The organism is Streptomyces sp. NPDC043996, from assembly GCF_056435225.1.
Genome location: NZ_JBWKEY010000008.1, coordinates 395958 through 453628 on the forward strand (window position 1 = coordinate 395958; position 57671 = coordinate 453628).

Below are 57671 nucleotides of genomic sequence, written 5' to 3' on the forward strand. Positions count from 1 at the left end.
CAGCACCAGCTGGACGCCGCGCTCCAGGTTCCGGGCGGCGCGCAGCAGGTGGGGCACGCCCTTCTGGCGCGTGATGCGGCCGACGAAGAGCACGTACGGGCGGCCGGGGTCGACCCCGAGGCGGCGCAGGGCGCTGGTGCCCGGGTCCGGCCGGTACAGCGCGGTGTCGATGCCGTTGTGCACGACGCGCACCCGCGCCGGGTCGACCGCCGGGTAGCAGGTGAGGATGTCGTCGCGCATGGCGCCCGAGACGGCGATGACGGCGTCGGCGGCCTCCACGGCGGTGCGCTCCGCCCAGCTCGACACCGCGTACCCGCCGCCCAGTTGCTCGGCCTTCCAGGGGCGCAGCGGCTCCAAGGAGTGCGAGGTGACCACGTGCGGGACGCCGTGCAGGAGCTTGCCGACGTGGCCCGCGAGGTTGGCGTACCAGGTGTGGCTGTGCACCAGGTCGCGGCCCTTGAGCGCGGCGGCCATGGACAGGTCGACGGACAGGGTGCGCAGCGCGTCGTTGGCGGTGTCCAGGCGGCTCCAGGCCCGGTGGCGGGCCGCGTCGCCCGTCCCGTCGGCGCTCTCGCCCCAGCAGTGGACGTCGAGGTCGACAAGCGCGCGCAGCTCCCGCGCGAGGAACTCGACGTGGACGCCCGCGCCGCCGTACACGTCCGGCGGGTACTCGCGGGTGAGCAGTCCCACTTTCACGAGCGGAGCCCCCCGTCGTCGGCCGGCCCCCTCATGGTCACTCAGGGGGCGTCCGGTGGGAAGACCGCTGCGGCGGCCGGTCGAAACAGCAGTCGCCGCACAGCCCGCCGCCCGGACAGCGGTAGTACAGGCAGCAGCTGCGGCGCCGGAAGGCGGTGCCGCGCAGGGTGCCGGTGCCCCGCAGGTCCGGGTGGGCGAACAGCTCGGCGGCGAGCGCGAGCGCCCGCTGGCCCACCTCGGGGCGGTGCTCGCGCTCCGCCCACGCGTGCAGTTCGCGGGCCGCGCCCGCGAGGGCCGAGCCCGCGTTGCCGCGCAGCAGCGCCGGGGAGATCCGGTAGCGGGCGCGCAGGGCGGCGGCGAGGGGCGTGAGGTGGCCGTCCCGGACGACCGCGAGGACGCGGCCGGCGTCGGCGGGGAAGGTGGCGTCGCCGCTCAGCCACAGGTCGTCGGGCGAGGTCCCGTCGGCGTCCCAGCGCAGCTTGCGCGGGTCGAGGTCGGGCACGCGGCCGCAGAGCGCGGCGGGGCCGAGCGCGAGGGACCACAGGCGGGCGGCGAGGCCGAGGTGGGCGATGGACGCGGCGACGCGCGGCTCGGGCGCGGCGAGGCGGGCGGCGACCTTGGCGACGCGGAAGGACAGCGGGTCGCGATCCGGGGCCGCGCGGCTAGAATCGTACACATGCGCGAGAAGTGCCGGGGATCCGTTCCTCGGCTCCTCCGTCCGCAGGGCGAAGAAGCCGCCGACCGATCCGACCGTGTCCCAGGCGATGGCAGAGCTGTGAGCAGTCACCGCCGCAGTACAGCAGACGGCCCTGACCTCGCCGGTCACCAGACCTGGGGAGGACATGGGGCAGGTCCTACTCCATCGGGAGTAGGACGGATTGACTGCTCAGGGACGACGACGCGGCGCGCCGCGCGCGACATCGTGGTGAACATGGAAGCCGACCGCACGCCGCCCCGGACGGACCGGGACCACACGCACCGGGACCACCGGCCGTGCCCCTCCTCGCGGAGCGCCTCATGAGTGCCCTCGCGCTGTCCGTCCTGCTCTCCCTGGTCTCCGCCGTGGCGTACGCGGGCGGCGCGATCCTCCAGGAGCGCGTGGCGGCGACGGCGGCGCGGCACGAGTACGCGCCGCTGCGCCGCGGCGTCTGGTGGGTCGCCGTCGTCCTGAACGGCCTCGGCGGGCTCCTGCACGTCGTGGCCCTTGCCTACGGCCCGCTGAGCCTGGTGCAGCCGCTCGGCGCCCTGACGATCGTGTTCGCGCTGCCGATGGCGGCGGTCTTCGTGCGCCGCCGGGCCGGTGCCACCGCCTGGCGCGGCGCCCTGATGGCGACCGTGGGCCTCGCGGGCATGCTGTCGCTGACGCGGGCCACCACGTCGCAGTCCCTGGCCGACGCCGAGCGGGTCGTGCTCGCGCTCGGCACGGGCGGCGCGGTGGTCGCCCTGATGCTGCTCGCGCACGCCGCGCACCGGCACCCGGCCGTGCGCAGCGTGCTCCTCGCGACGGCGGCGGGCATCGCCTTCGGCATCTCCTCGGTGTTCACCAAGACCGTCGCGGTGGACTGGGACGCCCACGAACCGCTGACCCGGCAGGTGCCGAGCCTCGCGGTGATCGCCGTGCTCGCGGTGAGCGGCCTGCTGCTCTCGCAGGCCTCCTACCGGGGCGCGGGCCTCGCGGCGCCGCTGTCCACGGTGACGGTCGTGAACCCGGTGATCGCCGCCGCGGTCGGGCTCACCCTGTTCGGAGAATCCTTCCGCTACGGCACCACGGGCATGGCCGTGGCGCTGGCGTGCGGCGTCGTCGCCGCGGGCGGTCTGATCCTGCTGACGACGGAGCGCATCGGCGCGGAGGCCGCGCGGGAGCGCGCCGCGCTGCCCGACCCCACCGACTCCAGTGCCGCCGCCGACGCGACCGGCGCGGCCGTCCTGACCGATACCGCCGACACCGGTGACGCCGCTGACGCCGCTGACCTCACCGGCCCCAGAGGCACCGAACGGGACACCGAAGCCCCCGAGGTCACGTCGGCCCCCGCCGCGCCCGTGGCCCGCTCCGCCGACACGGCCCCGGTGGCCGAGCCGCGCACGGCGGCCCACGACGAGCGGCCCGCGGCCGACGCGGGCCGCTACGGCCGCCCGGGCCCGGGCGGCGAGCGGTCCCTGCCGGAGCAGCCGCTGCTGCCCGAGACGCTCGCCGGGGTGCCGTTCCAGCCCGCGGCGAAGGCGTTCCCCCGCGCGGGCACCGCCGGAGCGGCACGCGCCTGACGGCACGTGTCACTTCCGTACCGCACGGCACTCGCGGGCTGCCGCGTCACCGCGCGGAAGCCCGCACCGCGCGATGCGCGCGGCCGCCCGCCCCGCGGACGGGCGGCCGCCGCCCGGTGTCAGATGCGGACGCCGCGCGCCCGCAGATACGCGAGCGGGTCGATGTCCGAACCGAAGCCGGGGCCCGTGCGGATCTCGAAGTGCAGGTGCGGGCCCGTGCTGTTGCCCGTCGAACCGGAGCGGCCGATGCGCTGCCCGGGGACGACCTTCTGGCCCGACTTCACGCTGAGCGCGGACATGTGGGCGTACTGCGAGTACCTGCCGTCGGTGTGCCGGATGACGACCTGGTAGCCGTACGAGCCGCCCCAGCCCGACTGGACGACCGTGCCCGCGACGACGGCCTTCACGGACGTGCCCGTGGGCACGGGGAAGTCGACGCCCGTGTGATAGCCCTTCGACCAGGAGCCGCCCGAGGCGCGGTAGGGCGTGCCGATGGACCCGGCGACGGGCAGGGTGGCGCCCGACTGCGCGCGCTCTGGCGCCTTGGCCCGCTGCTGCCCCGCCGGTGCCGCCTCCCGCTTCGGCGCCGGCCTGGCCTGCTTGCGCTCCTGGGGCCCCGCTGGCTTGGTCTGGGGGTGGCTGCGCTTCTTGTCCTGCGCGCGCTCCTGCTCGCGCGCCACCGGGCGCTTGTCGTCGCGTTCCTTGCTCTGCTGCGGCTGCCTGCGCTCGGGCGGGCGCGCGGGCTCCTTCAGCCTGCCGTCCGCGCCGCGCAGCGACAGGCGCTGGCCGGGCGTGATGTAGTCCGGGTCGGCGCCGATGGCGCGGCGGTTGGTCTCGTACAGCTGCGGCCAGCCTCCCTTGACGCGGCGCTCGTCGGCGATCCCGGAGAGGGTGTCGCCGCGCACGACCGTGTACATGCGGGCGGCGCCCGCCGTGGACTGGGGCGTCACTTCCGGCTTGACGTCCTTGACCGTGCGCTGGGGCACCCGCGGGGCGGTGCGCCCGCCGTCGGTCTTCGCGTCGTTCGCCGTCTCCTTGCGCGTCTCGGGCGCCGAGGCGGGCTTGATGTCGGGGGTGTCGCCGCCCCGGGTGAGGCCCGCGCGCACCGAGCACACCGGCCAGGCGCCGGGGCCCTGGCCGTCGAGGACCTTCTCGGCGACGGCGATCTGCTGGTCCTTGGTGGCGAGGTCGGCGCGCGGCGCGTAGGCCCTGCCGCTGTAGGCCTCCCAGGTGGACTGGGTGAACTGCAGACCGCCGTAGAAGCCGTTGCCGGTGTTGATGCTCCAGTTGTTGGTGGACTCGCACGCGGCGACCTTGTTCCAGGTGTCGACGTCGGCGGCGTGCCCCGTGCCCGCGGTGATCAGGGGCAGGGCCATGCCGGCGCCGCCCGCTGTCACGGTCAGCGAGGCGCGGTTGATCCGGCTCGGCTGGTACCGGCGATGCCGGCCTCGTAAGGCCATGAAAGCCCCCTCAGACACGCGTGGTTCGCAAGGTCACACTTCAGCCACAGGACAAGGCCGCAAGCTAGCCGGTCGGCCATGTGTGTGACAAGAGCACGGCGCTGAGGGGGCTTTGAACAGGTCAGTTCCTCAAATGCCCCGGAAGCCACCGGAGTTGCACATCCTGCCAGAACGGTCCACCGCCCTCGTGGTCGTTGAAGCGGTACACCTCCATCGACCGCTCGTCGCCCGCGTAGGCGTTGTAGGCGGCGAACACCGTGGACGGCGGGCACGTCTCGTCCTCGAGGGCGGCCGAGAACAGCGCGGGCGCCCGGCCGCGCGCCGCGAAGTGCACGCCGTCGAAGTACGACAGCGTCCGGAAAACCCGCTCCTCGCTGCCACGCCGCGCGCTCAGGTACAGGCCGATCTCCCGGTACGGATGCCGGGAGGTGAGCGTCGCCGCGCGCGGGAAGTCGCACAGGAAGGGCACATTGGGGCTGATCGCGGCGAGGTCGGGGACGAGGCCGCCGACGGCGAGCGTGATGCCGCCGCCCTGGCTGTCGCCGATCGCCGCCACCCGCGCGGCGTCGACCAGGGGGTGACAGCGGACGGCTTCGACGGCCCGCACGGCGTCGGTGAAGACGCGGCGGTAGAAGTAGTCGTGCGGGTCCTCGACGCCCCGGGTCACGAAGCCCGGGTAGGCCGGGCCGACGCCCGCCGGGTCGGGGGTTTCGCCCACCGAGCCGCCGCTGCCCTGGCCCCGGGTGTCCATGACGAAGTGCGCGAATCCGGCGGCCGACCACAGCAGCCGCTCGTGCGGCAGGCCGCGGCCGCCGCCGTAGCCGATGTACTCCACCACGGCCGGAAGCGGTCGCTCCGCCCCCGCCGGGAGCAGCAGCCAGCCCTTGACCGGGTGTCCGCCGAATCCCGCGAACGTCACGTCGAAGACCTCGACCGAGGCCAGCGGCACGTCGACGCGCTCGAACCGCGCGTCCAGGGCGTGTTCCCGCGCGGCGGCGAGGGTCTTCTTCCAGAAGGCGTCGAAGTCCTCGGGCTCGGCCAACGCGGGTCGATAGCGGCGCAGTTCCTCGAGCGGCAGGTCGAAATGGGGCACGGACAGCTCCTCCTTCGGACGCGATGTCACAGGTCACGGTACGCGGCGGGGTTTCGGCGGCGACCAGCCGCGTTCCCCCAGTACAGGGACCCCGCCCCCCTAGCACACGGGCCCGACGCCCGGCCGTGGCCCACGGCGGGACCGGGCCCCTGCCGCCCGGAGGGAAGCGCGGGCCGCGTATGGGGTTCGCAAAGGCCTTGCCAGGGTGGCACCGGGCACGGAAAGCTTCTGACCTGCTGCTTTATGGGGTTCAAACGAGTCGTGGTGCCTATCACGACCTAAATGGCGCCATGAATGGCTCGCCATGGCGCCACATGTGTGCCATGATGGAGCCACGCAAGCGGGGCTTTCGACCAACACCGCGAAGTTCAGGACCGGAACCCACCGGGACAGACCGGAACAGACTTAAAGGAGCACCAGCCATGTCCGTCACCCTTACCGAGAAGGACAAGAACACCCTGCGGATCGCCGCCTACGGCGCCGTGCACCTGGTGACCGTCGCCGCCAGCACCGGCAACAGGCCGGGCCGGACCGCGGGCGAAGGCTCCCTCGCCCTGTACTCCGCGACCGGCCTGGTCGGGCACGTGCTCACCGAGTACCCCAAGGACCTGGACCACGGCGGCAGTTCCGTGGCCGAGGTCGCCGACCGCGTACTGCCGTCCCTGACGACGGCCATGAGCCTGCTCAAGGAGCTGGACGCCGCGGAGGCCGACAACTTCCGCAGCACCGTCCTCGTCGCCATCGAGACGGCCACCCGCAGCCACAAGAAGACCCCCAGCCCCGTCCTCGCCGACATCACCCGCAAGATCACCGCGGCTCTCGACGCCGCGTGACCGCCGGGGCCGGACCGCCCGCCGGGCGTTCTGGCCCCGCCGTCGCAGGGGGCCGCGCCCCTTCCCCCGCTGTTTTCCCGCGGTGCCGTCTCCCCGCGGTGTCGGCCCTTCGAGGCTCGCCCCTCAAGCGCCGGACAGGCCCTTCCTGGCCCGTCCGGCGCTTTGTGGTGCACCGGCTCAGGGGCCCCGGCCGCGGTGTCACCCGCTCAGGACCCGGTCGCGATGTCAGCCGCTCAAGGGCCCCGGTCGCGATGTCACCCGCTCAGGGGCTCCGGCGTCGGATCGGGCTCCGGCACCGGGTCCGGGCCCGGCGGCTTCGGCACCGGGGACGGCGGGGGCTCCGGCACGGGCACCGGATCGGGGACCGGTCGCGGCGGTGGGCCGGGGTCCGGCAGCGGCCCCGGCGTGGGGTCGGGGTTCGGTCCTGGCGTCGGGCCGGGCGGGACTGGGGCGGGGGCGGGGACCGGGTGGGTCATCTGTTCCTCCCGTAGTGCTGAAGAAGGCCGTTTCCACTGTCTCCCGCCTCGCGTGCCCCTGCCCGCCGGGTCCACGCCACGGCTCAGCCGGCCGTCCGCCGGAGCCGCACGACCGGGATGTCCCGCTCGGTCTTGGTGCGGTACTCCTCGTACAGCGGGAACACCTCGAGCAGGTGGGGCCAGACCCGGGCCTTGTCCCCGGCCGACAGGGTCTCTGCGCGGGCGGTGAAGCGCTCGGCGCCCACGCGCAGCCGGACCTCGGGCTCGTCCACCAGATTCACGTACCACAGCGGGTGGTCGGCGGCGCCGCCGTTGGACGCCACTATCAGGTAGTCGTCGCCGTCCCGGCCGTAGATGAGCACGGTGCGCCGCCACAGGCCGCTGCGACGGCCCTTGTAGTCCAGGAGAAGACAGGGCGCGCCCTGCACGGTGGCGCCCTTGGCTCCGCCCGACTCCTCGTACAACCTGGCCTGTTCGGCAACCCAGCCGGTCGGGCTGATCACGGCTTCGTCGTGTGAGGTCATGAGGGCAACCTTAGGTTCGCGGCCCGGCGAGCGCCTCAACCCGTGGAGGGAGCTCCCGCCTCAACCCGTGGGAGTACGCGCGTCCCCCTCGCCGCACAACCCGGCCGCGGCGGCGAGGCCGGTGCGCGGGCTGGCGAGCACCGGGATTGACACCTCGGCGAGCGCGGCGGCGTCCGCCATCGAGGCCTGCGCGAGCACCACGGCGTCCACGCCCGGCGCGATCCGCTCCACGGCCCGCGCGACCAGGCGGAGATACCCCTGCCGGTCCCCGGCCTCGAACCGCTCCCAGGCGCCGTCCACGACCACGGTGCGCGGGTCGATGGGGCGCCCGGCCTCCTCTTCGAGCAGGGCGAGCGTCGGCTCCAGGGTGCTGGGGACCGCGGCGACGACCGCGACCGCCGAGCCCGTGCCGACGGCGGCCGCCGCCATGGGCCGGTCCACGCGCAGCACCGGAACGCCGACGGCCGCCGCCCGGGACTCCGCGACGCCGCCGAGCGTCGAGCACGTGCACAGCACGGCGCCCGCGCCCGCAGCCACGGCGTTCTCCAGGGCCCTCTGGACGTCGTCCGCGACGGCCTCGGGTCCCCGCGCCCGGGCCCGCGCCAGCAGGTCCTCGTGGACGTGGTGGGCGAGCGCGAGCCCCGGGTGGTGCGCGTCGCGCAGCGCGTCGAACACCGGGACGTGGACGGGCGAGGTGTGCAGCAGCGCCAGCGTCACCATGCCGACGGGTCCTCCTCGACCTTGGCGAGGGCCGCCCGCACCAGCTCCGCGGCGGGCGCGGGGGCAAGCTCCGGGTGGCGCTCCGCCCACCTGGCGACGTACGGGCACAGCGGGACGACGGCGCGGTCCTCGCGCGCGGCAAGGGCGTACAGCTCCGTGGCGAGGGCGCCCGCGATGCCGCGGCCCTCGTGGGCGGGCGGCACCTCGGTGTGCAGGGGCACGAGCGCGGGCCGCGGCTCCGTCAGCGTGACGTACACGATCCGCCCGACGACCCGGCCGTCCTCCTCGGCGAGCAGCAGCCCGTGCGCCCGGTCGTCACGGATTCCGTAGGGCCGCGCGGGGCCCGTCGTGTCGCTCATCGCCGCTCCTCGCCGCGCCCGCGCGCGGTGTCGCCTCAGGGGCGCGCGACCGCCTGCGGGGAGCGCGCCATGTCGTCGGCGCCCGGCACCGGCGCGGAGGCGTCGGCGCCGAGGGCCACGACGCGGTTGCCCTCGTCGACGTGCACCACCCGCGGCCGCAGCGCGCGGGCCTCGGCGTCGTTGACCTGGGCGTAGCTGATGACGATGACCTTATCCCCGGGGTGCACGAGGTGCGCGGCCGCTCCGTTGATGCCGATGACGCCGCTGCCGCGCTCGCCCTCGATGGTGTACGTCTCCAGGCGGGCGCCGTTGGTGATGTCGACGATGTGCACGAGCTCCCCCGGCAGCAGGTCGGCGGCGTCGAGGAGGTCGGCGTCGATGGTGACGGACCCGACGTAGTGCAGGTCGGCCTGGGTCACCGTGGCCCGGTGGATTTTTGACTTGAACATGGTGCGCAGCATTCGGAGCACTCCTAGAACTCGGCTCCCTGCCTGCGTTGATGCAGGTCAAGGGCTGCCATGCACCTTACAGCCCGCGCGCTTTCCCGGGGGGCCGCCGACGGTGGCCCGGACGGACGGCGCGTGGGCGGGGACACAGGTCCCCGCCCGCGCGCCCGTGCCGCCAAGGGCCGCGGCGTCCTCGCTTACAGGACCGCGCCGTCCTTCGTCCTCCTGCGCAGCGTCGGCCTGCTGGACTGGGCGAGGTCCTTCCACATGTCCGACAGACCGGCGATGGTGCGCGCCGCGAACAGCGTGCGGATCGACACCTCCTGCTTCAGCTCCGTGCGGATCACGCTGACCAGCCTGATCGCCCGCAGCGAGTTGCCGCCGAGGTCGAAGAAGTCCTGGTCGATGCCGACCCGGTCCAGTTCGAGCACGTCGGCGAAGGCCGCGGCCAGGATCCGCTCGGTGTCGTTGCGCGGCGCCCGATAGGACCCGTCGTCGAACGTGGGCTCGGGCAGCGCCGCCCGGTCCAGGCGCCCGTCGGCCCCCAGCGGCAGCCGCTCGAGGACGGTGAACACCGACGGCACCATGGCCTCCGGCAGCCGTCCGGCGGCGTACCGGCGCAGGTCCTCCGCGGACAGCGTCTGGGCGCCCGCCGGGACCACATAGGCGACGAGGCGCTGCTGTCCGGAGTCGTCCTTCCTGGCGACGGCGACGGAGCGCGCGAGCCCTGGGTACTCGGACAGCGCCTCCTCGACCTCGGCGAGTTCGACCCGGAAGCCCCGCACGTCCGCCTGGGCGTCGGCCCGGCCCACGTACTCCAGGCGGCCTTCGGCGCCCCACCGCACCCGGTCCCCGGTGCGGAGCATGAGTCCGCCCGCCGGGCCGAAGGGGCAGGGCACGAACCGCTCCGCGGTCGGTCCTGGCCGCCCGGCGTAGCCGCGCGCCACGCCGGGCCCGGCCACGTACAGCTCCCCGGCGACGCCCACGGGCACCGGCGTGAGGCCCGGGCCGAGGACGTAGAGGGAGGTGTGGTCCAGGGGGTGGCCGACCGCGCCCGGGTGGGCTGCCTCGTCCGCCGCCAGGCGGTTCGCCGCGGCGAACACGGCGGTCTCCGCCGGGCCGTGGGCGTTGACGACGGTCAGGCCGGGGCAGGCCTCCCGGACCCGTCGCACGGCGACGGCCGACACGCGGTCCCCTCCGGTCCACACCTCGCTGAGCCCGGCGAGCCGCTCGGGGCGGTCCGCCGCGACCGCGGAGAACTGGCCCGCGGGCAGCCACACCGTGGCGACGCCGTGCGCCGCGCGCAGGTCGGCGAGGGCGTCGACGTCCAGTTCCCCGGCGTCAGCCACGACCACGCGGCCGCCGTTGAGGAGCGGCACCCACACTTCGAGGGCGAGCGCGTCGGAGGTGTGCGGCGCGTGCCACAGGACGGTGCCGCGGCCGCCCTCGCGCCAGTGGCGGTCCAGGACGAACCGCTCCATGTTGCGGTGCGTGACGGCGACCCCGGTGGTCGCGCCGTTCGCTCCGGAGCCGTACACCACGGCCACCAGGTCGTCCTGGTGCGGCGGGGCCACGGTCTGGCGCACCGCGTCGCCGTCTTCGGCGGCGTCCCCCGCGAGGGCGGCGAACACCAGCGCGGGAACGTCCAGATCCGCGGCGAGCGCGTCGGCGGTGGTCGCGTCGGTGAGCAGGGCGCGCACCGAGGCGTCGCCGACCACCGCCTTGATCCGCTCGACCGGGAACGCCGGGTCGACGGGCAGGTAGGCCCCGCCCGCCTTCGCCACCCCCAGGAGGGCGACGACCAGGTCCACCGAGCGGGGCAGCGCCACCGCCACCACGGTCTCGGGTCCGGCCTGGCGGCGGCGCAGCGCGTCGGCCAGGCGGCTGGAGCGCTCGTCGAGGTCCCGGTAGGAGACCGTCGTGTCGCCGGACACCAGCGCGACGGCGTCGGGGGTCTTCTCGGCCTGGCGGGCGAACAGCTGGGGCACCGTCAGGCCCGGCAGGGGCGCGTCCGTGCCGTTCGGCGCCGCGAGGACCTGGTCCCGCTCGTCGCCGCTCACCACGTCGAGGGCGCCGACGGGGCGCTCGTCGGCGGCCACCGCGGCGCGGACGAACGCGATCAGCTCCGCGCCGATGAAGCTCAGCTCCTCGCGGGAGTACAGGCCCGCGGGGGCGTCGAGGCGGACGTACAGGTCGCTGTCGGGGCTGCCGTCGGTGCAGACGCCGATGGCCAGTTCGTCGAAGGCGCCGGTCGTGGCGGGGAAGTAGCGCGCCGGGTGGTCGCCGAAGTGGAGCTGCTCCACGAACTCGACGACGTTCATGACGGCGCCGAAGCTGCCGCGCCCGGCCAGGACGGCGCCGCTCGCGCGCTGGATGTCGGAGTAGTGGCAGGCGGTGTGCCCGAAGACCTCGTACGTCTCGTCCACGACCGCGTCGGCGATGTCGGCGAAGGTCGAGGAGAGCGGCACGTTCACGCGCATCGGCACCACGTTGACCGCGAGTCCGGGCGTCTTGGCCGCCACCCCGACGCGGTTGCCCACGGCCAGCGAGAGGAGGAACTCCGGCTGGTCGCAGCGGTGCCGGAAGAACACCGCTGCGGCGGCGGTCAGCATGGACGACATCCATACGCCGAGGGACTGCGCGGCCTCGGTCCAGGCGGCCGCCTCCGCGCGCGGGACGGTCAGCGTCCGGCTCACCATGCCGATGGCACCGGCCACCTCCGACCAGCGGTCGGCGCCGCTCGTCGGCTCGGCGAGCGTGGCGCGCAGCGCGTCGGGCAGGGCGACGCGCGGCACCTGGGCGGGCGCGGGCGCGTCCTTCAGGTAGTCGCGCCAGAACTCCGTGTCCTCGGTGAACTGGTCGGAGGCCAGATACTCCGTCGCCTCGGTCGCGAACGACTCGGCGTCCCAGGGGTCCGCAAGCTCCGGCACCTCGGTGCCCCGCGCCAGCGCCGTGTACACCTCGGCGAGGCGCCGCGAAAGGAGGCCGCCCGCGCCGAAGCCGTCGGATATGAGGTGGTGGTAGGCGAGCACCACGAGGAAGCGGTCCGCGGCGAGCTTCACCACACCGAGCCGGAACAGCAGGTCGCGCTCCAGGTCGAAGCGCTGGCGCACCGTGTCGGACAGCGCGTCGCGCGCCGCCTGCTCGGGGTCGGCCTCGGCGCTGAGGTCCAGGAAGAACGGCCGCCAGTCGCCCAACTCCCGGACCGTGAGCCGCAGCCCGCTGCCGTCGTCGGCGAAGTTCACGCGCAGTACTTCCGCCTCGCCCATCACACGCAGAAACGCGGATTCCATGACCGCCGTATCGAGCTCGCCGGCCACCTCCCACATCGTCATCGCGTGGTTCAGCGTGTCGGGAGCCATTTCCTGCGCCAGCCACAACCCTTTATGCGCAGCCGACGCACCGAACGAACGCACAATGATCAACCCCTCGAAAACAGTTCAGTAAGCCGGAGGAATGCACAAAACGCCTCCACCCTCACGGACGTGGATCAGCCGGTCAAGCCAATGCTGTGCCCTGGCGGGACACGCCGCTGGGAAGCGCGCGTGTCCCGCCGACAGGACAGCCGTCCGGCGCGGAAGAACCTCCGGACACCATCAGATCACCGTCAGGCGCGCTGGGGCAGCGCGGTCATGATGTGCCCGGCGATCTGCCGCGGCGACGGGTGCTTCAGCGCCAGGTTCGCCCTCAGTTTGAGCCCCGTCGACGCGGCCAGGCGCTTGCTCAGGTCCACCGAGAGGAGCGAGTCGAACCCGATCTCCTTGAACTCCTGGTCGGGGTTGATGTTCTCGCTGGAGGGGTGCCCAAGCACGACGGCGACCTTCTCCAGGACGTGCTCGAGCACCAGGGCCCGCGCGTCGTCTTCGGCGAGCGCGGCGACCCGCTCCGACAGGGGGACGGCCTGCTCCTCGTCCGCGGGCACCGCCGTCGCGGGCACCTCGGCCGCCACCGCCGTCCGCGCGGAGTTCAGCCAGTACCGCTGCCGCTGGAACGCGTACGTCGGCAGGTCGACGCGCGGCCGCTCGCCGAGGAGGGCCGACCAGTCCACCGATCCGCCCTGGACGTGCAGCTGGGCCAGCGAGCCGAGCACGGCCTCCACCTCGCCGCGGTCGCGGCGGGACGAGGCGAGGACCACGGCGTCGTCGACGTCCTCGACGATCTCCTGCACCGGCACGGTCAGGACAGGGTGCGGGCTCATCTCGATGAAAACCCGGAATCCGTCCCGCTCCAATCGCCGGACGGAGGTTTCGAAGAGAACCTTCTCCCGCAGATTGTTGTACCAGTATTCGCCGTTCAGCTCCGCGGTGTCGATCGTCTTTCCGTACAGCGTCGAGTAGAAAGGAAGGTTCGACGATGTGGGGCTCACGTCGGACAGCTGGCCGATCACCTCGTCGCGGACCCGGGTCACCTGGTGTGAATGCGAGGCGTAATCGACTGAAATTCGCCGGGCCTGGGCGCCCTCGGCCTTCATCTTCTCGACGAATTCATCGAGCGCGTCCGGTTCCCCGGACACCACCACGGAGCGGGGCCCGTTCACCACGGCGACGCTCACCCGGTCGCTCCACGGGGCCAGCAGTTCCTCCACGACCTCCGCGGACTCCACGACCGACGCCATCCCGCCGTGGCCGATCAGGCTCACCAGGGCCTTGCTGCGCAGCGCCACGACCTTGGCGGCGTCGCGCAGCGAAAGGGCGCCGCAGACGTGGGCGGCGGCGATCTCGCCCTGGCTGTGGCCCACCACCGCGGCCGGTTCCACACCCCAGGACCGCCACAGGGCGGCCATGGACACCATCACGGAGAACAGCGCGGGCTGCACCACGTCCACCCGGTCCAGGGTGGGCGCGCCCGCCACGCCGCGCACGACGTCGAGCAGCGACCAGTCGACCCACTCCGAAAGCGCGGCCGCGCACGCGTCGAGGCTGCGGGCGAAGACCGGGAAGGCGTCGTACAGCTGCCGTCCCATGCCGACCCACTGCGAGCCCTGTCCGGGGAACATGAACGCGACGCCACCGAGGGCGCCCGCGGTGCCGCGCACCACCGCGGCGGACTCCGCGCCGTTGCTCAACGACGCGAGGCCGCTCAGGAGTTCGCCGCGGCCGCGCCCCAGGACCACGGCGCGGTGCTCGAACCGCGACCGGCTCGAAAGGAGCGACGCGCCGATGGCGGCGACGTCCGCGCCGTCGCGGGCGGCGACGAAGTCGCGCAGCTTGCCCGCCTGGCGCTCGACGGCCGCGGCGCTCTTGCCCGAGACCACCCACGGCACGAGGCCGCCGGGAACCTCCGGGGCCGCCTCCGGCTCGTCCGCGTGCTCCCGCGGGACCTCCTCCTCCAGGATCACGTGCGCGTTGGTGCCGCTGACGCCGAACGAGGAGACCCCGGCGCGCCGCGGGCCCTCAGGCCGCGGCCACTCCCGCCCCTCCATAAGGAGTTCGACCGCGCCGGACGACCAGTCCACGTGCCGCGACGGCGTGTCCACGTGCAGGGTCTTCGGCAGGAAGCCGTTGCGCATGGCCATCACCATCTTGATGACCCCGGCGACCCCGGCGGCGGCCTGCGCGTGGCCGATGTTCGACTTCATGGACCCCAGCCAGAGCGGCCTGCCCTCGGCCCGGTCCGCTCCGTACGTCGCGAGGAGGGCGCCCGCCTCGATGGGGTCGCCAAGGACGGTGCCGGTGCCGTGGGCCTCGACCGCGTCCACCTCGGACGGGGCGACGCCCGCGTTCGCGAGCGCCTGCTGGATGACCTTCTCCTGGGCGCGGCCGTTGGGGGCGGTGAGCCCGTTGCTTGCCCCGTCCTGGTTGACCGCGGTGCCGCGCACGACGGCGAGGACCGGGTGGCCGTTGCGGCGGGCGTCGGAGAGCCGCTCCAGGAGCAGCACGCCCACGCCCTCGGCCCAGCCGGTGCCGTCCGCGCCGTCCGCGAAGGACTTGCAGCGGCCGTCGGCGGCCAGGCCGCCCTGCCGGGAGAACTCCACGAAGAGCGCGGTCGACGACATCACGAGCGCGCCGCTCGCGAGCGCCAGCGAGCACTCGCCCGCGCGCAGCGACTGCACCGCCAGGTGCAGGGCCACAAGGGACGACGAGCACGCCGTGTCCACGGACACCGTCGGTCCCGTCAGGCCCAGTTCGTACGCCACCCGCCCGGACGCGACGCTCAGGGCGCTGCCGTGCAGCAGATAGCCCTCCAGGTCGTTCTTGCTCGCCTCCAGGAAGCGCGAGCCGTACTCGGAGGAGCTCACCCCGGTGAACACGCCGACGTCGGTGCCGCGCAGGCTCGCGGGCACGATGCCCGCCCGCTCGAAGACCTCCCACGACGTCTGCAGGAGCAGCCGCTGCTGCGGGTCGATGGCGAGCGCCTCGCGCGGGCTGATGCCGAAGAAGTCGGCGTCGAAGTCGGCCACGTCCGCGAGGAATCCCCCGTGCCGGACGTACGAGCTGCCGAGTTTGTCGGGGTCCGGGTCGTACACGTCCTGCCACCCCCGGTCCGCCGGGAACTCGTCCACGGCGTCGACGCCGCCGCGGACCATGTCCCACAGGTCCTCGGGCGACGACACGCCTCCCGGGTAGCGGCACGCCATGGACACCACGGCGATCGGCTCCACGCGGGCGGCCTTCAGGGCGTCGTTCTCCTGCCGGAGGCGGTCGCGCTCCTCCAGCAGTGTGCGGAGCGCCCGCTGGACCCGGTCCGCGCCGTCCGCTGTGCGATCCGCGGAACTGTTCATGTCACTTACCCTTCTCGTCCAAAGCCAGGTCGACCAGTGCTTCCAAGTCCAAGTCCGCCAGCTCGTCCGCACCGGTGTCCGGGGCGGACGTCCGCCCTTCGGCGTCGGGGGCGGCGCAGGCGAGCACCGCGTCCAGGACGCCCGCGGCGCGCAGGCTTTCGATCGAGACGGTCCGCAGGACCTCCCGGATCGCCGCGTCCTCGTCCGGGCTCGCCGGCTCCCGCCGCTCCTCCGGACGGAGCTGGCCCACGATGTGGGCGCCAAGCTCGCGCGGGGTGGGGTAGCTGAAGACGAGCGTGGAGGGCAGCCGCAGACCGGTCGCCGAGGCCAGGCGGTTGCACAGCTCGACCGACGTCAGCGAGTCGAACCCGAGCTGGGTGAACGCCTGGTCGGCCTCGACGGCCGCGCTGGAGGGGTGTCCGAGCACGACGGCGGCCTGCTCGCGGACCCAGTCGAGTACGGTCGCCTCCGCCTCGCTCGGCGACTGTCCGGCCAGCCTTGCGGGCAGGCCGAGCGGGCCGCTGTCCTTGGCCGCGCTCGTCCGGTTCCGCGCCGGGCGGCCGCTGTTGACGAGGTCGCGCAGGAGGAGCGGCAGTTCGTCGCCGGACTTGGCGCGCAGCGCGGCGGTGTCAAGACGGGCCGGGACGAGCACGGGCTTGTTGACCGCGCACGCCGCGTCGAACAGGGCCAGCGCCTCGGGCGTCGGCATCGGGGCGATGCCGAGGCGCCGGACCCGGGAGAGGTCGACCTCGTCCAGGTCCCCGGTCATGCCGCTGCTCTGCCCCCACCAGCCCCAGCCCAGTGACGTGCCGACCAGGCCCGAGGCCCTGCGCTGGGCGGCGAGGGCGTCCAGGAACCCGTTGGCGGCGGCGTAGTTCGCCTGTCCGCCGGTGCCGAGGGTGCCCGCGAGCGCGGAGAACAGGACGAACGCCGACAGGTGGTGGTCCCGGGTCAGCTCGTGCAGGTGCAGCGCGCCACCGGCCTTGGCGCCGAGCACGCGCTCGAAGCTCTCCGGCGTCAGCGACTCGACGGTGCCGTCCGCGAGCACTCCGGCCGCGTGCAGGACCGCCGTCAGCGGGTACGCGGGGGGCATGTCGGCGAGCAGCTTCGCCACGGCGTCGCGGTCGGCGACGTCGCACTGGGCGACCCTGACGAGCGCGCCCGCGCCCTCCAGGTCCGCGACCAGCTCCGGGGCTCCCTCGGCGGCCAGGCCGCTGCGGCTCGCGAGCACCAGGCTCCGCACGCCGTGCTCGGCGACGAGGTGGCGCGCCACCAGGGCGCCCACGCCGCCGGTGCCGCCGGTGACCAGGACGGTGCCGCCGCCGAAGCCGCTGCCCAGATCGAAGATGATCTTTCCGATGTGGCGGCCCTGGCTCATCTCGCGGAACGCCTTGCGGGCGTCGCGGATGTTCCAGACGGCGATCGGGCTCAGCCGCACCCGCCCTTCGGCGAAGAGCTCCATGACGGCCTGGAACATCTCGTGGAAGGCGTCGGGGCCCGCCTCGTAGAGGTCGAAGGCCTCGTAGGCGACTCCGGGGTGGTCGGCCGCCACCCGCTCGGGCTCGCGGATGTCCGTCTTGCCCATCTCGACGAAGGCGCCGCCCTGGGGCAGCAGGGTCAGCGAGGCGTCGACGAACTTGTGCGCGAGGGAGTTCAGGACGACGTCCACGCCACGGCCGTCCGTGGCGTCCAGGAACTTCTGCGCGAACTCCAGGTCGCGCGACGACGCCAGGTGCGCGTCGTCGATGCCGAGGGCGCGCAGGGTGGGCCACTTGGCCGGGCTCGCGGTCGCGTAGATCTCGGCGCCCGCGTGCTTGGCCAGCTGGACCGCGGCCATGCCCACGCCACCGGCGGCGGCGTGGATGAGGACCCGCTGGCCCTTCTTCAGGTTCGCCACCCGGAACAGGCCGTAGTAGGCGGTGAGGAAGGCGCCCGGCACGGACGCCGCCTCGGTGTGGGTCCAGCCGTCGGGTACGGGCATGAGCAGCCGGTGGTCGGCCACGGCGACGCGGCCGAAGGCGCCGGAGAAGATGCCCGTGACGCGGTCGCCCGGCGCGAGGGAGGTGACGTCGTCGGCCACCTCCAGGACGGTGCCCGCGCCCTCGCTGCCGATCCCGGCGTCGATGGCGGTGCGGTCGACCAGGCCGAGCGCGATCGTGACGTCCCGGAAGTTGAGCCCCGCGGCGTGCACGGCGACGCGCACCTGCCCGCTCGTCAGGGGCTCCTCCACCTCGGGGCAGGGCACCCAGGTCAGGTTCTCCAGGGTCCCCTTGTTGGGGATGCCGAGGCGGTGGGCGCCACCCGTGGGCGGCTCGATCTGCTGGTGCGCGAGCGAGGCCACCGCCAGGCGCGGGGCGAGGGACGCGCCGCCGCGCAGGGCGAGTTGGGCCTCATCCAGGGTGAGCGCGTCCGGCAGCAGGGCCCAGGAGGCGTCCTCGTCGTCGATGTCCACCAGGCGGAACCTGCCGGGGTGCTCCGTCTGCGCGGACCGGATCAGGCCCCACACGGACGCGCCGGGGAGGCTTTCGACGCGCTCGCCCGCGCCGGTGGCGAAGGCCAGGCGGGTGAGCACCACCAGCGTCGACGCGGTGAGCCGCTCCTCGGCGAGGAACCGCTGAACCAGGGCGAGCACGTGCGTATCCGTGCCGCCGACCACGGCGAGCGGATCGCCGTCGGCGACGGCGGTGTTGACGACGTCGTCCAGGCACAGGACGACGTGCCGGGGGGCGTCGCCCGCGAGGACGTCGTCGAGCGACGCGTGGAAGGTGACGCTGTCGTCGCCCGCGTCGGCGAGGCGGGCGGCGGCCAGGCCGTCCTTCGCGCCGAGGACGCTCCACGGCGCGCGCCGCGGCTCCCGCCCGCCGTCCTTGACCGGCCGCCACTCCACCTCGTACAGCGACCGCTCGCTGGCGCCGCGCACCGAGCGCACCTGCTGGGCGCTCGCGGGCCGGAACGTCAGTGCCCCGATGCGGGCGATCTCGCGGCCGTGCTCGTCGGCGATCGCCACCGACACGGCGGCGTCACCGGCCGGGGAGACCCGGATGCGCACGGTCGGGCCGCACGCGCCGGCCTGGTCGACGCCGGACCACGAGAAGGGCATCCAGCCCTGGCCGCCGTCGACCTCGATGACGCGGCCGACGACCACCGCGTGCAGCACGGAGTCGATCAGCGCCGGGTGCAGGGCGAAGTCGCCGCTGGCGGAGCCGTCGGCCGTCGGGAGCGTGGCCGTCGCGAAGAGGTCGTCGCCGCGCCGCCACACCTCGCGCAGCCCGCGGAACGTCGGCCCGTAGTCGAAGCCGCCGTCCGCGAAGGAGTCGTACAGGCCCTCGATGCCGAGCTGTTCCGCCCCGGCCGGAGGCCACGTGGCGAGGGCGCGCGCGCTCTCGGCCGACGCGTCCGTCGGCGCCGTGCCCAGCGTCAGGTTGCCCGTCGCGTGCCGGGTCCACCCGGTCTCCTGGTCGTCGCCGTCGGGACGCGAGTACACGTCCAGCGGGCGGGTGCCCGCCTCGTCCGCCGCGCCGACGGCGATGCGCACGCGCACGTCCCCGGACTCGGGCAGGATCAGCGGAACCTCCAGGGAGAGTTCCTCAATGGCCGGGGACCCGACGTGGCCGCCCACCCACAGGGCGAGGTCCATGTAGGCCGTCGCCGGTACGACGACCGCGCCGAACACGGTGTGGTCGGCGAGCCAGCCGTGGGTGCGCAGGGACCACAGGTCGGTGAAGACCACCTCGTCGGTGCCCGGGTGCTCCACCACGGCGCCGAGCAGCGGGTGCTCCGGCGCCGTGAGACCGGCCGAGGTCACGTCCCCGGTCCCCGCCGCGCCCCGGAAGTCCAGCCAGTAGCGGTGCCGCTGGAAGGCGTACGTCGGCAGCTCCACGGACCGGCGGGACTCCAGGAGGGCGTCCCAGTGCACGGTCGTGCCCCGGACGTGGAGCTGGGCGAGGGCGCCGAGCAGCGTGTCCAGGGCGCCGCGGTTCCGCCGCGACGTCGAGAGGACCACCGCGTCGTCCGCGCCGACGGCGGCGAAGGCCTCCTTGGTGATGCTCGCGAGCGTCGCTCCGGGACCCACTTCGAGGAAGACGCCCGCACCGGCGGCGCGGGCGCACTCCACCGCGTCGAAGAAGCGGACGGGCTGGCGGACGTGGTCCACCCAGTGCGCGACGCTCGTCAGCTCCTGGAGCGTGACCTCGCGGCCGAGGCGGGTCGAGACGATCGGGATGGTCATCTCGCCCATGGGCAGCTCGCCCACCGCCTCGGCGAACTCGTCGAGGATCGGGTCCATGAGCGGGGAGTGGAAGGCGTGCCCGACGTCGAGGAGCTTCGCCGACGCGCCGTCCGCGACGAGCCGGTCGCGGATCGCGTGGACCTGCTCGCGCAGGCCCGAGACCACCACCGACTCCGGGCCGTTGACGGCGGCGACGCCGACGCGGTCGTACCCGTCGAGCAGCGCGCCCACCTCGGCCTCCGAGGCGCGCACCGCCAGCATGGCGCCCTTCTCGGTGACCGTCTGCATGACGCGGCCGCGGGCGGCCACGAGCCTGGTCGCGGCGTCCAGGCCGAGGACTCCGGACACGTGGGCGGCGGCGATCTCACCGACGGAGTGGCCGATCAGGAAGGCGGGCGGCGGACCGTACCGCTCCAGGAGCCGGTAGCGGCTGACCTGCAGGGTGAAAAGGGCGGGCTGCGCGATGTCCGTCCGCTCGGGGTCGGCGGGCTCGTCGGAGAGCAGCAGGGGCTTGAGGGCGAAGGGGAGCAGCGCGTCGAAGCGCGCGCAGATCTCGTCGACGCTCCGCGCGAAGGCGGGGAAGGTTTCGTACAGCTCCCGGGCGGCGCCGGTCCACTGCGTGCCCTGTCCCGGGAACATCAGGGCGGTGCCGCCGTGCTCCCCGGCGACGCCGCGTACCGCGCGGGCGGACTCCGCGCCCTCGCTCAGCGTCGCGAGGCCGCTCAGGAGGGTGTCCTTGTCGTGTCCGAGGACCACCGCACGGTGGTCGTGCCGGGCCCGGTCCGCCGCCAGCGACCAGCCCACGGCGGCGATGTCCAGGTCTCCGTTGGCGTCGGCGTCGGCGGCGAAGGCGCGCAGCTTCTCCGCCTGTGCCCGCAGCGCCTGCTCCGAGCGCGCCGACACGAGCCACGGCACCAGTCCGCCGGCGCCGCCGGACAGCTCGGCGTCGGACGCGTCGGCGTCGGGCGCCGTCTCCGGCGCGGGGGCCTCCTCCAGGATGACGTGCGCGTTGGTGCCGCTGGCTCCGAAGGCGGACACGCCCGCGCGGCGGGGGCGCCCCGGCGCGCTCGGCCAGTCCCGGGCCTCGGTGAGCAGCTCCACGTTCCCGGCCGTCCAGTCCACGTGCGTGGACGGGCGGTCCACGTGCAGGGTCCTGGGCAGCACGCCGTGCCGCATCGCCATGACCATCTTGATGATGCCGCCGACGCCCGCGGCCGCCTGCGTGTGACCGAGGTTCGACTTCAGCGAGCCCAGCCACAGCGGATTGCCGGGCTCGCGCTCCTGTCCGTACGTGGCGAGGACGGCCTGCGCCTCGATCGGGTCGCCGAGGGTCGTGCCGGTGCCGTGGGCCTCGACGACGTCCACGTCGCTCGCCTGCACCCGGGCGTTGGCGAGCGCGGCCCGGATCACCCGCTGCTGCGAAGGACCGTTCGGCGCGGTCAGACCGTTGGACGCGCCGTCCTGGTTGATCGCCGAGCCCCTGATCACGGCCCAGATCCGGCGCCCGTTGCGCCGCGCGTCCGAGAGGCGCTCCAGGACCAGGACGCCGACGCCCTCGGAGAAGCCGGTGCCGTCGGCGGCGTCGGCGAACGCCTTGCACCGGCCGTCCTCCGCGAGGCCCCGGTTCTTGGACATCTCCCGGAGCACCTGCGAGGTCGCCATGACGGTGGCGCCCCCGGCCAGGGCAAGGGTGCTCTCGCCCTGGCGCAGCGACTGCACGGCCTGGTGCACCGCCACCAGCGACGACGAGCACGCGGTGTCGGTGGACACCGCCGGGCCCTCCAGGCCCAGCGAGTAGGACACGCGCCCGGAGGCCACGCTCAGCAGGGAGCCGGTCTGGCCGTAGCCCGCGATGGACTCGGGGGTGTGGAGGTGGTTTCCGTACCCGAAGTAGGCCACTCCGGCGAAGACGCCGGTGGCGCTGCCGTTCAGGGTGGTGGGGTCGATGCCCGCCCGCTCCAGGGACTCCCAGGACGCTTCGAGGAGGAGGCGCTGCTGGGGGTCGGCGGCGAGGGCCTCGCGCGGGTTGATCCCGAAGAACTCGGCGTCGAAGTCGCCCGCGTCGTAGAGGAATCCGCCGGAGCGCGTGTAACAGCTGTTCGGCTCGTCCGGGTTCGGGTCGTACAGACCCTCCAGGTCCCAGTCGCGGTCGTCGGGGAAGTCCGAGACGGCGTCGCCGCCCGTGCGCACCAGCTCCCACAGCGCCTCGGGGGTGGTGACCCCGCCCGGGAAGCGGCAGGCGACGCCCACGATCGCGATGGGTTCGGCGGCGGCCTCCGTCAGCGCGGCAAGACGCTTGCGCGTCTCGATCAGCTCGATCGATGTCCGCTTGAGGTAGTCAAGAACATCGGCGTTGTTGTCGTTCGTCATCGGTTTCTCCTAGCCGAGCTCTTTGTCCAGCAGCGAGAGGAGCTCTCCCGCTGACGCCGAACTGATCTGGTCGACGATGCCCGTCGGCGATCCCTCGCCCGCCATCGAGCGCACCCGGCCCTGCAACTCGCCGAGCAGCGTGGAGATGGTGGCCTTGTCCGCCGCCGCGAGCTCGCGGAACGCGTCGTCGATGCGGGCGCCGAGGCCTTCGATCTCCTTGGTCAGGAGGTCGGCGGGAGACTCCGGTTCGGCCGCCGCGTCGGGGGCGATGCCCGCGATCAGGAACGGCACGAGGGCGCTCGGGTTCGGGTAGTCGAACGCGAGCGTGGCGGGCAGTTTCAAGCCGGTCACGTCGGCCAGCTTGTTGCGCAGTTCGAGCGCCATCAGCGAGTCGATGCCGAGGTCCTTGAACGCGGCGGCGGCGCCGACGCGTGCGTTGTCGGTGTGGCCGAGGACGAGCGCGGTCTGCGCCCGTACGGCGTCAAGGAGCACCGCTTCCGCCTCGGCGCGCGGCAGCGACCTGACGCGCCGCGCGACGTCGGCGTCGGCGGCCTGTCGGGCCTCGGTGCCGCCGGGCCCCTCGGGCGTGGTGAGCAGGCCGCGCAGGAGCGGCGAGCCGGTGTGCCCGGTGGGCGACGCGTTCAGGGCGGCGAGGTTGAGGCGCACCGGCACGAGGACCGGCTCGTCGCGGGCGATCGTCGCGTCGAAGAGCGCGAGCCCCTCGTGCGACGCCATCGGCTGCACGCCCTGGCGTTGCAGGCGCACGATGTCCGCCGCGCCGATGTCCGCGCCCAGTTCGCTGCGCTCGGCCCAGTAGCCCCAGCACAGCGCGGTGGCGGCGAGGCCGTCGGCGCTGCGGGCCTCCGCGAGGCCGTTGAGGAAGCCGTTGGCCGCCGCGTAGTTGGCCTGCCCCGCCGTGCCGAGCACGCTCGCGATGGAGGAGAACAGCACGAACGCGGACAGGTCCAGGTCCCGGGTCAGCTCGTGCAGGTGCCAGGCGCCGTGCGTCTTCGGCGCGAGGACGGTGTCCACGCGGTCCTCGGTCAGCGCCTCGACGACACCGTCGTCCAGGGCGGCCGCGCAGTGGATCACCGCCGTGAGCGGGTGCTCGTCCGGTACCGCGCCGATGAGTTCGGCGACGGCCGCGCGGTCGGTGACGTCGCACGCCACGACGTCGACGTGCGCTCCCGCCGCGGTCAGCTCCTCGCGCAGTCCCGCGGCCGCCGGGGCCGCGAGGCCCCGCCTGCTGGTCAGGACGAGGCGGCGCACCCCGTGCCGCTCGACGACGTGCCGGGCGAGCATCGCGCCCAGACCGCTGGTGCCACCCGTGATCAGCACCGTGCCGGTGCCGAGCGCGGAGGCGTCGCCGGCGACCGCCGCGGAGGCGCGCGCGAGGCGCGGCGTGGTCACCAGGCCCGCCCGGATCTTGAGCTGGGCCTCGCCGGTGGCGGCGGCCGCCGGGACACGGGCCCAGGAAGCGGGCTCGCCGTCCGTGTCGAGGAGCGTGAACCGGCCCGGGTTCTCGGTCTGCGCGGTGCGCACGAAGCCCCAGACCGCGGCGGCCGCGGGGTCGGTGCGGGCGACCTGGTCGTCCTGGACCGCCGCCCGCGTCACGAGGACCAGGCGGGATGCGGAGAACCGGTCGTCGGCGAGCCAGCCCCGCGCCCAGCCAAGGACGCGGTGCAGATCGCGCTCGACGGCGGCGGGCGCGTCGACGCCGTTGCCAGCGCCCTCGCCCTCGTCATCGCCACCGACGACGGCGATGACGACCGGGGGGATCTCCCCCTCGGACGCGGCGAGTTCACCGAGGTCGGCGAAGGCGGCCGCGTCGTCGCCCAGGGACGCGGTGAGCGCGGCGGGCGCTCCCAGCGTCGCGTACGGGCCTGCGGCCCGCTCGGCGGTGTCCGCAAGGGGGACCCAGTCCACCTGGAACAGCGCGTCCTGGTGGTCGAAGCTCAGCTCGGACAGCTTCTCGGCGTCCACCGGCCGCAGGGTCAGCGTCTCGACGCCGCCGAGCGCCGTGCCGCTGGCGTCCGCGAGGGTCACGGACAGCGCGTTCTCCCCGGCGGGCGCCAGGCGGACGCGCAGCGCCGTCGGCGCGGCGGAGTGCAGGCGGATGCCCGTCAAGCGGTACGGCAGCAAGACCTCGGGCCGGGAGCCGTCGACGAAGTCCCCGAGGCCGACGGGGAGCAGCGCCGCCTGGAGCAGGGCCGGGTGGATCTGGAACCGGCCCTGGTCGGTGCCGTCGGGCGCGGGCAGCTCCACCTCGGCGAAGAGGTCATCGCCGTGGCGCCACACCTGCTTGAGGCCGCGGAACAGGGGTCCGTAGCCGAACCCGAGGGCGGACAGACGGGTGTACTCGTCCTCGAAGGGCACGCTGGCCGCGCCCGCCGGAGGCCACGCGGTGAGGCCCTCAGGACCCCCGGTGCCGGTTCCAACGGTCCCGACGGCGTTCCGTGTCCACTCGGGTTCGCCCTCGCCGCGGGAGTGCACGCTGACCGCGCGCTTGCCGTCGACGACGACGCGGATCTCGCGGTCGCCGGTGCGGGAGAGCACCAGCGGTGTCTCCAGGGTGAGTTCGTCGACGACGTCGCAGCCCGCCTTGGCCGCGGCCCACGCCGCGAGCTCCACAAGGGCGGTGCCCGGCACCAGGACGGCGCCGTGGACCGCGTGGTCGGCGAGCCACGGGTGCCGCGACAGCGAAAGGCGGCCGCTGCCGACCACTCCCCCGTGCTCCCCGTCGTCGGGCAGGTCTATCACGGCGTCCAGCAGCGGATGGTCCGAGGTGTGCACAGCCGTGCTCTCGCCGGGCGTGTTCAGCCAGTAGCGCTGCCGCTGGAAGGCGTAGGTGGGCAGTTCGACCGAGCGGCTGTCCGTGTCCGGGAACGCCGCCTCCCACCGCACCGCGACACCCGCGACGAACGCCTCGGCCGCCGACCGGTACAGCCGCGCGAGGCTGCCGTCGCCGCGGCGCAGCGACCCCACGACCACCCCGGCCGCGCCGGGGGTGGTCTCCAGCATCTCCTGCATGTTGACGGTGAGCAGCGGATGCGGGCTGACCTCGACGAAGGCGCCGTGCTGCCGTTCGAGGAGGCTCCGCATGGTGGCTTCGAACTGGACCGGTTCGCGCAGGTTGCGGAACCAGTAGGAGGCGTCGAGCTCGGCGGACTCGAGGAGTCCCCCGGTCACCGTCGAGTAGAACGCCACCGGCGAGGACGCGGGGGTGACCTGGGCGAGCTCGGCCAGGAGCTCGGCCTTGAACTGGTCCATCAGCGGGGAGTGCCCGGGGACGCTCGCCGGGATCCACCGCGCGCGCACGCCCTCGGCCTCGCAGGCCTCGACCAGTTCCTTGACCGCCGTGGCCGCGCCCGAGACCGTCGTCGAGTACGGGCCGTTGACGGCGGCGACCGCCACCTGCGACTCCCACGGCTTCATCAGTTCCCGCACCCGGTCCGCGGGCGCGACGATCCCGGCCATGCCGCCGTCCTGGGTGGCCGTGGCGAGGAGCCGGGAGCGCAGGACCACGATCCTGGCGGCGTCGGGCAGGGACAGGGCGCCCGCGGCGCAGGCCGCGGCGATCTCGCCCTGGGAGTGGCCGATCACCGCGTCCGGCGTCACGCCGAGCGCGCGCCACACCCGCGCGAGGGACACCATCACGGCGAACAGGACGGGCTGGACGACGTCGATCCGGTCCAGGTCCGCCGCGTCGGGGCCGCCGCACACGGTGTCGATCAACGACCAGTCCAGGTGCGGCTCAAGGGCCGTGGCGCAGGCGCGCAGCTGCTCGGCGAAGACGGGGCTCGACTCCCACAGGGCCCGGCCCATCCCGGCCCACTGGCAGCCCTGGCCGGGGAAGACGAACACCGTCCTGCCCACCGGCCGCACCACGCCGGACACCACGCCTCGGGGGTTCCTGTCGCCGTCGACGACGGCGGTCAGACCGGCGAGCAGCGCGTCGCGGTCCGCGCCGATCGCCACCTGGCGGTGCTCGAACAGCGAGCGGCGCGTCACCAGCGCGTGCCCGACGCCCGCGACCGGCAGGTCCGTGGCCGCGGCCACGCGGTCCCGCAGCCGCAGCGTCTGCTCGCGCAGCGCCTCGGCGGACCGCGCCGAAAGCACCCACGGCAGCCCGCCGACGGCGTCGCTGGACACCTGTCCGGTGGCGGGGTCACCGGCCGGACGGGCCGCGGCCGCCTCGGGCTCCTCGGGGGCCTGCTCCAGGATGAGGTGGGCGTTGGTGCCGCTGACGCCGAAGGACGACACGCCCGCGCGCCGGGGCCGCCCCTGCGTGCTCGGCCACTGGCGGGCCTCGGTGAGCAGTTCGACCGCGCCCGCCGACCAGTCGACGTGCGGGGTCGGGCGTTCCACGTGCAGCGTCTTGGGCAGCACGCCCTGACGCATCGCCATGATCATCTTGATGATGCCGCCGACGCCCGCGGCCGCCTGCGTGTGACCGATGTTGGACTTCAGCGAGCCCAGCCACAGCGGGCTGGCGGGGTCGCGCTCCTGGCCGTATGTGGCGAGGAGCGCCTCGGCCTCGATCGGGTCGCCCAGCTTGGTGCCGGTGCCGTGCGCCTCCACCGCGTCCACGTCGTCGAGCGCGAGGCCCGCGTCGGCGACGGCCGCCCGGATGACCCGCTGCTGCGCCAGTTCGCTCGGCGCGGTGAGCCCGTTGGACGCTCCGTCCTGGTTGATCGCCGAGCCCCGGATCACCGCGAGGACGCGGCGGCCGTTGCGCAGCGCGTCCGAGAGGCGCTCCAGGACGAGGACGCCCGCGCCCTCGCCCCAGCCGGTGCCGTCGGCGGTCTCCGAGAACGACTTGCACCGGCCGTCGGCCGACAGGCCGCGCTGCCGGGCGACCTCCACGAAGAGACCCGGGGACGGCAGCACCGAGGCGCCGCCCGCAAGGGCCAGCGTGCACTCCCCCGACCGCAGCGACCGCACGGCCTGGTGCACGGCGACCAGGGACGAGGAGCACGCGGTGTCGGTCGACACCGCCGGGCCCTCCAGACCGAGGACGTACGCCACGCGTCCAGAGGCCACGCTCGTGTACGTGCCGACGATCCCGAAGCCCTCGACCTCGCCGGAGGCCCCGCCGCCCATGCGCGGGCCGTAGTCGACCCCGTAGATCCCGGTGAACACGCCGGTCGCGGAGCCGCGCAGACCCGCCGGGTCGATGCCCGCCCGCTCCAGCGCCTCCCACGACGTCTCGAGCATCAGCCGCTGCTGCGGGTCCATCGCGAGGGCCTCGCGCGGGCTGATGCCGAAGAACGGCGCGTCGAACTCGGCGAGGTCACGCAGGAATCCGCCCGAGCGCGTGTACGTCTTGCCGCGTGCCTCGGGATCCGGGTCGTACAGGGCGTCCACGTCCCACCCGCGGTCCCGCGGGAAGTCGCCCATCGCGTCCACGCCGCCGGACACCACGTCCCACAGGCCTTCGGGGGACGTCACCCCACCCGGGAAGCGACATCCGGCTCCCACGACCGCGATCGGCTCGCGCGCGGACTCCTCCAGCTCACGCACCCGCTCACGCAGCTCCTGCGCGTCGCCGACGGCGCGTCGCAAGTAGGACCGGAGCTTGTCGACATCCTCCACCAGGGCCTCCCCCAACGGTTACTTACCAAGACGATCAAGTGGTGCTACACGTACAAGTGGTGCTAGACGTAGCCGCGTTCGATCAACGCGTACAACTCGTCGTCGTCGCGACCATCCGGACTCGCCGCCTCGGCCGCAGCCGGGGCGCCGGGCGCCTCCGGCTCCGTCGGAGCGGGCGCCTCCGGTTCTATGAGGGAGAAGATGTGACGGCCGAGCGTGAGCGGAGTGGGGTACGTGAACGCGACGGTGGCCGAGAGCCGCACTCCGGCCGCCGCGGTGAGCCGGTTGCGCAGCCGCACCGCCATCGAGGAGTCGAACCCCAGGTCCTTGAACGTGTCGTTCGACCGCGCCACGAGATCGGCGCCCGTCAGGTCCGCTTCCTTCGCGCTCAGCACCGAAGCCGCTTCGGCGCACACGAGCGTGAGCACCGCTGCTTCCGAACCCAGCTCCGCGGCCGGGGAGTTCGCGCCAGGGCCGCTCGCGGACGCCTGGCCCGCGTCGCCGTCATCGGGCGCCGTCAGCCAGTACCGCCGCCGCTGGAACGCGTAGGTCGGCAGGCCGATCCGGCGCGGGGTGTCCGCGGCGAACAGGGTCTCCCAGTCCACCGGGCCCCCGCGCACGTGCAGTTCGGCCAGCGAGGTGAGGACCTTGGCCGCGCTGCCGTCGTCCTTGTGCAGGGTGCCGACCACGACCGGCGGGGCCGCGAGCGCGTCGGCGGTCTCCTCCATGGCCACCTGGAGCACCGGGTGCGGGCTGACTTCGACGTACACGCCGCCGCGGTCGCGCATCAGGGGCTCGACGACCTCGCCGAACCGCACCGTGGAGCGCAGGTTGTCGTACCAGTACGAGCCGCCGAGCTCCTGCGTGTCGAGCGGCGCGCCGGTGACCGTGGAGTGGAACTCCACCGTCGACTCCCGGGGCGTGACGTCCGCGGTGTCGGCGAGCACCCGCTCACGGATGCGTTCGACGTGGTGGGAGTGCGAGGCGTAGTCCACCTTGACCCGTCGCACCCGGACGTCGTCGGCGGCCGCCATCGCGGCGAACTTCTCCAGCGCCTCGTCGTCCCCGGAGATCACCACGGAGGCCGGGCCGTTGACGACGGCCACGGACAGCCGCCCTGACCACTGCTCGATGCGCTCACGCACCCAGTCGGGGGACGCGGCCACCGCGCTCATTCCACCCGATCCGGCCAGTTCGATCAACGCCTGGCTGCGCAGGGCGACGATCCGCGCGGCATCCTCGAGAGAGAGCGCGCCCGACACGCAGGCCGCGGCGATCTCGCCCTGCGAGTGCCCCACCACGGCGTCGGGGACGACGCCAAGCGAGCGCCACACCCGCGCCAGCGACACCATCATCGCGAACAGCGTCGGCTGGACCACGTCCACCCGGTCAAGGGAGGCACCCGACTCCGCGCCGGTCACCACGTCCACGAGGGACCAGTCCACCCAGGGCTCAAGGGCCCGCTCGCAGTCGTCGATGGCGCGCGCGAACGCCTCGGACTCCGCGTAAAGGCGCTTGCCCATGCCGACCCACTGCGACCCCTGGCCGGGGAACACGAAGACGACCGGGCCCGCCGGGCCGGTGGCCCTGCCGCGCACCGCCCGCTCCGAGTCGCCGCCCGCCGCGACCACGTCCAGGTCGGCGAGCGTCTCATCGCGGTCACCGGCGATGACCACCGCGCGGTGCTCGTGCGGCGACCGCGTCGATGCCAGGGAGTAGCCCACGTCGGCCGCCGAGAGCGAGGCCTCGGCGGCCACCAGGTCGCGCAGCCGCGCCGCCTGCTCCCGCAGGGCGGCATCGGACCGCGCCGAGAGGACCCAGGGCAGCGCCCGGGACGCGCCCGCGGCGGCCGGGTCGCCGTCCACGGCGCGGGGCTCCGCCCGGTCCTCGGGGGCCTGTTCGAGGACGACGTGCGCGTTGGTGCCGCCCATGCCGAACGCCGACACGCCCGCCCGCCGGGGCCGCTCCGGCGTGCCCGGCCAGGGCCGTGCGGAGGTGAGGACCTCGAAGTCCGCGAGGAAGTCGGGGATGGCGGGGTTCGGGGAGCGGAAGTTCAGATTCGGCACCAGGTGGCCGCGGTCCACGCAGAGCGCGGCCTTCACGAAGCCGACGATGCCCGCGGCCGGTTCCAGGTGCCCGACGTTCGTCTTCACCGAGCCGACCACCAGCGGGCGGTCGCGCTCGGCGCCCCGGTACGCCTCGCGCAGGCCGGAGATCTCCGCCGGGTCGCCGACACGGGTGCCGGTGCCGTGCGCCTCGACGTAGTCGACGCCGTCGAAGGGGACGCCCGCGCGGGCGAGGGCCGTCCTCACGGCGGCCGCCTGCGCGCTGGGGCTGGGGTCGGGCATGCGGGTGGTCGCGCCACCGCTGCCGACGCCCCAGCCGCGTACCACGGCGTAGATGTGATCGCCCTCGGCGACGGCCAGGTCGAGCCGCTTGAGCAGGACGAACGCCCCGCCCTCGCCGCGGGCGAAGCCGCTGGCCCGCTCGTCGAAGGTGAAGCAGCGGCCGTCGGGCGACAAAGCGCCCAGGTTGGCCAGGGCGAGACCGCCCTCCGGATCCGCGATCAGGTGCACGCCGCCCGCCAGCGCCATGTCGACCGCGCCGCTGCGGATGCGGTCGCAGGCCAGCGCGAGGGACACCAGCGACGAGGACTGGCCCGAGTCCGCGCAGTAGCTCATGCCGCGGACGTCGAAGAGGGCCGAGATCCGGTTCGCGATCAGCGCGCCGCTGGAGCCGAGCGCGGCGTAGTGGTCGTCCTGGTCGCTGCCGGACAGCTTGCGCAGCAGGTCGTACCCGGAGGGCGCGGAGCCCACCACGACGTCGACCTCGCGGCCCGCGAGCGCGGCCGCGGGAACCCGGGCGTCCTCGACGGCCTCCCAGGCGAGTTCGAGGCCCAGGCGCTGGACGGGGTCCATGGCGGCCGCCTCGGCCGCGCCCGTGCCGAAGAACTCCGCGTCGAACCCGTCGATGGCGTCGAAGAACGACCCCGCGTTCACGGTCGCCGCGTCCGGGTGCGAGGAGGGCTTCGTGTCGGCCGCCCGCTGTGGGGGAAACGTTCCTACGGTCGACTTCCCGTCGAGCAGCAGGCGCCAGAACGCACCCAGGTCCTGCACGCCGGGGAAGCGGCACGACATCCCGACCACGGCGACATCGGCGGCCTGGCCACTCATACGAATTCCTTCCGGTTCCCTCGGCGTACGGCTCTTGCGGTCTTGCGCGCGGTCATCGCCAGGACGTCAGCAGCTTGCGCAGGTCGTCGGGCGCCTGCATGAAGTCGTAGTGGCCGCCGTCGACGACCCGGATGTCCACCGAGTCCGCGTACTGGCGCCACCCTTCGAGCTCATCGAGGGTCACCTCGGGGTCGTCCCGCCAGTGCAGTACGACGATGGGGCACTCCAGCTTGACCGGCTCGGTCCGCTTGTACTCGTGCGCGGCGGCGAGGTCGCGCAGGAGCACGGCGAGGCCCACGTCGAGCATGTCCGGGCGCGGCTCCATCCCCCGGCCGCGCAGGAACGTCTCCAGCTCGGCGCGGAGTTCGGGCTCGGTCATGGTGAGCATCCGGTCGCGCGAGGCGTCGTGCGGCGCGGGCTGGCCCGAGACGATGAAGCAGTCGGGCCGCAGCCCGCGCTCGGCGAGCCGGACCAGGGTCTCGTACGCGGGCAGCGCGCCCGCGCAGTGCCCGAAGAACGCGAACGGCCGGTCGAGCCGCGGCGCCAGCTGCTCGACCAGGCTGGCCGCGAGGTTCTCGTACGTGCCGTAGTGCGGTGCGCCGAGGCGGTTCTCACGGCCGGGGAACTGCACCGGGCAGACCTCGACGTCGTCGAGCGCCTCCGGCCAGGCGCTGAACGCCGAGGCGCCGGACCCGGAGAAGGGGAAGCAGAAGAGCCGGGCGGCCTTGTCCGTGGCGAGCGGCCGGACGAACCACGGCGACCTGGCGGGGGTGGAGCTGGGTGTCATGGCGTCTTTCGTTTCTGGGCGACGATGGGGAGGTGGGTCATCCCGGAGATGAAGTACGAGCGCAGGTGCTCCGGTTCGCCGGCGAGGTCGATCGAACCGAACCGCTGGGTCAGCTCCTCGAAGAAGACGCGCAGGGTCATCCGGGCGAGCGGTCCACCGATGCAGAAGTGCGGCCCGAACCCGAACGCGACGTGGCGCTTCGCGCCGTCTCGCGTGATGTCGAACTGGTGCGGGTCGGGGAACTGGGACGCGTCCCGGTTGGCCGAGCCGATCCACGCGACGACCGCCGCGCGGGCCGGGATGGTGCCCCCGCCGATCTCGACGTCGTCCACCGCGTACCGCATGAAGTTACAGGCGGCGGATGTCCATCGCAGCCCCTCCTCGACCAGGTTGGGGATCAGCGTCGGGTCGGCCTGCACCTTCTCGAACTGCTCGGGCCGCTCGATGAGCGCCTGCACGGTGCCCGAGACGGTGTGCGGCGTCGTCACGTTGGCGCCCAGGAGGATGCTGTAGCCGTCGAGCGCGATCTCCTCGTCGCTCAGCGGCTCGCCGCCGGGGCGGACGCTCATGAGGTGGTGGAGCAGGCTGTCGTCCTCGTGCCCGTCCGCGCGCCGCGTCTTGACCCAGTCCTTGACGTACGTGAGGAGCTCGTGGTGGGAGATGGCCAGGGTCGCGGCCTCGCTGCCCGTCTTGAAGTGCCGGTCCGACGGGGCCGTCACCATGGCGGTCAGCTGGACGAGTTCCGCCCAGTCCTTCTCCGGGAGGCCGAGGAGCGGTCCCGTGACCATGGCGGGAAGCAGCAGCGCCTTCTCGGCCAGGTCGAAGGTCTCGCCGTCGAGCGCCGGTTCGAGGAAGCCCACGATCGTCCGCCGGATCGAGTCCTCCCAGGCCTTCACCGCCCGCGCGGTGAGCTTGCTGCCGATCGGCCTGCGGACCTCGGTGTGCCGGGGCGGGTCGGTGGAGGTGAGGAGCACGCCCGCCGCGGGGTCGTCGATGCCCACGTGGGTGGGTGTCGTGCCGCGCTCCGAGGTGAACTCTCGGTGGTCGCCGAGCACCCGGCAGACGTCCTCGTAGCGCGTCACCGACCAGAACTCCCGGCCGTCCGGGAGGACTTGGTGGTGCAGGGGCGCCCGGTCCCGCATCACGTCCCAGATCGGGTGGGGGTCGCCGTAGGAGTAGAGGTCCAGGTCGAACAGGTCCACGCGGTCGAGGTCGATCTCCCGCGCGGGACCCGGCGTCAACCTCACGTCCGCGCCCTCCCCTGCTCAATCAGTTCGGCGACCCGGGCCGGGGTCTGCGCCAGGTAGAAGTCGCGCACGGACAGCGTGACGCCGTAGTCCTCGGTCACGCGGTCGATGATCTTGATCCCGATCAGCGAGTTGCCGCCGAGCTCGAAGAAGTCGTCGTCCGCGCCGACCTCCCGGCCGTCGAGGTGTTCTCCCCACAGCGCGGAGATCTGCTGTACGAGCGACTCCGGCGCACCCACGGGCGCGACTTGCGATTCCGACTCCATTGCCAGCCTTTCTTTCGTCCACGGCACGGGAATTCTTAACCCACGCCATTGCAGGGCCCATCCTCGTACCGTCGCCGCCGCGCACGCCATGCCAATGGCGCGCGCTACGGAAATGCGTCCTGGTGTTCGCGAAGGACCTCAGCAGAAAGCGGGCCACCGCTCCAACGACACAGCGGTGACCGCGCATTCCCAGTCATTCCCAAGACACCGTCCGAGGGCTTCGGATGTCCGCGCGGCCGTTCCGGGCCCTGGCCGCGTATTCGATGTGTCCGATACGCGTACCCGGGAGCCATCGCGACGCCAAGGTAAGTGCCCCGGGAAACCCCGTGCAAGGGATGTCAGCGCGGACACCTCGGTGGGCACCGGTTGTCCCGCCGACAGGACAGGAAGCGGCTCTTCCGGTCCAGCCGGGACCGGGGGACACGGCGGCCGCCGAGCCCTCTCCGACCGTACCGCGCCCAGCCGTTGGCAGGTGGTGCGGGCCTCGGCCCGACCGCTGGACGGCCCGCCCGCGACGCGGCGGGCGCCGCGCTCTGGGCCGGGCGCCCGGCACGGCGAGCGGCGGGCGGACCGAGGCCGCGTCCGGCCGCCTTCACGGCGTACGCGGGACCGTTCGCCCGAGCCCGGACCGAAAGCGCTCAATGCGGCCGCCCGCACTCCCTTGACCTCGACCCGCAATGTGTGACTAGCCTGCAAAAATCTCGGCCACCCACGGGCGCACGTCCCCTGAGCCCACTTCATTTCCATCGCATCTCCGAAGAGTTACGATGGCGATCGGGAGGAACGCCCAGCAGCTTTACCGGGTGCGTCAAGAAACACCACGTAATTGGAGGGGATTTCCTTGCTTAAGTCGCAGCGGCTCGCGGTGCTGCCCATCGACTCGTACGACCTGGATTCCGAGTTGGACATCCTCGACCGTCATGAATACGGCGGCGAATACGACACCTTTACCTTCGGGTCCTGGTCGTCCCATGTGCTCGCCAATGGCAGCGGCGCCGAATCCGATGTCGCCTTCCGGCCGCACGAAGGCAGTCTGACCCTCACCGACCTTGGCAAGCAACTGCCGGGCATCATGTCCCTGGTCACCAAGCACTTCCCGCTTGAGCGGCTGCAGTGGGTGCGCGTCTTCGCCCTCCGTGACGGAATCATCTCGCCGCACGTGGACTTCCTCGAGTGGGCCAAGCCGGGCCTGCGCGTACAGGTTCCGCTGCGCACCAGCGAGGAATCCCTCCACTCCGAGAACGACACCGTCTACCACATCCGCCGCGGCGAGGTGTGGAAGATCCACTCGACGGACCCGCACTCCGCGAGCAGCACCGCCCAGACCGCCCGGCTCTCGCTCTGCCTCGACTTCGCGGAGTCCGAGGAGCCCCTCGCGATCCGCGGCGACATTCCCGCGACCCAGCCGATCCGCGTCATGGACCGCCCCGAGGTGACCGAGGCGGAGCTGGAGAAGCTCATCGAGTCCGGCCGGAACTTCACGCCGGAGACCATGCGGGCGAACTTCCGTCAGTTCGCCGCGCTCCACTTCGAGCGGCAGGTGCACGCCACCGCGGCGTTCGACTGGTACATCGAGGCGGCGCGGCGCAGCGGCGACGAGGCCATGGTCGCCAAGGCCCAGGCCTTCCGCACGTACTGCGTCGAGAAGCGCGGCGACGGGGAGGCCTTCGACTGGTGAGGGGCCTCGGCCGGGCGCGGGACCGCTGGCCCGGACAGGGCCGCGCGGTCCCCCTCGCCGTGGGCCGGGCGCGCTAGACCGCCGAATCCCTTCCTGCCCGTCCGCGCGCGCGTCAGCGCCAGCGCCTCGTACGCCGCCGCCCCTCTCCCTCCAGGACCGGGACGGTCCGACCCCTAGCTGAAACGTTCCTCCAGCTCACGCCAGGCCAGCCGCGCGCATCCAGCGGCTGGCCTACCCGTGTTTCCCGGCGAGCCCCGCCCTTCGCCCGGCGACCTCACCCCGGCCGCTCCGGCGAGCCCGGCACGCCGTCCGATATCGCCTGATCCCCTGCCACGCCGTCAAGATCACACGCGTGCGGGTGGCACCACGGCCACCGAGGCCGCGCCCCTCGCCGTTTGCGCAGTTCACGGCCGACGCGATCACACACATCCGGGACGACACCAGGCGCCATTCTCGCTTGCACATGGCGCCGGAGTGATGCCATAATGGCATCATGGATCTCACTCCGTATGTGGAAACTCTACGCCGCGAGCTCGCGGTAGCTGCGGAAGCCGGCGGCGCCGAAGCCCGCGACCTGGCCGAGAGGCTCACCGCTCCCCTGGAGTCGGCGACCCGCCTCACCATGCTCGACGTGCTCTCCTCCGCGACGGACGAGATCACCCGCGAGCTCGCCCCCGGCTCCGTCGACGTACGGCTGCGCGGGCTCGATGTCGACTTCGTGGTGACGCCACCGCCCACCGACGGCGGTGTGACCGCGGAGCCGACCGTGCCCGCAGAACCCCTCAAGCCCCCGGTCGACGGGGACGAGGGCGGCATCGCCCGGGTCAACCTGCGCCTCCCGGCCCACCTCAAGGCCCGCGCCGAGGAAGCCGCGACGCGCGAGGGCCTCTCGGTCAACGCGTGGCTGGTGCGCGCCGTGTCGGCCGCGGTCGACGGCGGCAGCAGGCCGCGCGCCACGGAGCAGGCCCATAACGTCGGACAGAGCTACACGGGCTGGGTTCGCTAGCCACGCCCCCGCCACCCCACCCACACCGCGCTCCACCCGCGGGCACGTCCCAAAGACCCAGAGGATGGGCAGCTATGCCTTCTTTCGACACTCCCGAACCGATCTCGGCCACGGTGCACGTGGAGGCCGGTTCCATCCAGTTCACCGCGAGCGAGCGCGTCGACACGGTCGTCGACGTGCGGCCCCGCGACCCGAAGCGGGATCTGGACGTGCGCACGGCCGACCACACCCAGGTCACGTTCACGAGCGGCGCGCTCAACCTCAGGACGCCCAAGCCCAACCTGTTCGGCCGCACCGGCACCGTCGACGTCACGGTGCAGCTGCCCACCGGCTCCCGCATCGACATGACCGGCGCCTGGGCCCAGGTGCTCGGCGAGGGCCGGCTCGGCGAAGTCCGCCTGAAGACCTCCTCCGGGGACGTGCGCTTCGACACCACGGGGCCGCTGCGGCTGAAGGCCTCGCACGGCTCCATCTCCGTGGAGCGGGTGGAGGGCCTGGCCGAGATCACCACCAGCTCCGGCAGCCTGCGCGTCGGCCTCGTCGACGGCCCCGCCATCCTCAAGAACTCGCACGGCTCCACCACCGTGGACGCCGTGACCGGCGATCTGCGGGTGAGCGGCGCCAACGGCGACATCGACATCCGGCGCGCCGAGGGCTCGGTCACCGCCGCCACCGCCCACGGCACCGTGCGCGTCGGCGAAGTGGCCTCCGGCAGCGTCACGGTGGAGACCAACTACGGCGCCATCGACGTCGCCGTCCGCGAGGGCACGGCCGCCTGGCTCGACGTCCACTCGAACTCGGGACAGGTGCACAACACGCTCACCGCGTCCCAGAGCCCGCAGACCGCCGAGAACACCGTCAAGATCCGCGCCCGCACCCGGGTCGGCAGCATCGACATCCGCCGCGCCAGGGCCTGACCTCCGGCGGACACCCCCCAGCACGCGCACCCCATGACAGCGTGGCGTCATGGGGTAGTTCGGCGTGCCCGCACCGGCTAGCCCGGCGCCTCTTTCACGGGCACAGCGACAACCGGCCGCTGGCGCACCACCCTTGGGTGGCGCGCCAGCGGCCGGCTTGGTGTGCGGTCAGCGCTTGACGGTGCCCTCGCGCAGACGGCTGATCATGTGACGAGTCGTCTCGATCGGGCTCTCCTCGGAGAGCTCACGCGAACGCGGCAGGGCCGCGTTGAGCACGGCCACCTTCTCGTTCCACTCCTCCTGCCCGGCGAAGGGAATCGTTTCGCCCTCCTGGTAGGTGGGGAACGGGCGGTAGCTGTTGAGGCCCTGGCTGTCGCCGCCGCGGACAAGCAGCGGGTCGAGGTACACGCCCTCGCCGTGGGTGCGCGTGGACGTGGAGATGTAGCCGATGTCCAGGCCGCAGCGACGCTTGGCGGAGGTGTTCGCCTCCGAGCAGTGCAGCAGGTTCGGGTGGTGGATCGAGACGTCACCCGGCTCGAGCTCGATGTGCACGACGCCGCGCTCCTCGGCCCACTCCCGCACCAGGTTCTCGTCGGAGGCGGAGAACAGCATGTTGTCGCTGTCCGTGCGCACCGAGGGCTTGTGCAGCGGCAGCACGTGGCTGCCGGGGATCATCCGCAGGCAGCCGTTCTCCGTCTTGCTCTCGTCGACCGCGAGCCACACCGTCAGGGCGTTCATCGGGGTCAGCGTCCAGTAGGCGCCGTCCTGGTGCCACAGGACGGGCTGGCCGTCGCGCGGGGGCTTGCAGATGTAGTGGGCGGTGAAGCAGGCCAGGTCCGGGCCGAGGAAGAACTCCGCGATGTCCACCAGGCGGGGGTCGGAGACCAGGCGGGCCCAGAAGGCGTCGTTGCGGATCAGCGGGTGGTGGAAGTGCTCCGGGCGCAGGTCCGGGTACTTGCGGGTGAGCCACTCGACGTGGGCGCGCACCTCCTCCAGGACATCCTGGGGAATGACGTTGCGGATGATGGAGAAGCCCTGCTCGGCGTATTCCGCCTGGGCCTTCTCCAGGACACCAGCGTCAATGGTGGTCATGCGTCAGCTCCTAGTCAGGTGTCAGGTATTGCTTGCCGTGCGGAACGAGTTCGTGGAGCCGCCACGGCGTACCGTCTGCCAGCTCCTGGAGTTCAAGCCCCGGACACGTAGAGGTGGTTGAACCAGGGGATCGACGCGGCATCGCCACGATGCGCGGCCGCGGTTGGTCGGACAGCGGGACCGCGCCACGGTCGCTGCCGTGGCCACGGTTCCGGTGGCTCGTCTGCGTGGGTGGACCTGCGTGCCCGCCCTCGGGCGATGCGCCGGTCCAGGGTCACGACGGCCGTTGCGCGGGCGCGTTCCGGGCCTTCTCGCCGTTCCCCAGTAGTCCAATACTCTGTCCGCCGACAGTCCAATACTCTGTCCGCTCGGGCCGGAGGGTGTCAACGTCCCAAGGGCCTCAAGGCTCTCTGTCGATGTGGTCAACACCCCGTGGACGCCTGGGAGTCACGGCATCGTCAAGGCTTGCGCCCCTGAGGAAACAGCTGTCCCGCCGACAGGACAGGGCACTTGGACGCCCTGTCCTGTCGCGGTTCCGGGGCCCCTGGGGCAGGCGGGAACACCCGTACGGGACAAGGCGGTTCAGCGGCGGGGGCCTGCCGACGCGGAGATGTACGAGGCATCGGGCCACGGCACGGACTGTCGGCGCGAGGGCCTTTTCTCGCGCGGCCCCTACGGCGCCGTGAGTTCGTCATCGAGGCCGCCCCGGCCATCAAGGCCCCAAACACCGCGCGCTGTCGCCGCGAGGGTCACGGTCTATTCGGCATGGCGGCGGTATTTCGCCGCATCGCGGGAGACCGCGATGCCGGGCGCGGAAGTCGTGGCGTACGAAGTCCGGGGCGACCGCCCCGCTATCGAGCGGGGTCAGCTGGGCATTTGCCCGCCGGGGTCACTCGGGCACGGAACTCCGGTGCACACTGCCGTCGTTTCTCCGCCACGGCCCCTAACGTGCCCGGCAGCCCTGGTCTTCACGCCTCAAGGGCAGGGACATATATTGCTGAGGGCCCCCGACAAGGCAGCATTTGAGCGCCACAACCAGGCGCTGTTCAACGCGGCCACCAATGCCGCCCGACTCCGATCTGTCCCCGTGCGGGCCATCGCACCACGACAACCTTCGCGGGGAACTGCCCTATATGACCGACACCAGCTCAGGGCTGAGTTGTCTGGCGGATGAGGATCACGCGACTATGTCCATACACCCAGGGCCCATGCGACTGAGCATCTCCGATTTGCACGAGTCAGTCGACGATCCTGCCCTCACTTCTATGACGTTGCTCAACGAGCTGGCAGGACGGTTTCCAGAAGCTGTCTCATTCTCGGCGGGGCGCCCGTTCGAAGGCTTCCATGAGGTCGAGGACCTGTCACGTTATCTCACGACGTTCAAGGACTATCTCCAGGATGAGATAGGCCTGCCCAAGGAGCAGGTGCGGCGCACCTTTTTCCAGTACGGCCGCACCAAGGGATTCATCCACGAGCTCATCGCGCGCCAGCTCCAGATCGACGAGGGCCTGACGGTGGACCCGGAGAGCATCGTCGTGACCACCGGCTGCCAGGAGGCGATGGTGCTCCTGCTGCGCGCCCTGGTGCGGGACACGCGCGATGTCATCCTGGCCGCGACGCCCAACTACGTGGGCTTCATCGGTGCGGCACGGGTGGCCGGCGCCCCCCTCCGCTCCGTCCGGGAGCACGACGGCGGCATCGACCTCGATGACCTGGAGCGGCAGATCGCCCAGGCCCGGCGCGAGGGGCTCCGCCCGCGCGCCTGTTACGTCGTGCCGGACTTCGCCAACCCCAGCGGCGCGAGCATGTCCCTCGCGGACCGGGTCGCCCTGCTGGAGCTGGCGCGCCGGGAGGGGATCCTCGTCATCGAGGACAACCCCTACTCGCTGTTCCCCTCCGGCGATTCCCGCCTGCCCCTGCTCAAGACCCTGGACGAGCACCGTCAGGTGATCCACCTCGGCTCCTTCGCGAAGTCCGCCTTCGCCGGGGCCCGCGTGGGCTACATCATCGCGGACCAGCCCGTGACGTCGGGCGGGGACTCCGCTTCGGACCCCGTGCTCCTCGCCGACCACCTGGCCAAGCTGAAGAGCATGCTGACGCTCAACACCTCGACCGTCGCGCAGGCGGTGATCGGCGGCTACCTCATCGAGAACGAGTGCAGCCTGGTGCGCGCCACCACGCGCGAGGCCGAGGTCTACCGCCGGAACCTGGCGACGATCCTGGACCGGCTGCGGTCGGTCTTCGCGCCGGGTCCCGGCACCCCGCCGGGCGTCTCGTGGAACACGCCGCAGGGCGGGATGTTCGTCGTGGTCACGCTGCCGTTCCTCGCGGACGACGAGATGCTCGAGTACTCGGCCTCCAAGTTCGGCGTCCTGTGGACCCCCATGCACCACTTCTACGAGGGCACGGCCGGGTTCCACCAGGCGCGTCTCTCGTTCAGCGTGCTGACTCCCGAGCAGGTCGCCCTGGGCATCGAGCGCCTCGGCGAACTCGTCCAGGACCAGCACGAGAAGCGGCCCGTCGGGGCCGCGCGGATCTGAGGCGGCCGGTCCCCCGCGCGTGACATGAGGGCGGCCCCCGAACACATCGTGTTCGGGGGCCGCCCTCATGTGTGGTCCCTGACCGCCCGGTGTGGTCAGTGCCCGCGAGCGGGGCTCACAGACGCACGGGGAACTCGTTCAGGAGCCGGGCCCCGCCGGGGGTGGCCTCGGTGTACTTCAGGGCGTCACGGCTCACGGCGACTTCCAGGGTGTCACGCTCGAGCATCAGGTGCTTGATGGCGATCTCGCCCTCGATGTTGGCGAGCGCCGCGCCGGTGCAGTAGTGCGGGCCCGCGCCGTAGGCGAGGTGGCTCTGGCCCGGCTTCAGCACCCGCTCCACGTCGCACCGCTCGGGGTCGGAGAAGATCCGGGGGTCGTGGTTGCCGGACAGCAGGGACCCCGTCAGGGCCTCGCCCTTGCAGATCTCGACCCCGGCGAACTCCAGGTCCTCGGTGGCGTAGCGCGGTCCCGCGGCCGGGACGGGGTTGGCGATCCGCATCAGTTCGGCCATGGCGTGCGGCAGGGCCTCCGGCTTGGCGCGCAGCAGGGCCAGCTGGTCCGGGTTGTCGAGGAGCGCCAGGACGGCGTTCGGGATGAAGTGGGCCGTGGAGTGGTGGCCGTTGTTCACCACGAGGAGCACCAGCGAGATGATCTCGGTCTCGCTGAGCCGGTCGTCGTCCGCGTCGCTGGTCTGCACCAGCGTCGAGATCATGTCGTCCTTGGGCTCGGCCCGGCGCCGCTCGATGAGGCCCTTCATGTACTCGAACATGCCCCGGGCACTGGCTTCGAGGTTGTCGGCGTTGGCGTAGTCGTTCATCCACTCGCGCACCTGCGGCTGATCGGCCTCGTCGATGCCGATGAGCTCGCAGATGACGGTGCCGGTCAGCGGCGAGGTGTACTCCTCGATCAGGTCGCCCGAACCCTTCGCGGCGAACTCCTCGAGAAGCCGGGCGGATATCTCTTCGATGCGCGGCCGCAGCGCCTTCATGCGCCGCACGGTGAACGCGGGCGTGACGAGGCGGCGCAGGCGGGCGTGGTAGTCGCCGTCCTGCAGCATCATGTTCGCCGCGACGTAGTCACGGAACTCTTCCGGCAGATCGAGGGCCGCGACCATTTGGTCCGCCACGCTGAATCCCTGGTGGCCGGGAACGTTGCCGTAATTCACCACGAACCGCGGGTCGCTGAGGACCTCCTTGATCTCCTCGTTGCGCGTGACCAGCCAGACCGGTGGCCCACCCGGATATCCGACGCGAACGAGCGGCGATTCCTCCCGCAGGCGCGCGTAGGCACAGATGGGGTCGTCGGTGAATTCGGGATTGATCAGGCTAACGATCGGCTCAGCCATTTTCGCCGTCTCCTTATGTCCTTGCCGAAGGGTCGGCAAGCTAAGTCGGTTCATCTGATTGCGGCTCAAGAACGCAGGAGTTTCAGTCCCGTCACCATGAGCATCAAGGAATTCGCCCTCTTTCCGGGACGAAAGCCATGCGGGGGCGGGCCGGGCTCAGGAACGACGCCGCCGATGAGTCGGCGGCGTGGCCGCGGGCCGCGCGTGCCCTTTCGGTCAGCCCCGTCGGCCCGTTCGGGCAGTGAACTCAGCCCGCTTGCCCGGTCGCGCCCCCTTGCCTTTCCCGGCTTCGCATCGATTTTGGCCGTTCTTAGGGCGCTAGCCAAGAGCAGATTGGCAGATTCAAGACTTGCCGGAGCATCAACGCTCGAGGTTGACCATGTCCCGTCACCGGGACGATCACCCCTCAGCGCCATGACCTGGGCACGATATGCAGGGTTTGGGTCGTTCGCCCGACTCTCAAATAGGCTGATTCTTGGGCAAATCGCCACCGGATACGTCCCGGGACCGTACCGAGCGAGTACGCCACGGGGGCATCGCGGCGAGTGCCGATCGAGGCACTCCGCGGCACTGCCCGATCGGGCACCACACGGGCACCATACGGGCATCACATGGTCACCACACCGGCACCACCCGGGCGCCACACGGGCCTTGAGCGCCTCGGCGGCCGAGCGCGCACCGCGCACCCCACCCGCTCACCAACGCGAGAAGGGCATCCGCCGTGGCGGATGCCCTTCTCGACTCTCACTCCACGGGCCTCAGGGGCCCGGCGAACCTACGCGGTCGCGGCGCTAGCGGCCGCGGGCGCGCTCCGCCTCGATCACGTCCAGGACCTCCCGGCCGAGGTCGACCAGGTACATGTGGTCGCCCGGGAACTCCACATAGGTGAACTCAGCCGACGTGGTCGCGTCCCGCCACTGCTGCGCCTCCTCCGCGGTGACCAGGCCGTCGTCCTCGCCCCGCAGCGAGCAGATCGGCACCGACACCAGCTCGTCGGTGCTCGGGACGTAGTTCTCGTGCATCTCGCAGTCGGCCTGCAGCGTGGGCAGGATCAGCTCACGCATCTCGGGGTGGTCGAGGGCCTCGTGCCTGAAGCCCGCGAACTCCTCGACCCGGGCCAGGAACTCCTCGTCCTCGAGCCCCGTCGCCCGCCTCTCTCGCTGCGTCCACGGCCCCGGCGAACCGCTGACGATCAGCCGCTCGACGTGCACGTCGCGCGCGCTCAGCAGGTGCGCGAGCTCGTACGCGAGCACCGCGCCCAGGCTGTGCCCGAACAGGACCACCCGCGCGCCCTTGCCGAGGTTCGCCACGATGGAGTCGATCTCGGTCTTGGCCGCCTCGACGACGTTGCGGTACGGCGTCTCGAGGAGCCGCTTCTCCCTGCCGGGCAGCTCGACCGGGACCACGCTCCAGCGGTCGCCGGACAGCTCCCGCCACGGGTGGAAGAACGACGGTCCCGCTCCCGCGAACGGCACGCACAGCAGCGTGGTCTGTCCCTGGTCCTGCGCGGACATGCCGCCTCCTGTCACCTTGTCCAACTCCCCGTTATCCGTTCGAAAGTTCGTTGAGCTTGCGGGCGATCACCTTCATGATCTGGCCCGCGGGCTTGGGCATGTGGAGGTCGTGGTGCGTCGCCTCCACGTCGTACTCCTCGATGGTGCCGAGCACGTGCGGCCGCCAGTCGGGGCCGTACGACGTGACACCGTCGGTCTTGTCCAGCGTCGCGTTGAAGTACAGCACGTCACCGCGGTAGACCGGCGACTCGAAGGAGCCCATCTTGTTGAGGTTGTTGGACCCCACCTTCGACATGTTGTCCAGGAAGCTGTCCATGTTGCCGGTGTTCATGAACTTGCCGAAGACTTCCTCGACGTCCGCCCGGTAGAGCTCCGGCGTCCTGTCGGCCACCTGTCTGAAGCCGTTCTCCGGGTCGGAGCTCGCCGGCTGGCAGTCCAGGATGGCCACCAGCTCGACCTCGTGGCCACGGCGGTCCAGACCCGCCGCGACGGCGTGCGCGATCGGGCCGCCGAAGGACCAGCCGACCAGGTGGTAGGGGCCTTCCGGCTGGATCTTGAGGATCTGCTCCAGGTAGTCCTCGACCATCTCCCCCACCGAACCCGCGAGCGGGTCCACGCCGTTGGAGCCGCGGGACTGCAGGGAGTACGCCGGGCGGTCCAGGTAGGGCGCGAAGGTGAAGTACGCCCAGCCGAGGCCGCCGCCGCCGTGGAAGAACCACACCGGGGGCTTGCCCGTGCCCGGGTCCCGGTTCAGCGGCAGGACCACCTCGAACGAGTCCCCGTGGTCCCCGGGGATGCCGCCGAAGAGCACAAGCGCGCCCAGCTCGGCCACCGTCGGGTACTGGATGATCGTCCGCAGCGGCATGTCGACGTCGAACTCCTTGCGGATGCGGGCGCTCAGGCGCGTGGCGAGCAGGGAGTGCCCGCCGAGCGCGAAGAAGTCGTCGTCGATGCCGACGGTCTCCAGGCTGAGCAGCTCGCTGAAGAAGCCGCACAGCTTCTCCTCGTGCGAGTTGCGCGGCGCCCCGCTGCTCACCGTGCTCGCGTGCTCCGACGGCAGCGCGCCGCGGTCGAGCTTGCCGGCCGGGTTCAGCGGCAGCTCGGAGAGCGCCACCACGGCCGCCGGGACCATGTAGTCGGGCAGCTGCCCGCGCAGGTACTCGGGCAGCTCGACGAGGAGCGGGTCGATGGCCTTGGCGAGGGCGGGGTTGTTCGCCCGGGTCCGCCCGGCGGACGCGCTGGTGACGAAGGTGCCGGTGACGGCCCGCCGCTCGGGCAGGAGGACCGCGTCGAAGCTGTGCACGGCCTGGCCCGACCAGGTGATCACCGCGTCCGTGCCCCGCTCCCGCGCCCAGGCGGCGAGGTCCTCGGGGTCGACGGGCGTGGCCGTGGGGGCGTCGACGTTCACGATGCCGGCGGCGGTCGCCGCGGCGGCCTCCGCCACGAGCCGCGCGTTGGGTATCCCGCTCACGCGGACCGGGCCGCTCGCCAGGCGCCCGCCGAGGCCGACGAGGTCGGACACGTCACCGCCCCACGGCACCGTGGGCACACCGGACAGGTCGAGGACGTCGGCGGCGTCCTTGTGGAGGACGACCTCGTAGCGGTGGCGGGTCAGCGCGTTGTGCGCGGCGCCCGCCTTCAAGCGGATGTCCACGCCACCGGCGTGCTCACGCGCCCACTCGGCGAACCACTCCGGGGCGACGGCCAGCTCCCGCTCGGCGAGCAGCGACTGCTCCACAAGGGCCAGCATCTCGTCGTTCGCGGCGTGCGGGTGCGTCACGCGCTTCTCGGCGGCCGTCAGGATGCGCAGGGTCGCGGCGTTGCGGACGTCGCCGACGATGACGCGGCCGCCCGGCGCGAGCAGGCCCATGGCCTGGCGCAGCACCCGGTCCAGGTACGCGACGTTCGGGAAGCACTGGGCCACCGAGTTGAGCACGACGGTGTCGAACCGGCCCTGGGGCAGCCCGGAGAAGTCGTCGGCGGCCTGGACGCTCAGCGTCACCCGGTCGCCGAACCCGGCCTGTTCGGCCTGGGCGCGGACCCGGTCCACGACCGTGTCCGAGATGTCGGTGCCCCAGTACTCATCGACCTCACCGACGACCTTCGAAAGGAGCAGGCCGGAGCCGACGCCGAGCTCCAGGACGCGCTGCGGCGCGAACCGCAGGACCTGCGCCGCCGCGGCGTCCCGCCACTGGCCGAGCTGTTCCAGCGGGATCGGGTCACCGGCGTACACCGACTTCCACTCCTGGAAGTCCTCGCCCCACGCCTCCTCCGCGGAACCGGCGTAGGCGTCGTCGTAGACGTGGCGCCACTCGTCCACCTGCGCCTCGGCGTCGCCGACCACGGCGTCCGGGTCGGGCACCACGAAGCCCACCAGGCGCTGGTCGCCCTTCTGGTCCTCGCGCACCACGACGACGGCCTGCGCGACGCTGGCGTGCTGCGTCAGCGCGTGCTCGATCTCGCCGAGCTCGATGCGGAAGCCGCGCACCTTGACCTGGTAGTCGGTGCGGCCGATGTACTCGACCTGGCCGTCCTTCGTCCAGCGCACCAGGTCGCCGGTGCGGTACATCCGCTTGCCCGGCTCACCGAACGGGCAGGCGACGAAGCGCTCCGAGGTGAGGCCGGTCTGGCCGAGGTAGCCGCGCGCCAGGCAGGTGCCCGCGAGGTACAGCTCGCCTAACACGCCGGGTGCGACCGGGCGCAGCGCCGCGTCCAGGACGTAGACCTGGTTGTTCCAGATCGGCGTGCCGATCGGCACCCGGTCCGAGCCCGGCACGTGCTCCCAGCCGGTGATCTCGACGGTGGCCTCGGTGGGGCCGTAGAGGTTGTTCGCGGAGGCGTGCGGAAGGAGCTCGGTGAAGCGGTTGGCCAGGGCGGCCGGGAACGCCTCGGCGGCGACCTCGATCCAGCGCAGCGTGGCGCACTCCTTGGCCGCCGGTTCGGCGACGAAGGCGGCGAGGAGGGACGGCACGAAGAACGCGCCGGTCACCTTCTGACGCTGAATCAGCTCGGCCAGGTAGGCGGGATCACGCGTGCCGTCGGCGCGGGCGACGACGATGGAGGCGCCCATCTGGAGGTTGGAGAACATCTCCGGCACCGAGGCGTCGAAGCTCGCCGAGGTGCTGACCAGCATCCGGTCCTCGACCGTGACGTTGAAGTGCTCAAGGCCCCACTGGATGCGGTTCATGATCGAACGGTGCGCCACCGGCACACCCTTGGGGCCGCCGGTGGAACCGGACGTGAAGATGGCGTACGCGGCGTTGTCCGGCGACAGCTCCCGCTCCGGGTTCCCCGTCGGGTACGCGGAGACGTCCGGGAGGGTCTTCTCCAGGACCAGCAGCGGCTTCGCGCCCGCCAGGATGTGCCGCACCCGGTCGTCGGGCAGGTCGATGTCGATGGGCACATACGCCGCACCGGCCTTGACCACCGCGTACACCGCGAGCAGCAGATCCACCGAGCGCGGGATGCGCACCGCCACCAGCTGCTCGGGGCCCGCCCCTTGCTCCACCAGCCAGTGCGCCAGCTGGTTGGCGCGCCGGTTGAACTCCCCGTACGTGAGCGTCTCGTCCTCGGCGATCACCGCGACCGCGTCCGGCGTCCGCGCCACCTGCGCCTCGAACGCCTCCGGTAACGTGCTCGCCGCGACAGGGCGCGCGGTGTCGTTGAGACCCCGCACCAGCCAGTCCCGCTCGTCCTCCGCGAGGACCTCGACCGTGCTGATCGGCGCCTTCGGCGCGGCGGCCAGCTGCTCCAGGACCCGCAGGAACCGGGCGGCGATGGCCTCGGCCGTGTCCCGGTCGAACAGCTGCGTCGCGTACATCAGGTCGCCGCGCAGCTGCCCCGACTTGTCGTCGGCCAGGCTGAAGAACAGGTCGGCGAGCGAGGTCTGCGTCAGATACTGCTCGAACTGCACCTTCAGGCCAGGCAGTTCGAAGTCCTGCCGCTCATAGCTCTGCCAGGCGAACATCACCTGGAACAGCGGCTGGTACGACGCGGAGCGGTCGGGGTTGATCAGCTCGACCAGCGTCTCGAACGGCACGTCCTGGTGCTCATACGCGGCCAGGGACTTGTCCCTGACCTGCGGGAGCAGGTCGGTGAACGACGGGTTGCCGGAGAGGTCGACGCGCAGCACCTGGGTGTTGACGAAGAGCCCGACCAGGTCGGCGAGGGCCTCGTCGGTGCGTCCGGCGATCGGGCTGCCGATCGTGACGTCGTCGCCGCCGCCGAGCTTGTTCAGGAGCACGCCGAGCGCCGCCTGGACGACCATCGACATCGTCATGCCGCGCTCGTCGGCGAGCTTCTGCAGCCCGGCCGCCACCTCCGGCTCCACCGTGAGGCTGATCGCGTCGCCCTGCGAGTTCCTGGTCGCGGGGCGCGGGCGGTCGAGCGGCAGGTTCAGGGGCTGCGGCACCCCGGCCAGCTGGGTGCGCCAGTACTCGGCCTGCGCGGCGGCCAGGCTCCCCGGGTCGGTCACGTCACCGAGCAGCTCGCGCTGCCAGGCCGCGTAGTCCTTGTACTGCACGGGCAGCGGCTCCCACCCGGGCGCCTCGCCGTCCAGACGGGCGGTGTAGGCGACGGTCAGGTCCCGTGCCAGCGGCCCGCCCGACACGCCGTCCGACGCGATGTGGTGGATGAGCAGCACGAGGACGTGCTCCTCGGGGGCGCAGCGGAAAAGGCGCACCCGGAAGGGGAGGTCGGCGGCCAGGTCGAAGCGGTGCGCGATGAACTCGTCGACCGCCGCGTCCAGTCCTTCCGCTGCCACCTCGACCAGTGGCACCTCGACCGACGCCTCGGCGACCGGCCGGATGCGCGGCTGGGGCTCGTCGTTGGCGTCCGTCACGTAGGTGGTGCGCAGGATCTCGTGCCGCTCGACCACGTCGTTGATCGCCGCGGTGAGCGCGTCCTGGTCCAGGGGTCCCGTCAGCCTGAACGCCGGGGAGATGTTGTAGGTCTCAGCGCCACCCTCCATCTGGTGCGTGAGCCACATACGACGTTGAGCGAACGAAAGCGGAATCACTGCTCTTACTCCTCTACCTTCATCTTGCGAAGAGTGGGCCGAAGGGGGACCGCCGAGCCTTCTGACCACTCAGCGAGTGCGGCCACGGTCGGCAGGTCGAAGAGCTTGCGAATGGGGATCTCGATGCCCAGCTCGCCGCGGGCCCGGGTGATCAGGCGCGTGGCGAGCAGGGAGTGGCCGCCGAGCTCGAAGAAGCCGTCGTCGATGCCGACCTGCTCCAGGCCGAGCACCTCGGCGAACAGCCTGGCCAGGGTCTCCTCGCGGGCGTTGCGGGGCGCCCGGTAGGGCGTCGTCGCGGTGAGCTCGGGCTCGGGCAGCGCCTTGAGGTCGAGCTTGCCGTTGGGAGACAGGGGCAGCCGGTCCAGCGGTACGTACACGGCGGGGACCATGTAGTCGGGCAGCCGGTCGGACAGGTGGTCCTGCAGTTCGTCCAGGTCCGGGACGTCCTCGCCGGGGACGGGGACGAGGTAGGCGGCCAGGTAGGGCGTCGTGTCGCCGGGCTGCTGCGTCACGACGGCGACCTGGGCGATGTGGGGATGGGTCGTCAGGGCGGCCTCGACCTCGGCCGGCTCCACGCGGTAGCCGCGGATCTTCACCTGGGTGTCGATGCGGCCCAGGTGCTGCACCTGTCCATCGGCGGTGAGGCTGGCGAGGTCACCGGTGCGGTACATGCGGGACCCGGGGGCCCCGTAGGGGTCGGGGATGAAGCGGTCGGCGGTCATGCCGGGCTGGCGGTGGTAGCCGCGTCCCGCCCCGGCCAGGTACAGCTCGCCCGGCGTGCCCGGGGGCAGCAGCGTCAGGGAGGGGCTGAGGACGTAGGCGCGCACGCCGGGGAAGGGGCGGCCGATGGGCACGCCGTCGGTGTAGGGCTCGGCCGGGTCGAGCAGGAAGCCGGTGGCGTAGAAGGTCTCGCTGGGGCCGTAGCTGTTGATGACGCGGGCTTCCGGCCAGAGTCCGCGCACCCGCTCCGCGAGGACCGGGGTGAGCACCTCCCCGGAGATGTTCAGCGCCGTGGGCTTGATGCGGTCGGCGAGCTGGTCGACGAGTTCCGCGAAGGCCGAGGGCACCGAGCAGATGACGTCGACGTCCCAGCTGTCGCGCTCGGCGAGCTCGAGCACGTCGCGCACGATCTCGGCGGTGCCGCCGGTGGTGAGCGCGGCGAACGTCTCGAAGGTGGCGACGTCGAACCCGAACGAGGCCGCGACGAGGACCTTCTGGCCGGACTCGAGACCGGCGTACGCGACCATGGTGTCCACGGCGTTGACGACGGTCGTCTGGGTGACGCCGACGCCCTTGGGCACACCGGTGGAGCCGGACGTGTAGATGACGTAGGCCAGGTTGTCGGGGCCCGCCTTCGGCCGTGCCGGGGCGGCCTCGGCCGGGGTGAGCAGGTCGATGTCGTCGAGGACGAGCAGCGGGATGTCCGTGGCGGGGACGAGCCCGCGGGTCTCGGCGTCGGTCAGGATCAGGTGGGGCCGGGCGGTGGGCAGGACGTGCGGGAGGCGGGCCGCGGCGTAGGCGGGGTCGACGGGCAGATAGGCACCGCCCGCCTTGAGCACCGCGAGGAGGGCGACGACCACGTTCGTGGCGCGCGGCAGGACCACGCTCACCACGGTCTCCGGGCCGATGCCGCGTGCCGCGAGCTCGACCGCGAGCCGTTCGGCGCGGGCGTCGAGTTCGGCGTACGTGAGCGACTCGTCCCCGGCGACCACGGCGACCCGCTCCGGGACCAGCGCCACCTGGGCCTCGACGAGTTCGGTGAGCGTGACGTGGCGGGGCTTGGCGGCCGCCTCGTCGTACGGGGCGAGCAGCAGCTCGCGCTCGCCCGGCTCCAGGGCGTCGAGCTGCGCGACCTTCAGCTCGGGCGTGGCCGCGAGCTGCCGCAGGAAGCGCACGAGGCGGGCCGCGTACGTCTCCACGGTGCCCCGGTCGAAGACGCTCGGGGCGTACTGGATGGTGAGCTGGAGGTACGGGTCGGCCGCCGCGGTCAGGCACAGGGCGTAGTGGTTGCCCGCGAACGGACGCAGACCGGCGATGGTGATGCCGTCCGCGGCCTCGCTGGCGTCTTCGAGGCCCTCCCGGTCGACCGGGTACGACTCGAAGACGACGAGCGTGTCGAAGAGGGACCGCACGCCGGCGGACCGCTGGATCTCCGTGAGCCCGTAGTAGTGGTGCTCGACGAGGCCGGCCTGGCGGCTCTGGAGCTGGTTCAGGACGTCGGCGACGGTGTCGCCGGGGGCGTGCTGGACGCGCACGGGAACGGTGTTGATAAACATGCCGACCATCGACTCGACGTCCGGCACCGCGGGCGGCCGCCCGGAGACGGTCGCGCCGAACACCACGTCCTGGCGTCCGGTGAGCTGGCTGAGCAGCAGCGCCCAGGCGCCCTGGACCAGGGTGTTGACGGTGATGCCCAGCGCGGAGGAGCGCCGGACGAGTTCGTGCGCCTCCTCCAGGGGGAGCTCGATCTCGACCAAGTCGCGGCCGCCGTCGTCGGCGTTGGTCGCGTCGGGGGCGAGCAGGGCCGGTTCCTCGGCCCCTTCGAGCTCGGCCGCCCACGCCCGCGCGGCCTCGTCCTGGTCCTGGCGGGTGAGCCAGGACAGGAAGTCGCCGTAGTCGCGGGTGGCGGGCAGGCCGCTCGGGTCGCCGTTGGACGCGTACAGGAGCAGCAGGTCCTGCATGAGCAGGGGCGTGGACCAGCCGTCGTAGAGCGCGTGGTGGGCGGTCAGGACGAGTTCGGGCCGGCCGGTCTCCAGGACGACGAGGGCGAGCCGCATCAGCGGCGGCTGGTCCGCGTCGAAGTAGGTGGTCTGGTCCTCTTCGAGGAACCGCTCGAACGCCTCGGTCCGCTCCGCCTCGGGGGCGGCGGTCAGGTCGAGGTGCCGCCAGGGCAGGGTGACCGTTTCCGGGACGACCTGGACGACGTCGCCGTCGGCGCGGTTGACGAACGCCGCGCGCAGGGCGGGGAAGCGGTCGAGGAGGGCTTGCCCGGCGCGGCGCATGCGCTCGGGGTCGACCTCGCCGGACAGGTGGAACACCAGCTGGATGTGGTACGGGTCGAACGTGGCCCCGGCGAGCATCGCCTGGAAGAGGATGCCGGACTGCGCCGGGGTCGCGGGCCAGACCTTGGCGAGCTTGCCGAAGCGCTCCTCCCAGGCCTCGATCTCGTCCTGGCCGACCTTGACCAGGGGCGCGTCGCTGGGGGTGAGGCCGCCCGCTTGCGGGGCGGTGGTGTGCCGGGCCAGGGCGGTGAGGGCCTCGACCCACAGTCCGGCGAGCTCGGTGACCTCCTCGCGGGAGAGCACACCGGTGGGGAAGCCGAAGTACGCGGTCAGCTCCTCGCCCTGGGCGGTGGTGGCGGCGACGGCGTTGATCTCCAGGGCGGACAGGGCGGGCATGTCCGCGTCCGGCGCGGCGATCAGATCCTGGTGGGAGGTGTCCGGCGCCCAGCCCAGACCGCGCAGCTCCTCGGGGATGTCCGCGCTGGAGGCCTTGCCGAGGTAGTTGAAGCCGATCCGCGGCGACCGCTCCTTGGCGAGGGCGGTGGCGGTGGTGGGGTTGAGGTGGCGCAGCAGGCCGTAGCCGAGACCGTTGTCCGGGATCGCGCGCAGCTGCTCCTTCACGGTTTTGATGGCCTGGCCCGCGGCCTTGCCGCCGTTGAAGGCGTCGGTGAGGTCGATGCCGGTGACGTCCAGGCGGACGGGGTACATCGCGGTGAACCAGCCGATGGTGCTGGACAGGTCCGCGCCGGGGACCAGGTGGTCCTCGCGGCCGTGGCCCTCCAGGCGGATGAGCGTGGAGTCGCCGGAGGCGCCGTGCGTCTGCCGCCAGCGGGCGAGCGCCAGGGCGAGGCCGGTGAGCAGGCCGTCGTCGACGCCGCCGCGGAAGACGGTGGGCAGCGTGTTCAGCAAGGTCTCCGTCACGTTCGCGGGGACCTGGACGCGGACGGTGTCCACGGTGGCCGTGACATCACGGGCCGGGTCCAGCTCACGGGCGCCCAGGACCGGCTCCGCGCCGGACAGGATCTCCTGCCACACGGGCAGTTCCGCGATCCGGTCCGCGGCGGTGGCCTCCTCGGCCAGCGCGTGGGTCCAGCGGCGCAGCGAGGTGCCCTGCGCCGCCAGCTGCGGGGTGTCGCCGTCGCGGACCTGCTGCCAGGCCGAGACCAGATCCGGCAGGAGGATGCGCCAGGACACGCCGTCGACGACCAGGTGGTGCAGCACGATCAGGAGCCGGTCCGCTTCGGTGGCGGAGGTGAACCGCACGAACTGCGCCATCACACCCGCGTCGGGGTCGAGGCGGTCGGCGGCGGCGTCCAGCTCGGCCTGCACATCGGCGCCGTCGTAGGCGACTTCCCGCACCAGCGCACCGGCGTCCACGCTGCCGGCGGGCTCCATGCGCAGGCCCGGCTGCTTGCGGTCCAGGCGGGAGCGCAGCACGTCGTGCCGGTCCAGGACGGCTTGCAGGGTGGCCGCCAGGCCCGCCCGGTCGATGTCCTCGGGCAGGGTGAGCAGCGCCGACATGCAGAACCGGCCGATGCCTCCGCCCAGGGCGAGGACGTGTGCGGCGGTCGGGGGCAGCGGCGCCCAGCCGACGCCGCCGCCGGGCAGCTCGGCCAGTACCACGCGCTCCTCGTCCGCGCGGCCCTCGACCAGTTCGGCCAGGCGGGCCACCGTGCGGTGCTCGAAGATCTCGCGGGTGGTGACCACGACGCCGCGCGCCTTGGCACGGGCGACGACCTGGATGGAGCGGATGCTGTCGCCGCCCGAGGCGAAGAAGTCATCGTCCACGCCGACCTGCTCCGTGCTCAGGACGTCGGCGTACACCTCGGCGAGGACCCGCTCGGTCTCGCCGCGCGGGGCGCGGTAGACGGTGCCGGTGAACTCCGGCTCGGGCAGGGCCGACCGGTCCAGCTTGCCGTTGGCGGTCAACGGCAGCTCGTCCAGGACGATGAGCTGCGCGGGCACCATGTAGTCGGGGAGCCGCTTGGCCACGAAACGCCGCAGCTCCGCCACCGAGACAGCGGCGCTCAGGTCCGCGCCGCCGTCCGTGGCGGCGCTGCCCACCGGCGTCACATAGCCGACGAGGCGCGGGCTGCCGGTGTGGTCCTTGCACACGGTCACCACGGCCTGGCTGACCGAGGGGTGCTGGGCGAGGGCCGCCTCGATCTCGGTCGGCTCCACGCGGATGCCGTTGACCTTGACCTGGGTGTCGGCGCGGCCCGCGTACTTCAGCTGGCCGTTCTCATCCCACTGGGCGAGGTCGCCGGTGCGGTACATCCGCGCCCCGGCGGGCCCGAACGGGCAGGCCACGAACCGCTCGGCGGTCAGGGCGCCGCTCTGGTGGTAGCCGCGCGCGACCAGACCGGCCACGTACAGCTCACCCACCACACCCGGCGCGACCGGCGCCAGCTCCGGCCCAAGGACGTAGGCGCGCATGTTCGCCAGCGGCCGTCCCACCGGCACCGCACCGCTTCCGGTGAACTCCTGAGGCACCGTGAAGGTGGACGCGTAGAAGCTCTCGGTCTGGCCGTAGGCGTTGATGACACGGGTGCCGGGCAGGGCGCTGTGCACCTTGCCGACCAGGTCCGCCGAGAGCGCCTCACCGGCGAGGATGACGGTGTCCACGTCCAGCCGCAGGCCGTCCCGGCCATCGGTGCCGAGCTGGTCGAGGAGGGCGGAGAACACCGAGGGCACCGCGCTGATGGTGGCGCCCGACCACTGGTCGCGCTCGGCGAGTTCCAGGACGTCCCGGACGATCTCCACGCTCGCGCCGCAGGTGAGCGCGGTGAAGATCTCGAACACCGACACGTCGAAGTTCACCGAGGTCGCCGCGAGCATCCGCGAGCCCGCCTCGACGTGCACGGCCCCGCGCAGGTCCCGCACGCCGTTGACCACGCTGGCGTGGCTGATGCCCACGCCCTTGGGCGTTCCCGTCGAGCCGGACGTGAACATCACGTAGGCCAGGTTGTCAGGACCGAAGCGGACGTCAGGCGCCGCGACGGCGGGTCCTTCCAGGTCCACGTCGTCGAGGAGCAGGACCGGCGGCCGGCAGCCCGCCACCGTGTCCGCCGCCTCGCGGTCGGTCAGGACCAGGGTCGGCTCGGCCGTGCTGAGCAGCAGGTCGACGCGCGCGGACGGGTAGTTCGGGTCGATCGGCAGATACGCGCCACCGGCCTTGAGCACGGCGAGCAGCGCGACCGCCAGGTCCGCGGTGCGCGGCAGGGCCACCGCCACCAGGACGTCAGGACCGACCCCGCGCTCACGCAGCACCGCCGCGAGACGGCCCGCACGGGCCTCAAGCTCCGCGTACGAGAAGGCCGTCTCCCCCGACACCACCGCCACCGCGTCCGGCGTCCGCGCCGCCTGCGCGGCGACGAGCTCTGGCACGGTCACCGCGTCCACCGGCGCCGACGTCTCGTTCAGGCCCTTCAGCCAGTCCCGCTCGTCGCCGGTGAGCACGTCCACCCCGCCGATCGGCGTCCCCGGGGCGGCGATCGCCTGCCGCAGCACGCTGATGTAGCGGTCCACGAGGCCCTGGGCCGTGGCGTGGTCGAACAGCTCGGTGGCGTACTCCAGGCGCCCGCGGGCGGCCCCGGACGGGCCGGGGACGATGTTGAAGAACAGGTCGAACTTCGCGGTGCCGGTGCCCGCGGGGACGGGGGTGAGCCGCAGCCCCGGCACCTCGATCTCCGACCACGCGAACTGCCAGGCCAGCATCACCTGGAACAGCGGCTGGTAGGCGGTGGTGCGCTCCGGGTTGAGCAGCTCCACCAGGTGCTCGAAGGGCACGTCCTGGTTGTCGTAGGCGTCGAGCGCCTTGTCGCGCACCCGCTCCAGGAGTTCGCCGAACGACGGGTTGCGGGACAGGTCGACGCGCAGCACCCAGGTGTTGGCGAAGAACCCGATCAGGTCCTCGAGCTGGTCGTCGGCGCGGCCCTCGATCGGGCTGCCGATGGTCAGGTCGTTGCCCGCGCCCAGGTGGTGCAGGAGCACCGCGAGCACGGTCTGGGCGACCATCGGCGCCGTGGCGCCGCGGTCCGCCGCCAGCTTGCCCACCCCGGCGAGCAGTTCCGGCTCCAGCTCGAAGTCGACGTGGCCGCCCTGGTGGCTGGCGGCCGTCGGCCGCGGCCGGTCGAGCGGCAGCTGCACCGGCTGCGGCACGCCGTCCAGCTCCGCGCGCCAGTAGTCGAGCTGCTCCCCGGCGACGCTGTCCGGGTCGTCCTCGTCGCCGAGGAGCTGCCGCTGCCACACGGTGTAGTCCTTGTACTGGACCGCGAGGGGCTCCCACTGGGGGGCGCTCCCCTCCTGGCGGGCGGCGTACGCCCCCAGCAGGTCCCGTACGAACGGCGCCATCGACGCCCCGTCCGCCGCGATGTGGTGGAACACGAACACCAGCACGTGCTCGTCCGGCGCGAGCCGGAGCACGGCGGCCCGCAGCGGGAGCTGCGTGTCCAGTTCGAAGCCCTCGCACACGACGTCGTGTATCAGGGCGTCCACCGCGTCGGCGGCCGCGTCGGCCACCCGGAACGGGATCTCCGCCTCCTGCGGGGACAGGACACGCTGTTCCGGCGTCCCGTCCGCGTTCTCCACGATCAGGGTGCGCAGGCTCTCGTGCCGGGTGACGACGTCCGTCACCGCGGCGGCCAGGGCCGCCGTGTCCAGGGGACCGCCCAGGCGCAGCACGAAGGGAATGTTGTACGTCGCGGAGGGGCCCTCCAGACGGTGGAGGAACCACAGCCGACGCTGGGCGAAGGACAACGGGATCATCGGTGCTACTCCTAAACGTTCATCTGACGCAGCTGAGGACGGCGCTTCGACTTGGCCAACTTCTCGATGCTTGCCGCCAACTGGGCGACCGTCGGATTGCGGAACACCGTCGTGACCTTCACGTCGACGTTGAGCTCGTTGCGTACGCGGCCGACCAGACGGGTGGCCAGCAGCGAATGGCCGCCGTTGTCGAAGAAGTCGACGTCGATGCCGACCTCCTCCACGCCGAGCAGTTCGGCGAACAGGCGGCAGAGGACTTCCTCGTTGTGGTTCCGCGGCCCTCGTCCGGTCGCCGTCTCGATGTGATCCGGCGCGGGGAGCGCGTTGCGGTCGAGCTTGCCGCTCGGTGTGGTGGGGAACGAGGCGAGCGGCACGATCGCCGACGGGACCATGTACTCCGGCAGGTGCTCGCGGACCAGGTCCGTGAGGGCGGTGAGGTCAAGACCGGAGGCGTCCGCCGTGCCGTCGGCCGTCACCACGTACGCGACCAGACGCTGGTCGTCGGCGCGGTCCTCGCGCACCACGGCCACCGCGCTGTCGACACCCGGGTGCGCGACCAGCGCCGCCTCGACCTCGGCCAGCTCGATGCGGAAGCCGCGGATCTTGACCTGGAAGTCGGTGCGGCCGATGTACTCGACCTGGCCGTCCTTGCTCCAGCGCACCAGGTCGCCGGTGCGGTACATCCGCGTGCCCGGCTCGCCGTAGGGGCAGGCCACGAACCGGTTCGAGGTGAGGCCGGTCTGGCCGAGGTAGCCCCGGGCGAGGCCGGTGCCCGCCAGGTAGAGCTCGCCCGCCACGCCGGGCGCCACCGGGCGCAGCGCCGCGTCCAGGACGTACACCTGGGTGTTCCAGATCGGCCTGCCGATGGGGAGGCGGTCCGAGCCCGGCACGTGCTGCCAGCCGGTGACCTCCACCGATGCCTCGGTGGGGCCGTAGAGGTTGTTCGCGGAGCAGTTCGGCAGGAGTTCGACGAACCGGTTGGCCAGCGTGGCCGGGAAGGCCTCGCCCGCGACCTCGATCCACCGCAGGCTGGTGCACTGCTTGGCCGCGGGTTCGGCGACGAACGCCTCCAGGAGGGAGGGCACGAAGTCCGCCCCGGTGACCCGCTCCCGGCGCATCAGCTCGGCCAGGTATGCCGGGTCGCGGCGGCCGTCGGGGCGCGCGATGACCACGGCCGCGCCGACGTGCAGCGGCGCGAAGATCTCCGGCACCGACACGTCGAAGCTCGCGGACGTGCTGAGCAGCACCCGGTCCTCGGTGCCGACGTCGAAGTGCGACAGGCCCCACTTCAGCCGGTTCATGATCGAGCGGTGGGCCACCTGCACGCCCTTGGGGCCGCCGGTGGAGCCCGAGGTGTAGATGACGTACGCCGCGTTGTCGGGCGAGAGCGCGCGCTGCGGGTTCGTCTTCGGGTACGCGGAGACGTCCGGCAGCTTCTCTTCGAGCACAAGCAGCGGCTTCGCGCTGTCCAGGACGTGCCGGACCCGGTCCTCGGGCAGCTCGGTGTCGATCGGCACGTAGGCCGCGCCTGCCTTGA

26 protein-coding genes and 2 pseudogenes (2 of these 28 cut by a window edge) are annotated in these 57671 nt (G+C 72.6%); 6 read left to right on the forward strand and 22 right to left on the reverse strand.

Annotation, left to right across the window (positions count from 1 at the left end; genetic code table 11):
• Together glgA and AC07A4_RS22960 are read right to left on the reverse strand one after the other, a co-directional pair.
• Positions 1 to 696, reverse strand: the 5' portion of a protein-coding gene (gene glgA / locus AC07A4_RS22955) for a glycogen synthase (protein WP_478601579.1). Its footprint begins 474 nt before the window's first position; the window shows 696 of its 1170 coding nt (coding positions 1-696); it begins with the start codon at positions 694 to 696; the stop codon falls past the left edge of the window.
• Positions 697 to 733: 37 nt separating this feature from the next.
• On the reverse strand, positions 734 to 1540 hold the full coding sequence (locus tag AC07A4_RS22960; RefSeq protein WP_478601581.1) for a (2Fe-2S)-binding protein: 807 nt from the start codon (positions 1538 to 1540) through the stop codon (positions 734 to 736).
• 173 nt (positions 1541 to 1713) lie between these two features.
• Here AC07A4_RS22960 and AC07A4_RS22965 point away from each other — a divergent pair, with 173 nt between their 5' ends.
• Positions 1714 to 2958 (forward strand): DMT family transporter, encoded by a 1245-nt coding sequence (locus AC07A4_RS22965; protein ID WP_478601583.1) that lies wholly within the window; start codon positions 1714 to 1716, stop codon positions 2956 to 2958.
• Positions 2959 to 3077: 119 nt separating this feature from the next.
• Here the strand turns inward: AC07A4_RS22965 and AC07A4_RS22970 are convergent, their stop codons facing one another.
• Positions 3078 to 4418 (reverse strand): transglycosylase family protein, encoded by a 1341-nt coding sequence (locus AC07A4_RS22970; RefSeq protein WP_478601585.1) that lies wholly within the window; start codon positions 4416 to 4418, stop codon positions 3078 to 3080.
• Positions 4419 to 4539: 121 nt separating this feature from the next.
• Positions 4540 to 5511 carry an acetylxylan esterase gene (locus AC07A4_RS22975; RefSeq protein ID WP_478601587.1) on the reverse strand — a complete coding sequence of 324 codons (972 nt, stop codon included), beginning with the start codon at positions 5509 to 5511 and terminating at the stop codon, positions 4540 to 4542.
• A 422-nt stretch (positions 5512 to 5933) separates the two neighbouring features.
• On the opposite strand from AC07A4_RS22975, the gene AC07A4_RS22980 reads away from it, so the two are divergent.
• Complete coding sequence (locus tag AC07A4_RS22980; RefSeq protein WP_478601589.1) at positions 5934 to 6344, forward strand: hypothetical protein; 411 nt, start codon at positions 5934 to 5936, stop codon at positions 6342 to 6344.
• 559 nt (positions 6345 to 6903) lie between these two features.
• On the opposite strand, the gene AC07A4_RS22985 is transcribed toward AC07A4_RS22980, so the two are convergent.
• The 12 genes and pseudogenes from AC07A4_RS22985 to AC07A4_RS23040 all read right to left on the reverse strand — a co-directional run bounded on the left by AC07A4_RS22985 (position 6904) and on the right by AC07A4_RS23040 (position 33256).
• Positions 6904 to 7344, reverse strand: coding sequence for a nitroreductase family deazaflavin-dependent oxidoreductase (locus tag AC07A4_RS22985; RefSeq protein ID WP_478601591.1), 441 nt, complete (start codon positions 7342 to 7344; stop codon positions 6904 to 6906).
• 60 nt (positions 7345 to 7404) lie between these two features.
• Positions 7405 to 8064, reverse strand: a complete 660-nt coding sequence (locus AC07A4_RS22990; protein WP_478601593.1) for an aspartate/glutamate racemase family protein — start codon at positions 8062 to 8064, stop codon at positions 7405 to 7407.
• Positions 8058 to 8423, reverse strand: coding sequence for a GNAT family N-acetyltransferase (locus tag AC07A4_RS22995; RefSeq protein ID WP_478601595.1), 366 nt, complete (start codon positions 8421 to 8423; stop codon positions 8058 to 8060). Before AC07A4_RS22995 ends, AC07A4_RS22990 begins: the two co-directional genes overlap by 7 nt.
• A gap of 35 nt (positions 8424 to 8458) precedes the next feature.
• Entirely contained in the window at positions 8459 to 8884 is a 426-nt protein-coding gene (gene panD, locus AC07A4_RS23000) for an aspartate 1-decarboxylase (protein ID WP_478601597.1), read from the reverse strand.
• A 182-nt stretch (positions 8885 to 9066) separates the two neighbouring features.
• On the reverse strand, positions 9067 to 12231 hold the full coding sequence (locus AC07A4_RS23005; RefSeq protein WP_478601599.1) for a non-ribosomal peptide synthetase: 3165 nt from the start codon (positions 12229 to 12231) through the stop codon (positions 9067 to 9069).
• A 245-nt stretch (positions 12232 to 12476) separates the two neighbouring features.
• Positions 12477 to 15590, reverse strand: a complete 3114-nt coding sequence (locus AC07A4_RS23010; RefSeq protein WP_478601601.1) for a type I polyketide synthase — start codon at positions 15588 to 15590, stop codon at positions 12477 to 12479.
• Between the two features lies 1 nt (position 15591).
• The gene (locus AC07A4_RS23015; protein ID WP_478601714.1) at positions 15592 to 22137 is read right to left on the reverse strand and encodes a type I polyketide synthase; all 6546 of its coding nucleotides are present in this window, start codon (positions 22135 to 22137) and stop codon (positions 15592 to 15594) included.
• Between the two features lie 60 nt (positions 22138 to 22197).
• Positions 22198 to 27738 (reverse strand): annotated as a pseudogene (locus tag AC07A4_RS23020) (type I polyketide synthase); the annotation flags it as partial.
• Between the two features lie 107 nt (positions 27739 to 27845).
• Positions 27846 to 30956 (reverse strand): type I polyketide synthase, encoded by a 3111-nt coding sequence (locus AC07A4_RS23025; protein ID WP_478601603.1) that lies wholly within the window; start codon positions 30954 to 30956, stop codon positions 27846 to 27848.
• Positions 30957 to 31008: 52 nt separating this feature from the next.
• Positions 31009 to 31743 carry a thioesterase II family protein gene (locus AC07A4_RS23030; protein ID WP_478601605.1) on the reverse strand — a complete coding sequence of 245 codons (735 nt, stop codon included), beginning with the start codon at positions 31741 to 31743 and terminating at the stop codon, positions 31009 to 31011.
• Positions 31740 to 32990, reverse strand: a complete 1251-nt coding sequence (locus AC07A4_RS23035) for a cytochrome P450 (RefSeq protein WP_478601607.1) — start codon at positions 32988 to 32990, stop codon at positions 31740 to 31742. Before AC07A4_RS23035 ends, AC07A4_RS23030 begins: the two co-directional genes overlap by 4 nt.
• Positions 32987 to 33256, reverse strand: a complete 270-nt coding sequence (locus AC07A4_RS23040) for a phosphopantetheine-binding protein (RefSeq protein WP_478601609.1) — start codon at positions 33254 to 33256, stop codon at positions 32987 to 32989. The genes AC07A4_RS23035 and AC07A4_RS23040 overlap by 4 nt, the downstream gene beginning before the upstream one ends.
• 841 nt (positions 33257 to 34097) lie before the next feature.
• Here AC07A4_RS23040 and AC07A4_RS23045 point away from each other — a divergent pair.
• The 3 genes from AC07A4_RS23045 to AC07A4_RS23055 all read left to right on the forward strand — a co-directional run bounded on the left by AC07A4_RS23045 (position 34098) and on the right by AC07A4_RS23055 (position 36857).
• The gene (locus tag AC07A4_RS23045) at positions 34098 to 34934 is read left to right on the forward strand and encodes a putative nonproteinogenic amino acid hydroxylase (protein WP_478601611.1); all 837 of its coding nucleotides are present in this window, start codon (positions 34098 to 34100) and stop codon (positions 34932 to 34934) included.
• 493 nt (positions 34935 to 35427) lie between these two features.
• Positions 35428 to 35940: a toxin-antitoxin system HicB family antitoxin gene (locus AC07A4_RS23050; RefSeq protein ID WP_478601613.1), complete on the forward strand. Its 513-nt coding sequence runs from the start codon at positions 35428 to 35430 to the stop codon at positions 35938 to 35940.
• A gap of 74 nt (positions 35941 to 36014) precedes the next feature.
• Positions 36015 to 36857 (forward strand): DUF4097 family beta strand repeat-containing protein, encoded by an 843-nt coding sequence (locus tag AC07A4_RS23055; RefSeq protein ID WP_478601615.1) that lies wholly within the window; start codon positions 36015 to 36017, stop codon positions 36855 to 36857.
• 168 nt (positions 36858 to 37025) lie between these two features.
• Here the strand turns inward: AC07A4_RS23055 and AC07A4_RS23060 are convergent, their stop codons facing one another.
• Complete coding sequence (locus AC07A4_RS23060) at positions 37026 to 37949, reverse strand: phytanoyl-CoA dioxygenase family protein (protein ID WP_478601617.1); 924 nt, start codon at positions 37947 to 37949, stop codon at positions 37026 to 37028.
• A 1265-nt stretch (positions 37950 to 39214) separates the two neighbouring features.
• Between AC07A4_RS23060 and AC07A4_RS23065 the strand changes: the two genes are divergently transcribed.
• The gene (locus AC07A4_RS23065) at positions 39215 to 40489 is read left to right on the forward strand and encodes an aminotransferase-like domain-containing protein (protein WP_478601619.1); all 1275 of its coding nucleotides are present in this window, start codon (positions 39215 to 39217) and stop codon (positions 40487 to 40489) included.
• 115 nt (positions 40490 to 40604) lie between these two features.
• Here the strand turns inward: AC07A4_RS23065 and AC07A4_RS23070 are convergent, their stop codons facing one another.
• From AC07A4_RS23070 to AC07A4_RS23090, 5 genes and pseudogenes are all read right to left on the reverse strand, one after another.
• Positions 40605 to 41834 (reverse strand): cytochrome P450 family protein, encoded by a 1230-nt coding sequence (locus tag AC07A4_RS23070; RefSeq protein WP_478601621.1) that lies wholly within the window; start codon positions 41832 to 41834, stop codon positions 40605 to 40607.
• A 791-nt stretch (positions 41835 to 42625) separates the two neighbouring features.
• Complete coding sequence (locus AC07A4_RS23075; RefSeq protein WP_478601623.1) at positions 42626 to 43348, reverse strand: thioesterase II family protein; 723 nt, start codon at positions 43346 to 43348, stop codon at positions 42626 to 42628.
• Positions 43349 to 43379: 31 nt separating this feature from the next.
• A pseudogene (locus AC07A4_RS23080) lies at positions 43380 to 48362 on the reverse strand (non-ribosomal peptide synthetase); the annotation flags it as partial.
• Positions 48363 to 48370: 8 nt separating this feature from the next.
• A complete protein-coding gene (locus AC07A4_RS23085; protein ID WP_478601625.1) occupies positions 48371 to 56134 on the reverse strand; it encodes an amino acid adenylation domain-containing protein in 7764 nt (2587 codons plus the stop codon).
• An 11-nt stretch (positions 56135 to 56145) separates the two neighbouring features.
• A protein-coding gene (locus AC07A4_RS23090) for an amino acid adenylation domain-containing protein (protein WP_478601627.1) crosses the window boundary here: on the reverse strand, positions 56146 to 57671 show its final stretch. 6247 nt of this gene lie beyond the right edge of the window; 1526 of the gene's 7773 nt are visible here — the last part of the coding sequence; its start codon lies off the right edge, out of view; it ends in the stop codon at positions 56146 to 56148.

What these genes read in the sequence shown, in the direction of transcription:
- AC07A4_RS22960 (WP_478601581.1), bottom strand. Translation starts at nt 1,540, where the DNA reads ATGTCCTCCCCAGGTCTGGTGACCGGCGAGGTCAGGGCCGTCTGCTGT.
- AC07A4_RS22965 (WP_478601583.1), top strand. Translation starts at nt 1,714, where the DNA reads ATGAGTGCCCTCGCGCTGTCCGTCCTGCTCTCCCTGGTCTCCGCCGTG.
- AC07A4_RS22970 (WP_478601585.1), bottom strand. Translation starts at nt 4,418, where the DNA reads ATGGCCTTACGAGGCCGGCATCGCCGGTACCAGCCGAGCCGGATCAAC.
- AC07A4_RS22980 (WP_478601589.1), top strand. Translation starts at nt 5,934, where the DNA reads ATGTCCGTCACCCTTACCGAGAAGGACAAGAACACCCTGCGGATCGCC.
- AC07A4_RS22985 (WP_478601591.1), bottom strand. Translation starts at nt 7,344, where the DNA reads ATGACCTCACACGACGAAGCCGTGATCAGCCCGACCGGCTGGGTTGCC.
- AC07A4_RS22990 (WP_478601593.1), bottom strand. Translation starts at nt 8,064, where the DNA reads ATGGTGACGCTGGCGCTGCTGCACACCTCGCCCGTCCACGTCCCGGTG.
- AC07A4_RS22995 (WP_478601595.1), bottom strand. Translation starts at nt 8,423, where the DNA reads ATGAGCGACACGACGGGCCCCGCGCGGCCCTACGGAATCCGTGACGAC.
- panD (WP_478601597.1), bottom strand. Translation starts at nt 8,884, where the DNA reads ATGCTGCGCACCATGTTCAAGTCAAAAATCCACCGGGCCACGGTGACC.
- AC07A4_RS23005 (WP_478601599.1), bottom strand. Translation starts at nt 12,231, where the DNA reads ATGGCTCCCGACACGCTGAACCACGCGATGACGATGTGGGAGGTGGCC.
- AC07A4_RS23010 (WP_478601601.1), bottom strand. Translation starts at nt 15,590, where the DNA reads ATGAACAGTTCCGCGGATCGCACAGCGGACGGCGCGGACCGGGTCCAG.
- AC07A4_RS23025 (WP_478601603.1), bottom strand. Translation starts at nt 30,956, where the DNA reads ATGAGTGGCCAGGCCGCCGATGTCGCCGTGGTCGGGATGTCGTGCCGC.
- AC07A4_RS23030 (WP_478601605.1), bottom strand. Translation starts at nt 31,743, where the DNA reads ATGACACCCAGCTCCACCCCCGCCAGGTCGCCGTGGTTCGTCCGGCCG.
- AC07A4_RS23040 (WP_478601609.1), bottom strand. Translation starts at nt 33,256, where the DNA reads ATGGAGTCGGAATCGCAAGTCGCGCCCGTGGGTGCGCCGGAGTCGCTC.
- AC07A4_RS23050 (WP_478601613.1), top strand. Translation starts at nt 35,428, where the DNA reads ATGGATCTCACTCCGTATGTGGAAACTCTACGCCGCGAGCTCGCGGTA.
- AC07A4_RS23055 (WP_478601615.1), top strand. Translation starts at nt 36,015, where the DNA reads ATGCCTTCTTTCGACACTCCCGAACCGATCTCGGCCACGGTGCACGTG.
- AC07A4_RS23060 (WP_478601617.1), bottom strand. Translation starts at nt 37,949, where the DNA reads ATGACCACCATTGACGCTGGTGTCCTGGAGAAGGCCCAGGCGGAATAC.
- AC07A4_RS23065 (WP_478601619.1), top strand. Translation starts at nt 39,215, where the DNA reads ATGACGTTGCTCAACGAGCTGGCAGGACGGTTTCCAGAAGCTGTCTCA.
- AC07A4_RS23070 (WP_478601621.1), bottom strand. Translation starts at nt 41,834, where the DNA reads ATGGCTGAGCCGATCGTTAGCCTGATCAATCCCGAATTCACCGACGAC.
- AC07A4_RS23075 (WP_478601623.1), bottom strand. Translation starts at nt 43,348, where the DNA reads ATGTCCGCGCAGGACCAGGGACAGACCACGCTGCTGTGCGTGCCGTTC.
- AC07A4_RS23085 (WP_478601625.1), bottom strand. Translation starts at nt 56,134, where the DNA reads ATGATCCCGTTGTCCTTCGCCCAGCGTCGGCTGTGGTTCCTCCACCGT.